Genomic DNA, 52,804 nt, shown 5'->3' with positions numbered 1-52,804 from the left:
AAGCGCCGGACGGGCTGGATGGTGCCGACCCGGGCTTCAGCGCATCCGGATGCCGAGCCGCTCCAAGAACGCGATCAGCCGCTCCGGATCCGCGACCTCCAGGTTGTTCCGGAATCGGCCGCGCTCCCAGGAGACGTCCGTTTCGCCGTGCACGCTGCCGCTCCCGATGAACTCGGCCTCGGCATCGAGCAGGGCGATGGTCACGCTGCCGAAGCAGCGGCAGATGTCGTTCGCGAACTCTCCGGTCGTGGTGAGGACGCGCAGTTCCGCCAAGTCCTCGGCGTCGAACACCTCACCAATGATCCCGCGTCGGCCGAGCGGTCCGCCGTTGTCGCCGCCTTCGAGGACCACCGCGGCCTCCGTGCGCCCCCACACCTCGTCGAGCCAGCCCCGGATCTCCGCACCGCTCGCACCGCGCGATCGCTCCCGCCCGGTCACCGTCCCGGCCGCACCGTCAGGTCATTGACCTCCGCGTCCCCCGGCAGGTCGATCGCCATGAGGATCGTCGTCGCGACCGACTCGGGGTCGATCCACTGGGCGGGGTCGTACTGCTTACCCTCCTGTTGGTGGACCTTGGCCTGCATGGGGCTGGCGGTGCGGCCGGGGTAGACCGAGGTGACGCGGACGCCGTTGTCGTGTTCCTCGTGGCGCAACGAATCGGCCAGGGCCTTCAGGCCGTGCTTGGAGGCCGCGTACGCGGACCAGTCGGCGCTCGCCCGGAGGCCCGCGCCGGAGTTCACGAAGAGGACGTGGCCGCCGGACAGCCGGAGTTGGGGCAGGAAGTGGCGGGTCAGTTCGGCGGGGGCGATCAGGTTGACGTTGAGCTGGTGGCGCCAGGTCTTCGGAGTCAGCTCGCCCACCGGGCCCAGATCGACCACCCCGGCGATGTGCAGCAGCGTGTCCACGCGGTCGGGCAGGCTCTGGTGCGAGAACGCCCAGCTGAGTTTGTCGGGGTCCGCCAAGTCGCCCACCAAGGTGCTCGCCCCGGGGTACTCCGCCGCCAGTTCCTTCGCGCGGCCCGCGTCGCGCGCGTGGAGCACGAGTTCGTCCCCGCGCGCGTGCAGCCGGCGGGCGACGGCCGCGCCGATGCCGGAACCGGCCCCGGTGATCACATGTGTAGCCATGCCCGCCATGCTCGCATCACTCGATGCCCTGGCTCTCCTCCAGGTAGGCCAGCGCCCCCACCGGCTCCTCCGCGAAGAACACCAGGTCGGTGAGCGGGACGGGCAGGAACCCCTCGTCCTCCATGCGCCGGAACTGGGTCTTCAGGCCGTCGTAGAAGCCCGCCGTGTTGAGCAGCACCACCGGCTTGTCGGTGTGGCCGTGCTTCTTCAGTTCCAGGATCTCCGTCGCCTCGTCCAGCGTCCCGGTGCCGCCCACCATGATCACCACGGCGTCGGACTTCTCCAGGAGCAGCCTCTTACGTTCGGCGAGGTCGGCCGCGATCACCATCTCGTCGGCGTCTGCCCGGGCCTTCGCCGCCAGGAAGGTCACCGAGACGCCCACCAGCCGTCCACCGGCGGCCTGTACGCCGTCGGCGACCACCTTCATCAGGCCGGACTCCGAACCGCCCCACACGAGCGTGTGCCCGCCCTTGCCGAGCAGTTCGGCGAACTCCCGCGCGGGGCGCGTGTAGCGCTCGTCCAGGTCGGCGGCGGAGAGAAAGACACAGATCTTCATGTCGTCACCGTACGCGGGAAGAACCGGGGGCCCGCGAGTGCTTTTCCGGTATGGCTCAAGGACACACGATCACGATCGAGCAGGGCGACAAGCGCGTACGCGTCGTCCACGGCGACCAGGTGCTGGCGGAGAGCGACCGGCCCCTGATCCTGAAGGAGACCGGCTCCCCGGTGCGGTACTACCTCCCCCCGGAGGACGTCCGCCTCGACCTCCTGGCCCCCTCCGAGACCCACACCCACTGCCCCTTCAAGGGCGACGCGTCCTACTGGTCCCTGCCGGACGCGCCCGACCTGGTCTGGGCGTACCCCGACCCCAAGCCCGACGTCGCACAGATCAAGGACCACCTCTGCTTCTACGAAGTAGAAGTGTTGTGACCGATCGACAGGTGTCGTGACCGATTAGTCGGCGTTCCTTCGGCAGTCTTCACCGACATGGACAAGAAGACTGTTTCGCGCGACGGCACCGCCATCGCGTACGAACGCATCGGTGCGGGTCCGCCCGTCGTCCTCGTCGGTGGCGCGATGACGACGGGCGACGGGCTCCTGCCGCTCGCCGCGCAGCTCGCGCACCGGTTCGGGGCCGTCCCGTACGACCGCCGGGGCCGGGGCGCGAGCGGCGACACGGCGCCCTTCGACGTGGCCCGCGAGGTCGAGGACCTCGCGGCGCTGATCGACGCCGTGGGCGGCAGCGCGGCCCTCTACGGCCACTCGTCCGGCGCCGCCCTCGCCCTGCACGCGACGGCGAGCGGCCTCCCCGTCACCCAAGTCGCCCTGTACGAGCCGCCGTTCGCCCTCGACACGACCGGCGCCAAGGAGCGCGCCGAATACACCGGGCGCCTCACGGAACTCCTCGCCGAGGGCCGCCACGGCGACGCCGTCGCACTCTTCATGGCGCTCACCGGCGCACCCCCGGAGATGATCGACGGCGCCCGCCGCTCCCCCATGTGGCCCGGCATGGAGGCCATCGCCCCCACCCTCGCCTACGACGACGCGGCCATGGGCGACGGCCTGGTCCCGGCGGAGCGGCTGGCGTCCCTGTCCGTCCCGGTGCTCACCATCGCGGGCGGCGCGAGCGCCGAGTGGATGCGGCAGGCCGCGCGGGCCGTGGCGGACGCGGCGCCGGACGGGACGTACCGCACGCTGGAGGGTCAGACCCACATGGTGGACCCGACCGTTCTGGCACCCCTGCTCACGGAGTTCTTCTCGGACTAGCCGCGAACGAGCCCCGTATCAGCCGAGCCCCGTATCAGCCGAGCCCGGTCAGGCCATCGCCGTCGCCGCGCGCGTGGTCGTCGCGATCGTCGCCGACCCCACCACGCGCGTGTCGTCGTACAGCACGATGGCCTGCCCGGGGGCCACGCCCCGTACCGGCTCGGTGAACGACACCTCCAGGGTGCCGTCGACGAGTTCGGCGGTGACCTCGGTCTCGCCGCCGTGGGCGCGGAGCTGGGCGGTGTAGGTGCCGGGGCCGGAGGGTGCCGTGCCGCACCAGCGGGGCTTGACGGCGGTGAGGCCGCTGACGTCCAGGGCGGCGGCCGGGCCGACCGTCACCGTGTTGTCGACCGGGGAGATGTCCAGGACGTAGCGCGGCTTGCCGTCGGCGGCCGGGGTGCCGATGCGCAGGCCCTTGCGCTGGCCGATGGTGAAGCCGTACGCGCCCTCGTGCGAGCCGATGACGGAGCCGGACTCGTCGACGATGTCGCCCTCGGCCTTGCCGAGGCGGCCCGCGAGGAAGCCCTGGGTGTCGCCGTCGGCGATGAAGCAGATGTCGTGCGAGTCGGGCTTCTTGGCGACCGCGAGGCCGCGCCGCTCGGCCTCCGCGCGGATCTCGCCCTTCGTCGTCACCGTGTCGCCGAGCGGGAAGAGCGCGTGCGCGAGCTGCCGCTCGTCCAGGACACCGAGGACGTAGGACTGGTCCTTCGCCATGTCGGAGGCGCGGTGCAGTTCGCGGGTGCCGTCCTCGTTCACGATCACCTGGGCGTAGTGGCCGGTACAGACCGCGTCGAAGCCGAGGGCGAGCGCCTTGTCGAGGAGCGCGGCGAACTTGATCTTCTCGTTGCAGCGCAGGCACGGGTTCGGGGTGCGGCCCGCCTCGTACTCGGCGACGAAGTCCTCGACGACGTCCTCGCGGAAGCGGTCGGCGAGGTCCCAGACGTAGAAGGGGATACCGATGACGTCGGCCGCGCGGCGGGCGTCGCGCGAGTCCTCGATGGTGCAACAGCCCCGCGCGCCCGTGCGGAACGATTGCGGGTTCGCGGAGAGCGCGAGGTGGACGCCGGTCACGTCGTGGCCGGCTTCCGCGGCGCGGGCGGCGGCGACGGCGGAGTCGACGCCACCGGACATGGCGGCGAGGACGCGAAGGGGACGGGGGCGCTGCACGGAGGTCTCAGTCATAACCCTTCCAGAGTACGGGTCGACGGGAACCGGAGCCCGCGAGTATCCGTTGACGATCACATGGGGGAGACACAGAGCGATCAGGAAGACCGGACGGCGAAGCCACCGGGCACCGCGGAGAAGCCGCCGGGCAGCGCCGGCCGGCACCCCGGCCGGCGTGCGCTGCTCATCGGCGGCGCCGTGGCCGCCGTAGGGACCGCGGTGTTGGCGCGGGACGAGTTGTCGCGGTTGTGGTGGCGGGTGCCGGGGGTGGAGAAGCCGCGGACTCCGGGGGCGGTCGATTTCCCGGGGGCCACGTGGGTGGCGGCTTCCTCGGCGAACTACCGGCGGGCGGACCGGCCGGAAGACTACGCGATAGACCGGGTGGTCATCCATGTCACGCAGGGCAGTTACGCGAGTGCGGTGAAGGCCTTCCAGGACCCCGGGCACCAGGCGGCCGCGCACTACATCGTCCGTCAGCGCGGGGACATCACACAGATGATCCGCGAGCTGGACGTGGCCTTCCACGCGGGCAACCGGTCGTACAACGAGCGCAGTGTCGGCATCGAGCACGAGGGTTTCGTGGAGCGGAAGTCGTCGTTCACGGACGTGATGTACACGAACTCCGCGCGGCTGACGGCGGAGATATGCCGGCGCTACGGAATCTCCGTCGACCGGGAGCACGTCATCGGGCATGTGGAGGTGCCGGGGACGGATCACACGGACCCCGGGCGGTACTGGGACTGGGACCGGTACATGACACTCGTAAGGCGGGCACACCGGACAGTAGCGTGATCCAGGTCACATTTGGCTTTGGCTATGAGTCGTTTCAGTCACGATCGTGTCCGATGCGTCCCCCGCTCCGGATGTGACCTGGGGTACACCAACTCTCCTTGCGCGCAAGGAGAGTTGTGGAGGCAATGCGCAGGCTCACCTTTCACAGCTCGCCCTGCCCACTACTAACAACCCCCCAGTCTTTACACAGCCCTTAGGTCAAATCTCTCGCTCCATGACACACACCAGCGAGCCCGCGTCCGGACAGAACACAGACGCCAAGGGCAACCACCGCAAATCCACGGCCGAGAAGCGCGAACACGGCAAGGACAGCGCGGCCCGGGGCAAGGGTCTGCACCGGCGCAAGTTCCTCGGCGGCATGGCCGGGACCGGTATCGCGGCGGTCGCCGCGGCCGGGGGGGCCTTCTCCCTGCTGAACGGCGCGGCGAAGAGCAAGGCGTCCGCGGCGGACAGCACCCTTGTCATCCCGGACCTCCTGGAGGGCACCACCACCGACAGCGTCACGACCTTCACGCTGGAGGCCAAGACCGGCACCGCCGAGGTGCTGAGCGGCGTCACCAGCGACACGATGGGCTACAACCAGGCGTTCCTCGGCCCCACCATGAAGTGGACCAACGGCGACACGGTCCTGCTGAACATCACCAACAGCCTGGGCGAGGACACCACCGTCCACTTCCACGGCGCGCACGTCCCGCCCAAGATGGACGGCGGCCCGCAGGTCGCCTTCTCGGACGGCACGACCTGGTCGCCCACGTTCACGGTCGAGGACCCGGCCACCACGCTCTGGTACCACCCGCACGCGCTGGGCACCACCGCCAAGCAGGCCGTGCACGGCCTGGCCGGGATGATCATCGTCGAGGACTCCACGGACGCGTCCGCCGCGCTGCCCAGCGACTACGGCGTCGACGACGTCCCGCTCATCTTCCAGTCCCTCGCCGTGGACACCGACGGGGACATCAAGTACGACGCGGCCGGCTACCGGCTGAGCACCACCGCCTTCCCCCTCCTGCTCAACGGAACCAACGTGGACTCCACCACGCTCGGTTTCACCGCCACCAAGACCCGGACCCGGTTCCGCGCCCTGAACGCCTCACCGTCCGACATCATCGTGATCCAGCGCAGCGACGGCGGCACCCTCACCCAGATCAGCACCGACCAGGGCTATCTGACCGAGGCCACCGACGTGACCACGATCCGCCTGGTGGCCGGCGCCCGGGCCGAGTTCACGATGGACCTCACCGCGGACGCCACCCTCCAGGCCGTGATCACCACCGGCTGGATCCGCGGCGGCAGCGGCACGTACGACGTCCTCGCGGTGACGGCCAGCGGCACCGACACCCCGGACGACCTGCCCAGCACCCTCAACACCATCGACCGGTACGACACGACCGACTTCACCGCCCGGACGATCACCCTGGGCCAGAACGGCGCCACCATGCTGATCAACGGGTCGGCGGGCACGACCATGGCCGCGATGGCGATGATCAGTACGACGGTCGGCGCGAAGGAGATCTGGACGATCCAGAACTCCACCCAGTTGGAACACTCGTTCCACCTGCACGACGTGCCGTACCAGCTGATCTCCATCAACGGCGAGGATCCCACCGGGGTCCAGCTCGGCTGGTACGACACCTACGAAGTGGTCGGCGGCGGCTCGATCCAGATCGCCATGGAGTTCACCGACTTCTCCGACGACACCTATATGTACATGCTCCACTGCCATCTCCTGCAACACGAGGACGAGGGCATGATGGCCTCCCTCATGGTGACGGAGAGTTAGAGGGAGCAGGTGTTCTCAGGTCAGCCCGGCGGCGCGCGCTCGTTCCACCGCCGGGCCGATCGCTTTCGCGACGGCCTCCACGTCGGCCTCCGTGGAGGTGTGGCCGAGGGAGAAGCGCAGGGTGCCGCGGGCCAGGTCCGGATCGGTGCCGGTGGCGAGCAGGACATGGCTGGGCTGGGCGACGCCCGCCGTGCAGGCGGAACCCGTGGAGCACTCGATGCCCTGGGCGTCCAGCAGGAGCAGCAGGGAGTCGCCCTCGCAGCCCGGGAACGTGAAGTGGGCGTTGGCCGGGAGGCGGTCCACCGGGTCACCGCCGAAGATCGCGTCCGGCACCGCCGTACGGACGGCCGTGACGAGGTCGTCGCGCAGGGCGCCGATCTCGCGGGCGAACCACTCGCGCTGTTCGGCGGCGAGCCGGCCGGCGACCGCGAAGGAGGCGATCGCGGGGACGTCGAGGGTGCCGGAGCGGACATGGCGTTCCTGGCCGCCGCCGTGCAGGACGGGTACGGGGGTGTACTCGCGGCCCAGCAGCAGGGCGCCGATGCCGTACGGGCCGCCGATCTTGTGGCCGGAGACGGTCGCCGCGGCGAGCCCGGAGGCGGCGAAGTCGACCGGGACCTGGCCGAAGGCCTGCACCGCGTCGGCGTGCAGCGGGATGCCGAACTCCCCCGCCACATCGGCCAGTTCACGCACCGGCATGACCGTGCCGATCTCGTTGTTGGCCCACATCACGGTCGCCAGGGCGACATCGTCGGGGTTGCGGGCGATCGCCTCGCGCAGCACCTCGGGGTGGACCCGGCCGTAGGAGTCGACCGGGAGGTACTCGACGGTGGCGCCCTCGTGCTCGCCCAGCCAGTGGACGGCGTCCAGGACGGCGTGGTGCTCGACGGGGCTGGCCAGGACCCGGGTGCGGGCCGGGTCGGCGTCGCGGCGGGACCAGTACAGGCCCTTCACCGCGAGGTTGTCGGCCTCGGTGCCGCCGGAGGTGAACACGACCTCGCTGGGGCGGGCGCCGAGCGCTTCGGCGAGGCTTTCCCGGGACTCCTCGACCGTACGGCGGGCCTTGCGGCCGGAAGCGTGGAGGGAGGAGGCGTTGCCCGTGATGCTCAGGTGGGCCGTCATCGCCTCGACTGCCTCGGGAAGCATCGGGGTGGTCGCGGCGTGGTCGAGGTATGCCATGGTGACGCCGATTCTACGGGCCCCGGTGGGCACCCCGGAGGGGCGGGCAGGCCTGGCGGGATCCGGCCGGTCTCCTAGAAGCTCCAGGAGACGGTGCTGTCCAGTTGCATGAAGGCGACGAGGACCAGCAGATCGGCGATGCCGAGCCCGAGGCCGAGGAAGGCCCGGCCGCGACGGGCGGTGCCGCGCCACAGGGCGACGCCGGCCAGGGCGATGGCGATCGGGCCGAGGAACACGTTGAGCACGAGCAGGCCGACGAGGCCGAGGATGAAGGACGCGACGGCCATGCCGTCGGCGTCACGACGGCCGGTGGGCTTGACGGCGGCGTTGTTGTTGTCGGTGGTGGTGCTGCTGCTGGTTGCCGGTGCGGTGAGTTGCATGGTGGTTCGGCTCCCGATGATCGGGTGGACGGTGGGTCGGGCGGCGGTCAACAGGCAGCCGCAGCGGGTCAGTTGGCGGTCGTACGGCCGCGACGGCCGTGCCGCTCGCGGAGCGCGAAGATGCCCAGCCATACGGCGATGACGGTGGCGGCGACGGCGGTGAAGGCGAGCGGCGCGTGGGCCACGGTGCCCACCACGACGCCGAACAGCAGGAGCGCTACGACGAGGAACAGCATGGGATGAATCCCCCTCCGAGCCGACCGGTACGTCCGGGACGGCCCTCGTTACGTTTCGGTGAACGGTTGTAGTAACACTTGTTCACTGAACTTGAGTCTAGCGCGTCCGGCGACTTTCCAATTACGGAGAACAGTTGTTAACTGGATGACATGAGTCACACCCTCGGCATCCGGCAGGTACAGAAGCAGAAGACCCGACAGGCGTTGCTGGACGCCGCGTTGGGGCTGCTGGAGGAGCAGAGCCTGAGCAGTCTGGGCCTGCGCGAGGTCACCCGCGCGGTGGGCGTCGCACCGACCGCCTTCTACCGGCACTTCCGCTCCACGGCCGACCTCGGGGTCGCGCTCGTGGAGGAGGCCCTGGGCAGTCTGCATCCGATGATCCGGCAGACGGTGTCCCCGGCGGACAGCGACCAACGCATCGAGCGCGCGGTCCAGTTGATCGCCCATCACGTGGACGCGTACCCGGCCCATGTCCGCTTCCTCGCGCGCGAGCGGCACGGCGGGGTTCAGCCGGTGCGGGAGGCCATCCGGGAGCAACTCGCCCGGTTCGCCGAGGAGGTGAAGGCCGAGCTCGCCAAGGACCCGGAGTCGCGGGGCTGGCGCGAGGACGATCTGCTGATGCTGGCGCACCTCTATGTCGACCAGATGCTCGTCACGTCCTCGCTGTTCCTGGAGGCCCAGGAAGCACCGGCCGAGGAGCGCGAGCGGGTGACCCAACTGGCCACCCGCCAGATGCGGTTGATCAGCGTCGGCCGCCGCAACTGGCTCGGCTGACGCTGCGTCAAAAATAGGCGTACGACCAGAAATGGGCATACGACAGGGGCGGCACGCCCGGTGTACGAGCGGGCCGCCCCTGTCGTGCGGGAGCCGCGGTCAGCCCTGCTGCGGGGCCCCGCTCATCTGGCCACCGCCGGGCCCGCCGCCGCACCCACCGCCAGGGCCGCCGCCCTGGCCGCCCTGACCGCCGCCCCCGCCGGGGCCGCCCGTCGGCATGCCGGAGGCGTTGCCGGTCGGCTTGCCCGTCGGCGCGCCCGAGGCCGCGGCGCCCGTGGGCGCACCGGACGGGGCGCCGGAGGGGGCGCCGCTGGGCCGTGCCGTGGCGTTGCCGGTGGGCATGCCGGAAGCGGAACAGGACTGCGTGGAACCGGAGTTGCCGCTGCCGGAGGACGACGACGAGTCGCTCGACCCGCAGGCCGCCAGGGCCAGGGGCGAGAGCGCCAGCAGGGCCACTGCGGGGAGGAGACGCGCACGCTTCATGAGAAACAACTCCAAAAACGATGAGGATGTCTTGTGACGGGAACTCAACCAACGCCGCTTAGGGCTTGGTTGTCGGAGCCCTGTCCCCACCCTGTGCGCAGAGTAAAGGGCAGCCCAAAAGACCGCCCCTACCTGCGACTTCACGATCGGGCCGCGCCTACTCGCTGGTACAGCTCCGTGACAGAAGCAGCCGCCGCGGCCATCTCGGCACGCACCTCCGGCGGTGATACGACCTCCAACGCGTCGGCGAACTGCAGCAGTTGACGCGCCTCGCGGACGACGCCGTACGACAGCCGGACCGTCACCCGGTCGTCCTCGCCGTCAACGGCGCTGTCGGGCGTGGGGAGTTCGGCGAGCGAGGAGGCGTTGAGGCGCAGGAACATGTCGAGGTGGGAGCGGCGGACGCGGACGGTGACGTCGATTCCGCCGGGGCGCTCCTCGACCTGGCGGCGCAACTCCTCCCAGGCGTCGGCGAGTTCGACACCAGGGCGACGCTTCACCGGATCGGGCAGGAGGCCGGCGGAGTGCACACGATCGGCGCGGAAGAGGCGAGGCCGCGCGCGGCGGTCGGCGACGAGGTACCAGACACCGGCCTTGGAGACGAGACCGTACGGATCGACGGTGTAGGTGCTCGGCTCCCTCGCCCCGCTGTGCCGATAACGCAGTCGCAGCCGCCGATCGGCGAAGACCGCGTCCTGCAACACGTCCAGATCCACGGCGGGTTGGGGCCCGCCCTTCCACCGCGTGGCGTCGACGAGGATCCGCCGAGAGGTCACCTCGGCAGCCGGCCGGTACGGCGCCGGCAGCGCGGCCATCACCTTGCGCAGCGCGGAACCGAGCGCGGCGTCGAGGCCGAGCGCGGCGTGGGCGCCCTGCGCGGCCAGGATGAACAGGGCGCGCGACTCGTCGGCGGTCAGTCCCGTGACATCCGTACGGAACCCGGCGAGCAGCTCGATCCCGCCGTGCCGTCCGCGCTCGGCGTACACCGGCACCCCGGAGGCGGACAACGCCTCGACGTCCCGGTAGATGGTCCGCACCGACACCTCAAGCCGGTCGGCGAGTTCATGCGCGGGGACCCGCCCCCGGGTCTGCAGGAGCAACAGGATCGAGAGCAGTCGGTCGGCCTTCACGGGTCCAGCATCCGCCTCCCGGAAACCCGGCACAAATGTTGCCGGAAACTGTCAGGTTATGGGCCCAGGATCGGCGCCATGAACACCAACGCGAACGACCCCCGCCCCCTGTACACCCGCGCCACCGAGCAGGCCGCCGCCCTGATCAGGACGGTGCGCCCGGACCAGCTCTCCTCCCCCACCCCCTGCGCGGAGTTCGACGTACGGACCCTCCTGAGCCACCTCGTCGGCGGCACCCACCGCATCGCGACGATCGGCGAGGGCGGTGAGGGCATGGCCGTCCACCCCTTCGTGAACGGCGTCGACGACAAGGGCTGGCCAACCGCGTACGACGAGGCCCGCGCCCGGGTCCGCACCGCCTGGACGGACGACGCCCGGCTGGACGCGCCGGTCCGGGTCCCGTGGGGGGAGGCACCGGGCCGGATCGCGCTCTCGGGCTACGTCATGGAGAACGTCACCCACACCTGGGACCTCTCGGAGGCCTTGGGCCACCCCGTCCAACTCGACCCGGAACTCGCCGAGTTCGCCCTCGCCATCGCCCGCCGGGTCCTCCCCGACACCGAGCGGGACGCGGACACCCCCTTCGCCACGGCACAGACGGCACCCGAAGGGGCCGACGCCTACGGCCAGTTGGCGGCCTGGCTGGGACGGAAGCCGGTCAGCTGAGCCTCGCCCGCGCCAACTGCCGTGACTGCGCGACCAGTCGATCCTCGCTGTCCCACACCTCCGCGTCCTCCTCCAGGAAGCCGCCGGCCAGGTTGCGGGTGGTGATGGAGACGCGCAACGGGCCCGGGGCGGGGTGAGCGCGGACGTGGACGGTGAGTTCGACCGTGGGGACCCAGCCCTTCAGGCCGATCTCGAAGGCGGTCGGCGGGAGCGCGTCCACCGCAAGGAGCAAGGAGAGGGGGTCCGCGTCCCGGCCGTCCGCCAGGCCGAACCAGGAGCGCATCTCGCCCTTGCCGGAGGGGGCGCCCAGGGCCCAGCCGAGGGTGGACGGGTCGAGCTTGAGCATCAGGCGGTCGGCGATCGCCGAGCTGCCGGAGACGGGGGCGGGCCCGTCTTGCGGGCCGAAGCACTGGTCCATCGGCGGAAACACCGGCGGGCGGGCCGTCGTACGGACGTCGTCCGGCAGGGCGTCCAGGTTGCCGTAGGACGCCAGGACCCGGATGCGTTCCACCTCGGCGCCTTCTTCGTCGTACTGGAAGAGGGACGCCTGGCCGGTGGAGAGGGTGCGGCCGGTGCGGACCGTGTCCGTGCGGATGACCGCCGGGCCCGGTTGGGACGCGGTCAGGTAGTGCGCGGAGATCGTGAACGGGTCGCTGTGCGGGAGCGCGTCCGCCAGGGCTCGGCCCAGGACCGCGAGGAGGTAGCCGCCGTTGACGGCGCTGATGATCGTCCAGCCGGCCGAGAGGTCGATGTCGTAGACGCCTGGCGCGCGGCGGGTGACCGCCGTGTCGCGGTCGAACTCGCTGTCGCCGATCGTGGCCCGTACGGCCGCCGGTGCGGTTGCTGCTTCTCCCATGGGTGAACCGTACAACAGTCCATTACTAAGCGGTAGCTTTGTTGTTTCGGGCGTATGAAACCACCGGCGAACCGCTCGCAACCCACCGGCCCCCCGGGTGAGGAACCGGCAATTTCTTGGTAAGTGTCCGGACTCGTCCGTGACCCGCGGCCGGTGGTCCCCCTCTTGGGGGACATGAGCCTCACCGGGACCTCGTTCCTCTACACCGCCGTCGTGCTGACGGTCGTCGCCCTCATACTGCCGCTCGTGCTGTGGTCGCGGATGCGCGGCCCCAAGGCCGTACGCGTGGCGGCACGGGCCCTGATGCTGCTGTTCGCCCAGGCGACCGCCGTCACCCTGGTCTTCGTCATGGTCAACAACCAGAACAACCTCTACGACAACTGGGCCGACCTCCTCGGCACCGGCAACCACGTCCAGCAGGCCGCGAATCTCGGCAAGAACGGCACCGGCGACATCTCGCTGAAACGGTTGCCCAAGGTCAAGCAGCACTTCTCCCCCGCCGAGGGCGCCGGCATGCGCGCGGCGGGCGGGGTCGAGGTCACCCAGCTCAAGGGCCAGGTCTCCGGCGTCAACGCCGAGGTGTACGTGTGGCTGCCGCCGCAGTACAAGGAGCCCGCGTACCGGCACCACAAGTTCCCGGTGGTCGAGCTGCTGCCGGGCTATCCCGGTTCGGCGAAGGCCTGGTTCGGGTCGCTGCACGCGAACGAGCAGTTGCTGCCGCTGATGAGGAGCGGGCGGGTCGCGCCCTTCATCCTGGTCGCGCCGCGCACCAATCTGCTGGCCGGCGTCGACACCGGCTGCGCCAACATCACCGGCACGGTCAACGCCGACACCTGGCTGAGCGTCGACGTACCGAAGATGGTCATGGACAACTTCCGTGCCGAGCCCGCCCCTTCGGGCTGGGCGGTGGCCGGTTACTCGGCCGGCGCGCAGTGCGCGGTCAAGCTCGCCGTCGCCCACCCGGACCGCTACCGCGCGGCCGTGGGCATGTCCGGCTACAACGACCCGATCGGCGAACGCAATTCACTCGCCGCGGCCAGCCCGGCCCTGCGCGCCGCGAACAACCCGTACCTGCTGTTGAAGGAGAAGAAGACTCCGCCGCCGATCGCGCTGTACATCTCCGGCGAGTCCGGCGACGGCTACGAGGCGGGCACCGCCCTGGCGTCCGTCGCCGAGGCGCCGACGACCGTGCACGTGGTGTTCCTGCCGCGCAGCGACGGCGGGCACACGATGGCACTGTGGCGGCCGCAGGTGAAGGCGGTCTTCCGCTGGCTGACGCTGGAGATGGGCAAGAACCGTCCGCACGCGAAGACCGGGTCCACCACTACTCCTCACGGACGGTCGACCTCCGGTTCCACGCACGCGGAGCTCGCCAGTGGTACCGCATCGCGAGCAGGCGCAACACGAAAGCGGTGACGACCGCGAGCCCACTGGTGAACGGGCCCAGCGCGTCGTAGCGGATGCACACGGCGACCATGGTGGCGCCGACGATCGCGGGGACCGCGTACAGGTCGCGGTCCCAACGCAGCAGCGACGGGGTCTCGTTGGCCAGCACGTCCCGCAGCACACCGCCGCCGACGGCGGACCCGAGGCCGAGGGCCACCGAGGAGGTCAGGCCGAGCCCGTAGTCGTACGCCTTCACCGTGCCGGTGACGCAGAACAGGCCGAGGCCGGCCGCGTCGAAGACGTTGACCCCGAACTGGATCCGCTCCACCTGCGGGTGGAGGAAGAAGACGAGCAGGGCGGCGAGGAACGGAGTGAGGAAATACCCCAGGTCTGTGAAGGCGGCCGGGGGGACCGCCCCGATGACGAGGTCCCGGAAGACCCCTCCGCCCAGCGCGGTGACCTCGGCGAGCACGGCGATGCCGAACACGTCGAAGTTCTTGCGGACGGCCAGCAGCGCGCCGGAGATGGCGAACACGAAGATGCCGACGAGGTCGAGCGTGTGCTGGACGGAGGGGCTGAACAGTTGCTGAAGCACCCCACATTGTTACCTACAGAAGGGTGCCTCCCTTTCAAAGCAAGGGTTACAGGGTCGGTTTCCCTGGCGTGTACAGCCAGGTCTGGAACAGGTCGTCGAGCTGTTGCCCGCTGATCTTCTCGGCGAGCTCGATGAACTCGGCGGTGCTCGCGTTGCCGTAGCGGTGCAGCTTCGTCCAGGTCGGCAGCAGCTTGAAGAACGCGGTGTCGCCGATGCGTTCGCGGAGCATCTGGAGGGTCATCGCGCCGCGCTGGTAGACGGCCGAGGCGAACATCGTGTCGCGCTGCGGATCGGCTACGACGGTCTGCCAGAAGGAGCTGTCGGCGGGGCGGGAGTTGTAGCCGGCCAGGAACGAGTCGTGCGCGGTGCGGGTGCCCTGGTGCTCGGCCCACAGCCACTGGGCGTAGGTCGCGAAGCCCTCGTTGAGCCAGATGTTCTTCCACTGCGACACGCTCACCGAGTCGCCGAACCACTGGTGGGCCAGCTCGTGCACGATCGTCGACTCGCTGCGCACGGCCGAGTAGGCGGGCTTGCTCTGCACCTCCAGCGAGAACCCGGCCTCCGGCATGTCGTCGACGATCGCGCCGGTCTCCTCGAAGGGGTACGGCCCGAAGACCTGCGACCAGTAGTCGGTGGCGGCGGCCGTCACGGCGTACACGTCGACGCTGTTGCTGTTGGCGAGGACGGGGTCGATGGCGACGTAGATCGGGGTTCCGCCGGGGGTCGTCCCCGTCTGCACGTCGAACTTCCCGATGGTGGCGGTGGCGAGATAGGTCGCCATGGGCTTCGACTCCCGCCAGTGGGTGTACGTCGAGCCGCCCTTGTCGTACGTCGAGACGAGCCGGCCGTTCGAGACTCCGGTGAGCCCCTTGGGGGCCTTGATACGGATGTCGTAGGTGGCCTTGTCGGAAGGGTGGTCGCTGGACGGGAACCAGGTGGAGGCCGCGTTGGGTTCGCAGGCGACGAAGACTCCGTCGGTCGTCTTCATCCAGCCGTAGTCGGAGCCGAAGACTATGGGGCCGTTGAGGGGTTCGGGCACTCCGCCGTAGGTGACGGTGACCGTGAAGTCCCTGCCCTTGCGGAGCGAGTCCCGCGGGGTGATGCGCAGTTCGTCGCCGGTGCGGGTGAACTGGGCCCGTCTTCCGTTCACTTGGACCTTCGTGACCTCCAGTTTCTGGAGGTCCAGGTCGAAGGAGGAGAGGTTCTGGGTGGCGCGGGCGGTGAGTGTCGTAATCCCGTCGAGGCGGTCGGTGTCGGGGTTGTAGGCGACGTCGAGAGCGTAGTGCCGGGCGTCGAAGCCGCCGTTGCCGAGTTGGGGGAAGTAGGGGTCACCGATGCCGTCGGCGCCGGGGGTGGGGGCGGAGGAAGCGGCGATGACAAGAAAAGAGGCCGCCGCGGTCGCGAGGGCCCCTAGACGTGCCGAACGGGAGAGTGCCATGGAGTCGTCCCTTCGGTGCGTGTTTCCGATCAGTCGGACACGCCGGACTCTGCCCCCACCTCGCACGTCATGTACATGACTTTACCAACTTGTCATGCGTCACAGGATAGTTGACCGTGACGGACCGCGGCATGCGAACGCCCCCGGTGACCAGGATCGGTCAACGGGGGCGTACGGATGGCCTGTTGTCGCCTACTTCGCCTCGCCGGGTCCGGCTTCCGGCTCAGTGGGCTCCGCAGCTTCCGGGGCCGACTCGGCTGCGGGCTCGGTGGGTTCCCCAGCTTCAACCGCGGACTCGGCCGACTCTTCGGCGAGCGTCGCCGCCACCGCCGCCGACGTCTCCGCCGACTCCTGGAGCGCCGTCTCGCCGAGCAGCTTCTCGGCCTCCTTCGCGGCCGTCAGCAGGACCGTGTCCTGCGGGGCCTGGTCCGCGAAGTTCTCCGGGTGGTGGCAGGCGACCTGCTGGCCGGGAGCCAGCTCCAGGAGCGGCGGCTCGGTCGTCGTGCAGATCTGGGTCGCCTTCCAGCACCGGGTGTGGAAACGGCAGCCGCTCGGCGGGGAGATCGGCGAGGGCACGTCACCCGTGAGCAGGATGCGGTCGCTCTTCGCGTTCTTCCGCCGCGGGTCCGGGATCGGCACCGCCGACATGAGCGCCTTGGTGTACGGGTGCATCGGCGCCTTGTACAGCAGCTCGCGGTCGGCGAGTTCGACGATCTTGCCGAGGTACATCACCGCGATCCGGTCCGAGACGTGCCGGACCACCGAGAGGTCGTGCGCGATGATCACGTACGTCAGGCCGAGCTCCTGCTGGAGGTCGTCCAGCAGGTTCACCACCTGCGCCTGGATCGACACGTCGAGCGCGGAGACCGGCTCGTCGGCCACGACCAGCTTCGGGTTGAGCGCGAGCGCGCGGGCGATGCCGATGCGCTGGCGCTGACCGCCGGAGAACTCGTGCGGATAGCGGTTGTAGTGCTCGGGGTTGAGCCCGACCACCTCGAGCAGCCGCTGCACTTCCTTGCGGACACCACCCTCGGGGCTGACGCCCTGGAGCTTGAAGGGCGCGCCGACGATCGTGCCGATGGTGTGGCGCGGGTTCAGCGACGAGTACGGGTCCTGGAAGATCATCTGCATGTCGCGGCGCAGCGGACGCATGCCGCTCACCCCGAGGTGCGTGATGTCCTTGCCCTGGAACTCGACGGTGCCGCCGGTCGGCTCCAGCAGCCGGGTGATCAGCCGGCCCATCGTCGACTTGCCGCAGCCCGACTCGCCCACGACGCCCAGCGTCTCGCCGGCCTTGACCTCGAAGTCGAGTCCGTCGACCGCGTGCACGGCGCCGACCTGCCGTTGCAGCAGGCCCTTCTTGATCGGGAAGTGCTTCTGCAGCCCGGTCACCTTCAGCAGGGTCTCGCCGGGGGCGACACCGCCCTCGGTGGCCACGCTGCCTTCGCTCTGCACAGGGATGCTCACTGCTGTGTCCTTGGGTTTCTCGCTCACAGCTTCGGCGCAATCTCGTTGATCCAGATAGTCTCCCGCTGCTCCGCACTCAGGTGGCAGGCGGCCCAGTGCCGGCTGCCGACCTCGGTCAGCTCGGGACGGACCGTGCGGGTGACGTTGTCCTTCGGGACGTCGGCGTAGGGGCACCGCGGGTTGAAGGCACAGCCGGACGGGATGTTGATCAGCGAGGGCGGGGAGCCCTTGACCGGGACGAGCCGCTCCTGCTGCTCACGGTCGAGCCGGGGCATCGAGCCCAACAGGCCCCAGGTGTACGGGTGTCGGGGTTCGTAGAACACGTCCTCGGCCGGACCGCGCTCGACGCACCGGCCGCCGTACATCACCAGGATGTCGTCGGCCAGTTCGGCGACGACGCCCAGGTCGTGGGTGATGACGATGACCGCGGAGCCGAACTCCTTCTGCAGGTCCCGGATGAGGTCGAGGATCTGCGCCTGGACGGTCACGTCCAGGGCGGTCGTCGGCTCGTCCGCGATCAGCAGCTCGGGGTTGTTGACCAGCGACATGGCGATCATCGCGCGCTGGCGCATACCGCCGGAGAACTCGTGCGGGTAGCTGTCGATGCGCTTGTCGGGCTGCGGGATGCCCACCCGGTCGAGCATCTCGACCGCGCGACGCTTGGCGGTCTTCTTGTCGACGTTGTGGTGGATCCGGTACGCCTCCACGATCTGCGCGCCGATCGTGTAGTACGGGTGCAGCGCCGAGAGCGGGTCCTGGAAGATCATCGCCATCTGCCGGCCGCGCAGCTTGCGCACGTGGTCAGGGTCGGCGGAGAGCAGCTCGGTGCCGTCCAGCCAGATCTCGCCGGAGATCTGCGCCTTGCGCTTGCCGTACTGGCCGGCGGTGTGCAGGCCCATGATGCCGAGCGAGGTCACCGACTTGCCGGAGCCGGACTCGCCCACGATGCCGAGGGTCTTGCCCTTCTCCAGCGCGAAGCTGAGCCCGTCGACGGACTTGACCAGGCCGTCGTCCGTGGGGAAGTGCACCTTGAGGTCGCGCACTTCGAGGAAGGCGGTGGGCGCGGGAGAGGCGTCCGTGGGTTCGCCCACGGCGGCCCCGCTCTTGCTGAGTTCCGTCATGAGAGCCTCACTCGGGGGTCGATCACGGCGTACAGGATGTCCACCACGAGGTTGGCGAGAAGCACCGCGAGAGAAGTGATCAGGGTGACGCCCAGGATGATGGGCAGGTCCTGGTTACGAATGGCGTCGAGCACCGCGCGGCCGAGGCCGGGCAGGTTGAACGTCGACTCCGTCAGGATGGCGCCGCCGATGAGGGCGCCGAGGTCCATGCCGAGCATGGTCAGGATCGGGGTCATCGTGGAGCGCATGGCGTGCTTGCCGATGACGACCGGTTCGGTCAGGCCCTTCGCGCGGGCCGTGCGGATGTAGTCCTCGCCGAGGATCTCCAGCATGGTGGCGCGGGTGATCCGGGCGTACATCGCCGCGTAGAGGAAGGCGAGCGTGATCCAGGGCAGGATCATGCCGCCGAACCAGCCGCCGACGCTCTGGCTGAGCGGCACGTACTGCGCGTCGATCCATTTCAGCCCGAAGGCGAAGATCGCCAGGCTGAGCAGACCGGTGAAGTAGATGGGGAGGGAGACACCCGCCAGCGCGACGACCATCGCGCCGCGGTCCCAGATGGTGCCCCGCTTGAGGGCGGAGAGCACACCGGCCGCGACACCGAAGACCAGCCACAGGACGGCGGCACCGAGCGCGAGACCCAGGGTCACCGGGAAGCGGTCGGTGAGCACCGGCCAGACGGCCTGCTCGCTGCGGAAGGAGTAGCCGAAGCAGGGGGCGGCGCAGTGCGTGACGTCGCCGCCGCCGGAGTAGGTGCGACCGGCGAAGATGCCCTTGAAGAACTGCCAGACCTGGGAGTAGATCGGGTCGCTCAGGCCCAGCTTCTGCCGTACGGCGTCGACGGCTGCCGGGTCGGCCTGCTTGCCCACGAAGCTCGAGGCGATGTCGACGCCCGCCCACTTGGGGACGAGGAAGAAGATGCCGAAGACCACCATGACGATGACCACGAGCATCACTGCGGCGGCGAACAGCCGCCTGATGAGGTAAGCGAGCACAGCTTACGGCCCGCCGCGGGGCCGCGGGCCACCGGAGATTGTCCGATGGCCCGCGACCACGCCGCGCCGGCCTTCACCTGCCTTTCGTGCCGTACGGCGGGTGTGCCGGGGTTACTTCTTCGGGTTCTTCAGGCCGAGATTGACGAAGTCGTACGTACCGCTGTAGTTGTCCGTCGTGTAGACGTTCGCGAGGTTGTCGCTGCGCCAGTTGATGAACTTCTCGAAGGTGAAGGGCAGGTAGTACGCGCCCTCCATGATCTTGTGGTTGATCTCGGTCGAGATCTTGGTCTTGCCCGCCTCGTCCAGCGTGGTGACGTAGGTGTTGAACAGACCGTCGATCGTCTTGTCGTTGATCAGCGCGAAGTTGTTGTTACCGCTCTGCGCGATGTACTTGCTGTCCCACAGCGGCAGACCGAAGCCCTGGACGGTCGGGAAGTCCGGACCCCAGCCCATGATGATGATGCCGTAGCCCTTCTTCTTCACGTTCGAAGGGCTGCCGATGATGCCGGTGGTCTGCGAACCGTCGAACTGGTCGATCTGCGCGTTGATGCCGATCTTCTTCAGCGACGCCTGGAGCGACTGCGCCGTGGCGACCTCGACCGGCTTGTTGTTGCGCACCGCGATGGTGGTGGAGAAGCCGTTCGGCTTGCCGCACGCCTTCAGGGCCGCCTTGGCCTCGGCGACGTTGCCGTTCTTGTTCGTGCCGGAGATCTTGTACGGGTCGTACTTCTGGCCCTCGGCGCCCGGGACGGACGGCGGCAGCATGTTGGTGCCGATGTCACCACCGGCGACCGGGCCACCGCGCGCGGTCTGCAGCGAGACGTGGTCCGCGCCGAGGATGACGGCCTTGCGGCACTCGACGTTGTTGAACGGCGCCACGCTCTGCGGGAAGGTCGCGTAGCGGATGTAACCCGAGACCGGGTTGTCCAGGTTGGCCTTGTGCTCCTTCAGGGCGGTGGTGCGGCCCTGCGGGGACATGCCGGTCTGGTTGATGTCCAGGTCCAGGTCACCGTTGAGCAGGCGCTGGTCCAGCTGGTTGGCGTCCGAGAAGAACTGGACGGTGATCTTGTCCGGGTAGGCCTTGCGGACCGGGTCCGAGGACTGCTTCCAGTTGGTGTTGCGCACCAGCGTCAGGCTCTTGCCGGGGCTGTACGACTGGAACTTGTACGGGCCGGAGGAGAACGGCTTCAGGCCGTACTTGGACTTGGTGTCCATGTCCTGGCGGACCGGGGAGGCCGAGACCAGACCCAGCACCTCCTGGAAGTCCGAGTTGGGCTTCGGGAGGTGGAAGACGACCGTCTTGTCGTCCGGCGTGGTGATCGCCTTCAGACCGAGCTTGTCCTTGGTCGTGTCCTTGTAGGGACCCTTGTACTCGCCGTTGGGGTCGAGGAAGTCCTTGAGGTACGTCGGGCCGCCGGACAGCACGTCCTGCGCCCACACGCGCTCGATGCCGTACTTCACGTCCTTGGACGTGATCGGCTTGCCGTCCTCCCACGTGATGCCGTCACGCAGGGTGTACGTGTAGGTCTTGCCGCCGTCGGTGACCTTGGCGAGACCGGTGGCGAGGTCCGGGGTGAGCTCGGCGCCGGCCTTGCCCGGCTCCGCCTTGCCCGTGACCAGCTGGCGGCTGTAGTAGCGCGCGAAGTCCCACATGAAGCCGTAGTAGCCACGCGTGGTGTCCCACGAGTCGGCGTCCTGGGCACCGCCGAACTTCAGCGTGCCGCCCTTCTTGACCAGATCGGCCTGGGCGACCTTGTTGTTGGCGGCGTCGAAGCCGGCGGCGCCGGTCTTCGAACCGCTGTTGTCGTCGCTGCCGCCGCCGCACGCCGCCGTGGTCAGCAGTGCGGCGACCGCAGCAGCGGCGGCGAATGCCTTCTTACGCCGCCCTGGAGTGCGCTGGGTAGTCACGATCTCGGATCCTCCGGACTAGATGAGAGACCCCGTGTTGGTGCCACGGGACAGATGAGAGTGGTACGGATGCTCAGCGGGATGCCTTCGGGTCCAGCGCATCCCGCACGCCGTCTCCGAACAGGTTGAAGGCCAGGACGGTGATGAAGATCGCCACACCCGGAACCACCATGTACATGGGGTCGGACTCGTAGTAGTCGATGGCGCTCGACAGCATCTGTCCCCAGGAGGAGGTGGGCGGCTTGACGCCCACGCCCAGGAAGCTCAGCGCGGCCTCGGTGAGGATGTTGGTCGGGATCATCATCGTCGTGTACACGATGATCGGCGCGACCAGGTTGGGCAGCAGCTCCTTGAACAGGATGTAGAACCGCCCGGCGCCCAGCGATCGGGCGGCCTCGACGTACTCGCGCTCACGCATCGAGAGCGTCTGGCCGCGCACCACGCGACCGATGTAGGGCCAGCCGAAGAAGCCGATGACCAGGATCATCACGAAGACGCGCACGTTCGACCCGGACAGGCCCAGCATGTTGTTCGGCATGACGGAGACCAGGGCGATCGTGAACAGCAGCTGCGGGAAGGCCAGCAGGCCGTCCATCACGCGGCTGACGAGCGAGTCGACCCAGCCGCCGAAGAAGCCGGCCAGGATTCCCAGGACGGTACCGAGGACGACGGCGACCAGGGCGGACAGGAAGCCCACCAGGAGCGAGACGCGGGCGCCGTAGAGGATGCGGGCGAAGATGTCGCGGCCGTTGACCGGCTCCACGCCCAGCAGGTGGTCGCCACTGATGCCGCCCAGCGACCCCTTGGGGGTGCCGAACAGCGGGTCGATCAGGTTCTCGTTGTACGCGTCGGGGTCCTGCCCGAGCAGGTGGGTGATGACCGGCGCGAGCAGGGCGAGCAGGATGAGGACGAGCACGACGATGCCGCCCGTCAGAGCGAGCTTGTCCCGCTTCAAGCGCTCCCAGGCGATGCGGCCCAGGGAACGCCCCTGTACCGACTTCGCCCCGGCGCTCACTACCGCCGCTTCCTCGGCCGCGCTGGGGGCCGTATCCGCAGTCGGCTCGTGCAATGGTGCCGTCATCTGGCAGGGACCCCTCTCAACCGGCGGTAGCCGGCCCACACTTGCCGCTGTGGCGGCGTGATCAGTCCGTCGTACATCGGGGCACACGGCCCCTGGTGCGGGAGTCTTCAACGCTTTGGTGATCTGTTGCCAGGGTTGGCGGTGAATGGATGCGCAAACGTGATGCGGTCAGGAGGGTTCCGTTATACGGACACGGGGTAACGCCCCCCGGACGCAGGGCACTTGGGACAGAACGCCGAATCGACGTCATTTTGCGCATCTCGCCGCTATCTACGCGCGAAGAAATGTGTCGTAGACGTAAATCCTGCGGAGAAGCGGAGAAGAGGACTCGCCGGTTCAGTATCCACCACGGACGGGTGGGTATCCGTACCCACCCGCCTGAGCGGGTGCCGCGTGGGCCTCACGGTCGTAGAACGGGCGGGCGTTCGCCCGCAGCCAGAGCGCGACCGGGTCGTACTCGTCGGACATCGCCACCGTCGACACCGGCAGCCCGTCCGGGACCGCGCCGATCGACTGCTGCATCATGCCGCGCACCGAGTCCACGGCCGGCGGGCTGGTGTCGTAGACATCCAGACCGATCGCGAGATACGGCGCTCCGAGCGCGGGCTGCACCCAGGCGCGGCGCAGGGCGCGGACCGCCGGGGTGCGGTGGGCGTTCTGCGTGAGGAGGCCGTAGAACTGGGGGATCTCGATGCCCGGTTCCGACAGACGCAGGGGCCCTGCCGGTTGGCGCTCCAGGCCGGTGGCGATCCGGCGCAGGTCCAGCCAGGGGATGCCGACGCCGCCGCCCGGCGCGTGCGGGTTGAGCCAGAGGCCGAAGTGGTCGGGGTAGAGGGTGCGGGCCACGTCGAGGCCGTCGACCACCTCGTAGGAGCGGTTCCAGCCGCTCGCCGAGAGTTCCTGGGCGGAGGTGACGCAGGGGGCGTAGCCGTACTTGTCGACCTGCATGTTTCCGTACTGGGCGTCCGGGGAGCCGGACTGGCCGTGCCACAGGAGCATCCAGATCTGGCCGGAGTGGGGGGTCGCGAGGGCGCGGAGGAGTGCCTCGTAGGCGTCGTAGCGCCCGGGCGTCACCTGGCGCAGCATGTGCTCGACCTGGCCGGTCGCGGTGTCGCTGGCGCTCACGAGTACCGCTCCTTCTGGTTAGTTGCCCTGCGTTGGAAACAGCTTAAGCGCCCAGTGGGTTGGGGCCTTGTGTGCGTTGGCGAGTGCGGGTGCGTTGTGGCTGAGTGCGCAGTTCCCCGCGCCCCTGGGTGGGTGCCCCTGAGCGAGCTTGCTAGTGACCCTGTGTGTAGAAGGGGCGCACTGTCTGCCTCATCCAGTCCGCCACCGGGTCCTGGGTTACGTCCAGGAGGACCAGGTTGACCTGCCATTGAACGGTGACCTGGCCCAGGGCTCTACCGAGAGCCTCCATCGGGGCCGCTCTCAAGTCGCCGTCCCAGTTGGTCAGTTCTACGCCTACGAACATGACCGGGGCCGCCGTCTCGATGGCGGCGAGGCAGCGGCGGGCCGTGGCGACCACGCCGATCGCGGCGAACTCGGCGGAGGCGGCGGTGAGGAAGTCGACCGGGTCGTCCTGCCAGTCGGGTTCGAAGAGGCGGACGCGGCCGCCGCTGGTGGGGCCGTCGAGGGCGGTGCGGCCGATGCGGCACAGCTCGGCCACCGCGAGGGGCGGGAGCGGGACGCCGACCACGCCGCCCGGGTTCACCGCGAGGCCGACCTGCGGGGGCAGCCCGCGCGCGAACTCCACCGCCGGCGCGATCGTGAACGACAGATGCGAGCCGACGACCTGACGGAACTGTTCCTCGGAGCTGAAGACCGGGACGAACGCCTGCCCCTCGATGTCCAGCGTCGGCAGGTCCAGCGGGCCGCTCTGCGGGCCGCCGCCGCTGGGGAGCGGGACCCAGACGAAGCTGCGGCCGAGCACCTCGACGATCCGGCCGCCGGCCGAGGGCATGCCGAGGGACGCCGAGAGCACCTCCTCCAGTTCGTTGCCCGGCCATCCGCCGTGCGGATGCGGGTGGGGGTACGCCTGTCCGGGGAAGTCCGCCGGGAAGTCCATCTACCTACCGCCTGCTGGTCAAACCGCCTGCTGTAACCCTGCTGTGGCTGAAAAGGCTAGCGGCTCAGTCGGCGAAGTCGATCCGGCGCAGCACGTCCGCCGCGTCCCGGTCCAGGAGGACCGCCGAGCCCACTCCGTGCGGCAGTTCGCCGCGCTCGACCGCGCGCAGCAGACGGGCGGCGGCCCTGCGGTGGCGCAGGAACGCATAGCGCGAGACTCCGCGGCCTCGCTCGCGCTGACCGTCGAGCGCGAGGTCCGGGCTGACGTCGAGGAACACCAGGTGCAGCGTGCCGCCCCGGCGCCCGGCGGCCCGGGCCAGCCAGCCGCGCACCCAGGTCTGCGTACCGCAGTCGTGCACGACGGCTCCGGACGCGGAGCGCAGCGCGCGGTGCAGCCCGGCGTAGTGGGCGAGGCGGACCAGGGGGCGGTAGATCGCGTACGGGAGGAGGCCGGCGAGGCTGGGGACTCGGGATATACGGGCTTCCCAGCGGTCGCGGGTGTCCTGGCTGTCGACGCGGACGCCATCGCCGCCCGGCACCGCGCGGCGCATCAGCGTGGACTTGCCGCTGCCGGGCAGGCCGGTGACGACGACCAGGTCACGGGGGCCGAAGCGGAGTCCGTGCGGGCTGTGGCCGGCGCGCTCGCGCAGGTCGCGGACTGTCGGTACGGGGCGGGCGGGGCATGCCTCCCTGGCCGAGGCCGAGGGCTGCTTGGGCAGCGCTACGGCCGAGGTCGTGGCGTACACCGTGGTCCTTGTCACCGTGATCGTCCTCCCTGCGGGGTCAGGAAAGGTTCTCCCCACTGAACGTAAAGAGAAGGTAATGCACGGTGTCTCGCGGTTCCGTTCGCGTCCGGCCACAGGCCTGTTACAAAGCCTGTGCGATGATGTGCCCGCCTAACTGCATACCGGCCGCTTGAATCCGCGCGGGAGAGTCCCCAGCCAGCTTTCGCTGGGGCGCCGAAGGAGCAAGTCCCTCCCTTGAATCTCTCAGGCCCCGTTACCGCGCGGGCGAGGCACATCTGAAAAGCGGACCGCCGGCGACGGTGGTCCCACCCAAGGTGCAACCCATGTCCCGCGTGCGGTCATGGCGAACCTCTCAGGTCCCGATGACAGATGGGGAGGAACGACCTCGCCGTCATGCCTTGGGAGACCGACCGATGAGCAGTACCGCCACCCCTGAGAAGCGCCGCACCGCGCTCGACGCGCTGCACCGCTCGCTCGGTGCGACGATGACCGACTTCGCCGGCTGGGACATGCCGCTGCGCTACGGCTCCGAGCGCGACGAACACCTCGCCGTCCGCACGAAGGCCGGCCTCTTCGACCTCTCCCACATGGGCGAGATCACCGTCACCGGACCGCAGGCGGCCCAACTCCTCAACTACGCCCTCGTCGGCAACATCGGCTCCGTGGGCCTCGGCCGCGCCCGCTACACCATGATCTGCCGGGCCGACGGCGGCATCCTGGACGACCTGATCGTCTACCGGCTGGCCGAGACGGAATACATGGTGGTGGCCAACGCCTCCAACGCCCAGGTCGTGCTGGACGCACTCGTCGAGCGTGCCGAGGGCTTCGACGCGCTCGTCCGCGACGACCGTGACGCGTACGCGCTGCTCGCCGTCCAGGGCCCCGAGTCCCCCGGCATCCTCAAGTCGCTCACCGACGCCGACCTCGACGGCCTCAAGTACTACGCCGGTCTGCCCGGCACGGTCGCGGGCGTCCCCGCGCTGATCGCCCGCACCGGCTACACCGGCGAGGACGGCTTCGAGCTGTTCGTCTCCCCCGGTGACGCGGAGAAGCTGTGGCTGGCGCTGACCGAGGCCGGGGCGTCGGTCGGGCTGATCCCGTGCGGGCTGTCGTGCCGCGACACCCTGCGCCTGGAGGCCGGGATGCCGCTGTACGGGCATGAGCTGAGCACGGAGCTGACCCCCTTCGACGCCGGGCTCGGCCGGGTCGTGAAGTTCGAGAAGGACGGCGACTTCGTCGGGCGCGGCGCCCTGGAGGCCGCCGCCGAGCGCGCCGCCTCGCAGCCGCCGCGCGTCCTCGTCGGGCTCGTCGCCGAGGGCCGCCGGGTCCCGCGCGCCGGGTACCCCGTCGTCGCCGACGGCCAGGTGATCGGCGAGGTCACCTCCGGCGCCCCCTCCCCCACGCTGGGCAGGCCCATCGCCATGGCCTACGTCGACGCCGCGCACTCGGCGCCGGGTACGACCGGTGTCGGCGTGGACATCCGGGGCAGTCACGAGCCGTACGAGGTCGTGGCACTGCCGTTCTACAAGCGCGAGAAGTGACAGTCGTCGTAGCGTCACGTCTGTGACCCGGGGCGGATCGCCCCTGCCTGTCGATGTCCTCCGTAGTCCCCCATTCATCAGCACTCCCCCGCGTACAGGAGAATTCAGGCCATGAGCAACCCCCAGCAGCTGCGCTACAGCAAGGAGCACGAGTGGCTGTCGGTCGCCGAGGACGGCGTCTCGACGGTCGGCATCACCGAGTTCGCGGCCAACGCGCTCGGCGATGTCGTCTACGCCCAGCTCCCCGATGTCGGCTCCACGGTGACCGCGGGCGAGTCCTGCGGTGAGCTGGAGTCGACCAAGTCGGTGTCCGACCTGTACTCGCCCGTCGGCGGCGAGGTCACCGAGATCAACGAGGACGTCGTGAACGACCCGTCCCTGGTGAACTCGGCGCCCTTCGAGGGGGGTTGGCTGTTCAAGGTGCGTGTCGCGGAGGAGCCGGGCGACCTGCTCTCCGCCGACGAGTACACCGCGTTTTCCGCCGGCTGAGGAGTCGTACACCCATATGTCTGTAATGAACACGCCCCTGCACGAGCTCGACCCGGACATCGCCGCGGCCGTCGACGCCGAGCTGCGCCGGCAGCAGTCCACGCTGGAGATGATCGCCTCGGAGAACTTCGCTCCGGTCGCGGTCTTGGAGGCGCAGGGCTCGGTCCTCACCAACAAGTACGCGGAGGGGTACCCGGGCCGTCGTTACTACGGCGGCTGCGAGCACGTCGACGTGGCCGAGCAGATCGCGATCGACCGGGTCAAGGAGCTGTTCGGCGCCGAGTACGCCAATGTGCAGCCGCACTCGGGCGCCTCCGCGAACCAGGCCGCGCTGTTCGCGCTGGCCCAGCCCGGCGACACGATCCTCGGCCTGGACCTGGCGCACGGGGGTCACCTGACCCACGGGATGCGGCTGAACTTCTCCGGCAAGCAGTTCAACGTGGTCGCGTACCACGTGGACGCCACCACCGGTCTGGTCGACATGGCCGAGCTGGAGAAGCTCGCCAAGGAGCACCGGCCGAAGGTCATCATCGCGGGCTGGTCCGCGTACCCGCGCCAGCTGGACTTCGCCGAGTTCCGCCGGATCGCGGACGAGGTCGAGGCCTTCCTGTGGGTCGACATGGCGCACTTCGCGGGCCTGGTCGCGGCGGGGCTGCACCCCAACCCCGTGCCGTACGCGGATGTCGTCACGTCCACGACCCACAAGACGCTGGGCGGCCCGCGCGGCGGCATCATCCTGGCGAAGAAGGAGTTCGCGAAGAAGCTGAACTCCTCCGTCTTCCCCGGCTTCCAGGGCGGTCCGCTGGAGCATGTGATCGCCGCGAAGGCGGTCTCCTTCAAGGTCGCGGCCGGCGAGGACTTCAAGGAGCGGCAGCGGCGTACCGTGGAGGGTGCGCGGCTGCTGGCCGAGCGCCTGGTGCGGGACGACGTGAAGGCCGTAGGGGTCGACGTGCTGTCCGGTGGTACGGACGTGCACCTGGTCCTGGTCGACCTGCGCACCTCCGAGCTGGACGGTCAGCAGGCCGAGGACCGGCTCCACGAGGTCGGCATCACGGTCAACCGGAACGCCGTCCCGAACGACCCGCGGCCCCCGATGGTGACGTCCGGCCTGCGCATCGGTACGCCGGCGCTGGCGACCCGCGGCTTCACGGCCGAGGACTTCGCCGAGGTCGCGGATGTCATCGCGGAGACGCTGAAGGCGCCCTCTCCCTTCGGGGAGGCCGACGTGGCTGCGCTCAAGGCCCGCGTGACCGCGCTGGCGGAGAAGTACCCGCTGTATCCCGGGCTGTAGTTCGGCCCACCGGGCGGCAGTCGCCGTCGGGGACACCGGCGCACACTGGGAGGTGCGCGCCGGTGTCCCGCCCGCCCGTCGCCCACCACCACCCTGTTCGAAGCGCTTCGCGCCCCTTGATCCTGCACCACCCCGCACGTCCTGCGTTCTGAGGAGTCACCGTGGCCATCTCGGTCTTCGACCTGTTCTCGATCGGCATCGGCCCGTCCAGCTCCCACACGGTCGGCCCGCTGCGGGCGGCCCGCATGTTCGCGCGCCGGCTGCGCAACGAGGACCTGCTGGACTCCGTCGCCTCCGTCCGCACCGAGCTCTACGGCTCCCTCGGCGCGACCGGCCACGGGCACGGCACCCCGAAGGCGGTGCTGCTCGGCCTGGAGGGCGAGTCGCCGCGCACGGTGGACGTGGAGAAGGCGGACGAGCGGGTCGAGCAGATCAAGGAGGCCGGGCGCATCCGGCTGCTGGGGGAACACGAGATCCCGTTCGACTTCGACGCCGACCTGAAACTGCACCGCCGAAAAACCCTCCCATACCACGCGAACGGCATGACCCTGTGGGCGTACGACGCGGCGGGCGAGGAGCTGTTGTCGAAGACGTACTACTCGGTGGGCGGCGGTTTCGTCGTCGACGAGGAAGCGGTCGGCGCGGATCGGATCAAGTTGGACGACACGGTCCTCAAGTACCCGTTCCGCACGGGCGACGAGCTGCTGCGGCTGACGCAGGAGACGGGCCTGTCGATCTCCGCGCTGATGCTGGAGAACGAGCGCGCCTGGCGCACGGAGGAGGAGATCCGGGCCGGGCTGCTGGAGATCTGGGGCGTGATGCGGGCGTGTGTCTCGCGGGGCATGTCGCGGGAGGGCATCCTGCCGGGCGGCCTCCGGGTCCGACGCAGGGCGGCCATGTCCGCACGTCAACTCCGGGCGGAGGGCGACCCGTTGGCGCACGCGATGGAGTGGATCACGCTCTACGCGATGGCGGTGAACGAGGAGAACGCGGCGGGCGGCCGCGTGGTGACGGCCCCGACGAACGGCGCGGCCGGCATCATCCCGGCGGTCCTGCACTACTACATCAACTTCGTGCCGGGCGCCGACGAGGAGGGCGTGGTCCGCTTCATGCTCTCCGCCGGCGCCATCGGCATGCTCTTCAAGGAGAACGCCTCCATCTCCGGCGCCGAGGTCGGCTGCCAGGGCGAGGTCGGGTCGGCGTGTTCCATGGCGGCGGGCGCGCTGGCGGAGGTCCTCGGCGGCTCCCCGGAACAGGTCGAGAACGCGGCCGAGATCGGCATGGAACACAACCTCGGCCTCACGTGCGACCCCGTCGGCGGCCTCGTCCAGATCCCGTGCATCGAACGCAACGGCATGGCCGCGGTGAAGGCGGTGACCGCGGCGCGGATGGCGATGCGGGGGGACGGTTCGCACAAGGTGTCCCTCGACAAGGTCATCAAGACGATGAAGGAGACGGGGGCGGACATGAGCGTGAAGTACAAGGAGACGGCCCGGGGCGGGCTCGCGGTGAACATCATCGAGTGCTGACGGGCTGAGGACCCGGTCGAGGGCTGTCGTGGGTGGCGAATGCTTCCGCTACGGCGGTCAGGTAGCCCGGGACGCGCAGGAGGAAGGCGTCGTGGCCGGCCTCCGACGTGATGTCGCGGTGATGGGTCAGCGGCAGCCCGAGTGTCGACAGGTGGGTCATCAGGTGGTCGGTGTCCGTCGCGGCGAAGAGGCGGTCCGACGCGAAGCTGAAGACCTGGACCGTGGGGCGGCGGTCTTCCGGCGGGAGTGGGGCCGTGGGGCGGGCGAAGGCGTCGTAGTGGTCCATGGCTGCCGTGAGGTGCAGGTAGCTGTTGGCGTCGAAGCGGGTGACGAAGGTGCGGGCCTGGTGTTCCAGGTAACGCTCCACCGCGTAGGGGCCGTAGGCCGGGTCGGCCGCGGGCGCGAGGGGCTGGTGACGGCGGGCGAATTTGGTGTCCAGGGATTTCGGGGACATGTACGTCAGGTGCGCGATCATCCTGGCGACGCCCAAGCCCTCGACGGGGCCGCGCGCGTCCGGGTGTTCGGGGTAGCGGCCTGCGGCGAAGGCGGGGTCGGCGCGGATGGCGGCTCTGCCTGCCGCGTGGGCAGCGAGGGCGTCCGTGGAGAGGCGGGCGCCGGTGGCGATGAGGAGGAATTGGCGGGCGTCGCCGGGGTGGCGCAGCAGCCACTCCAGGGCCTGCATACCGCCCAGTGATCCGCCGACCACCGCGTGCAGGCCGGTGCTGCCCAGGTGAACCAGGAGGCGCCGGTGGACCGTCACCATGTCGCCCACCGTGATCGCGGGGAAGTCCGCGGCGAGGGGCCGGCCAGTCGGGTCCGGGGTCCAGGGGCCGGTGGTGCCCGCGCAGCCGCCGAGGACGTTGGCGCAGACGACGTGCAGGTGGTTCGTGTCGATCGGGCGTCCGGGGCCGACCATCTCCTCCCACCAGCCGGGGATGTCGTCCGGACTGTGCCGGGTGACATGGGAATTGCCGGTGAGGGCGTGGCAGACGAACACCGTGTTCGGCCGGTGCGGGTCAGGGTGTCCGAACTCCTCGTAGGCGACCCGGACTTGGGAGAGGATGCCGCCCTTCTCCAGCCGTAGCGGGCGGTCGGGAGGGAAGAGGGTGGCGGTGCGCTGGTGGCGGCTCGCGGGGGCAGGGAATCCGTTCATCGGCGGCCTCCGACGGTCGGCTTGGCGTTCCCCTGCGGGGTGGGCCCGACTGCCGTACGCCCAAGCCCAGTTCGCCCGATCGCCCGGTCTGCCGCCGCCGCGCCGAAGCCCTCGAAGACACGGCGGGACACTGCGTCCGTGGCCGCGTACCACTCGGGGTGCCACTGGACGCCGAGGGCGAAGGTCTGGGCGCGGTGCACCGACACGGCCTCCAGTACGCCGTCGGGGGCCACCGCCTCTGCCCTTAAGCCGGGGGCGAGGCGGTCGATCGCCTGGCCGTGCAGGGAGTTGACCCGGGTGCGTTCGGTGCCGAGGAGTTGGTGCAGCGGGCCGCCGGGGGTGATCCGTATCTCGTGGGCGGGCAGGTACTGCTGGGCTCTGGGGAGGGCGAGGTCCTCCCGGTGTGGCGCCGTAGGGCCCAGGTCGCGCAGTGTGCCGCCGTATGCCACGTTCATCTCCTGGAGGCCCCGGCAGATCCCGAGCAGCGGGAGCCCGGCGGCCACCGCGCGCGGCGCCATCGACAGGGCGAGTGCGTCGCGGTCGGGGTCGTAGGGGCCCGGCGCGGGTGGGCCGGCGTAGTGGGCGGGGGCGACGTTGCTCTCGTGGCCGCCCAGGACCAGGCCGTCGAAACGGCTCAGCGTCTCGTCGGGCAGGCCGTCGGGGCCCGGCAGCAGTACCACCGAGCAGTCGGCGACCTGTTCCAGCGCGGTGACGTACGCGCGGCGGACCGCGGCGTGCGGTACACCGTCCCAGGTCTCGGTGGAGCAGGCGAGCGCGACGAGCGGACGGTTCATGATGCCCCGAGTGCCCTTTCGAGATCGGCGAGCAGGTCGTCGATGTCCTCGATGCCCACGGCCAGACGGATCGAGCCCTGGGTGACCCCGGCGGCCAGTTGGTCGGCCTCGGGGAGCTGGGCGTGGGTGGTGGAGGCGGGGTGGGTGGCGAGTGACCGGACGTCACCGATGTTGGTGACATGGGAGATCAGCCGGAGCGCCTCGATGAAACGGCAGCCGGCCTCCCGGCCTCCGGTGAGTTCGAACTGCACCAACGGCCCGCCGTTGTCCCCGAGATAGCGCTCGGTCAGCCGTGCCTCGTCGCCGGTGGCGAGCCCGGGGTAGCGGACCGACGCGACACGCGGGTGCTCCTGGAGGTGGGCCGCGACCCGGCGGGCGTTCTCGCCGTGCGCACGCATCCGCAACGGCAGTGTCTCCAGGCCCTGGAGCAGCAGCCACGCGTTGAACGGACTTAGGCAGGGCCCGAGATCGCGCAGCAGCGTCTCACGGGCCTTGAGGAGATAGGGACTTCGGCCGAGCGGGCTGTCGAGGTCGAGTCCGGTGCGGGTCCAGACGACACCGCCGTGCGCCGCGTCCGGGGTGGTGAGGAGGGGGTGCCTGTCGGCGTGGGCGTCCCAGTCGAAGCGACCGCTGTCCAGGATGAGGCCGCCGAGCGTCGAACCGTGGCCGCCGATGTACTTGGTCGCCGAGTAGACGACGATGTGGGCGCCGTGCTCGATCGGCCTGCAGACGTACGGCAGCATCGTGTTGTCGAGGACCAGCGGTACGCCGAGGCCTTCCGCGAGTTCGGCGACCTCCTCGACGGGGAAGATCCGCAGCTTCGGGTTGGGCATGGTCTCGCCGAAGAAGCAGCGGGTCCGGTCGTCGCTCGCCTCCGTGAAGTTCTTGGGGTTGCCGGGGCTGACGAACCGCACCTCGATGCCGAACCGGGCGAAGGTGTTCGCGAGCAGGTTCCAGGTGCCGCCGTACAGCTCGTCGGAGCTGACGATGTTGTCGCCGGCCTGGCAGAGATCGAGCAGGGCGAGGGCGATGGCGGCCTGCCCGGAGGCTACGGCGAGACCGGCCGCGGCACCGTCCACCGCGGCCATGCGCTCCTCCAGCACGTCACACGTCGGGTTGTTGAGGCGGGAGTAGGCGTGACCGTCCTGCTGGAGGTCGAATATCCCGGCTGCCGCGGCGGCACTGGGGAGTTCGAAGGCGGCGGTCTGGAAGATCGGCGTGACGACCGGCGGGGTGATGCCGAGGCGCCATTCGTAACCGCCGTGAATGCTGGCGGACCGCGCGGTGCGGAACGCCTTTCCGGCGGGGCGGGCAGAGGGTACGGAGATGTCGTGGTCCGGCATCAGTGGTCTCCTACGGAGTGGTCGAGGTGCGGGCACGCCGTGCCGTACCGCTGAGCACGGCCAACAACAGGACGGTGAGCAGCAGTTCGGCGGCGGGGCCCCGGTGGAAGGCGCGGTGGAAGGCCGCGATGGGCAGGCGTACGGCCACGACGAGCACGGCGACCGCGCACCAGACGGCCAGGTCGTCACCGAGCACGAACTCCCGGAGCGCGCGGAGACGAGTGGCGGGGGCGTCGCCGTCCGGTACCGGTGCGGGAGGTCCCTTCCGCCGGGCGAGGGCAAGGACGAACAGACCTGCCATGGGCAGGAGGAGCGCGGGCAGGACACCAACTGCGCCCGCGGTTACGGCTGTTACTCCGGCGGCGGTCAAGAGCACCGCTACCGCGGCCTTGACAGGACGCTCCGGCAGCCCGCCGGCAGGCCGGTGCCGGATCATTCCGGGAGCGATGACCGCGACCACGAACAGCAGGGCCGACGCCGGAAGCCACGCGCGGGGAACCGCCGCTGCGGCAACCGCCGTTGTCACTACGAGCACTTCGGCGCCGGCGCGGAGGAGAGCACCGGCCGTCTCGGTACGGGCGGGGGCACGGGCAGGAGTGCGGAGGGAGGTACGGACGGGAGTGTGGGCCAAAGACGTGGGGTGCGTCGAAGACGTGGGGCCAACTCCCCCGCCCCCAGCGCCCATTCGCAGTCGCACCCCCTCGAACACCACCCCCTCGTCCCGTCCCGCCACCACTCCCGACTCCCGCCGCGCGGCCCACACCAGCCACTGCAGCCCAGCCGCCAACAACACGACAGCGCCGACCAGTTGAGCCCAGCCTCGGGGCAGTACGACGAGTACCCCCGCAGCCGCGCCCGCCAGGGCGACCAGCCCCAGGCCGGGCAGCACCGCCGCACGGAGCACCGCGCCGCGCCCCCGCGAAGCGGCCACGGCAGCCACCCGCGTCCGCGCCTCCCGTCCCTCGACCGCGACGAGCATCCCCACCGCGGCAAGGCCCACCCCCGCGACCGGAGTCATCCCACGCCGCCCGTCCGCACCAACGCCCCGCCGCCCCGGACCGGTTGACGGGCGAACCAGTACCCGACGGCCGGTTCCAGGAACTCCGTCCACGGCGGGCAGGGCCGCACCGTCCCCGTCGGCGGCAGGACCCGGTCGTCCTCGAAGTACGGCCGGTACACGCCGATCAGCCGGTCGAGGAACGCCTTGGGCGGCATCGGTATCCCCCGCACCTGCCACGCGTCGAGGGACCGGCGCAGGAACTCCCAGCGGCGGAACGGCACCAGGGTCAGCTCCCGTACGGGGGGTCGTTCCGCGTGCACCCTTGCCTGGTTGAGCGCGGCCACCGCCCCGCCGACCAGCTCCTCCAACCGGGGCGCGGACTGCCCCGAGGACGCCACGACATCCGCCTCCGGGCCGTCGCCGTGCGCCAACCGGCCCAGCAGCGCGGCCAGTTCGGCCGCGACCCAGTCCACGGGGACGATGTCGATCCGGCGGTCGCGGCCACCCGGCAGCAGCGGCGGCTCGTGCCGGTCGATCAGTCCGAGGAGGGGGTAGATGCCGTGGAAGCGGCTGATCGCGCCAGTGCGGCTGTGTCCGACGACGAGGCTGCACGAGAACACGACCGGCCGCAGGTCGCCGTAGTCGGATCGCAGCAGCCGCTCCGCCTCCGCCTTCGTGGCCTCGTACGTGTTGCGGTACTCCCACCCCTCGACCGCCGTATACGCGGAGGAGACATACACGAACCGTGTGTCGCCGCCGAGCGCACGGGCCAGTTCGGCGACGTTCCGGGTGACCTCCACATTGCCGCGCCGGGCGCCTTCCAGGGACGCCGTCCAGCTGACGTTCGCCGCCGCGTGGACGACCAACGTCCGCTCCGCCGGGCCGAGTTCACCGGCCACGGACAGGGTCGCCGGGCCGTCGGTGAGGTCGCGGACGACCGGCCTGATCCGGGTCCGTACCGCCTCGGAGGACCGCTCCCAGAACGCGTCGCGGGAGCGTTCGCCGCTGAAGACGCCGACCACCTCGGCCCAGGGCGGGGCCGCCGCCAGCGCGTCGGCCAGTCCGCTGCCGACCGCGCCGCCGATCCCGGTGACCAGCAGCCGTACGGCGGCCCCGGCGTTCACGGCCGTCACTGCGACACCGGTGACGGGCGGCGGTCGCGGATCGCGGCCAGCATGCTGCGGGAGTTGGACTCGATGGCCTGGATCCCGATCGGGTCCAGGACCTCGGCCAGGGAGGGAATACCGATGTCGAACTCAATCTCAAGAACGACCCGGACTCCCGTCCCCGTCTCCTGCAACTCCCAGTATCCACGGAAGACTTCGAGGTCCCCGTCGGTCTGGTCGAAGTCGATCCGGCGCATCGGGGTGAAGACGTCTCGCTCGTCCCAGGTCAGCTCGCTGCCGTTGAGCAGGACCCGCCAGGAGCTGAGCGCGGTGTCGTGGCCGCGTTCCAGGAAACGGATGCCGAGGACGTCGTCCATGTATCCCGCGTGTGCCTCGAAATCGCACAGCACGGTCCACACGTGCTCCAGCGGAGCGTCGTCGATCTCTACCTCGGTACGGACTACGGGCACGGTGCGGCCCCTCTCGGCGAGCGTGCAGTGAAGTGATGGACAGTCAGTTGGGCTGCGCTGAAAGTGCGTTGGGTACGGCGGCCACCGCCGCGGCGATCGTCTCCAGGCCCCGGTCGAGGTCGTCCTGGCCGATCACCGCGGGCGGATAGACCCGTAGGACCTGCGGCGCACTGAGGCAGAAGCTGAGCAGGACACCGCGCTTGGCGGCCTCCAGGAGGATCTGGCCGGCGATACCGGGCGAGGCCGTTTCGAGGCCGATCATCAGGCCCTCGCCGCGTATGTCGCGGATCCTCGGGTCCGCGCCGAGCAGCTCGCCGAGCCCCTTGCGGGCGGCCTCGCCGAGTCGGCGTACGTCGTCCAGGAAGCCGTCCTCGCGGACCAGTTGGACCACGGCGGCGCCTACCCGCCCGGCCAGCGCTCCGCCCGCGAAGGAGGAGGCCAGCACCACGGGGTCGCCGGCCGCGCCGCCGATCCGGGTGCCGGAGTACACGACCGCGGCCATCGGGACGAGTCCGCCGCCCAGGGCCTTGCCGACCAGCAGCAGGTCCGGCGGACAGTCGTCGGCCGAGCGCCAGCGACGACCGCATCTGCCCAGGCCGGTCTGGATCTCGTCCAGGGCAAGCAACGTACCGGTCTTACGGCAGAGTTCGCGCAGCGCGGTGAGGTAGTCCGGGTCGACCGGCAGCACCCCGCCCTCGCCCCGGACCGGTTCGGCGAAGACCGCGGCGACCGTGCCCGCGGCGAGGACCCGGCGGGCCTGGTCGAGGTCGCCCGGTTCCAGGAAGTGCGCCGGTGCCGCCAGCGGTACGGGCGAGCGCACCGCGTAGGTGTCGGACAGGTGCAGGGCGCCTGCGGTCTTGCCGTGATAGGAGCCGCGCAGGGCGGCGAACTCGGTGCGGCCGGTGGACAGGGCGGCCATCTTCATCGCCATCTCCACTGCCTCCGCACCGGTGTTGGCGAAGGCGACCTGGTCGAGGCCGGGGGGTGCGATGTCGATCAGGGCCTCTGCGCAGCGAGTTGCTTCCGCGTTGCCAAGGACCTTCCCCGACAAGCCCATGTGCGCCAGCTGGTCCCGTGCCGCCGCTACGGTCGCCGGGTGCCGGTGGCCGATCAGGTGGACGCCGAAGGAGCCGAAGTCCAGCCAGCGGCGGCCGTCGGTGTCGGTGATCCAGGCACCCTGGGCCTCCTGTTCGGCGGCGAGCAGCCCGGACATGCGCAGCAGCAGGGCCTTGGAGCGGCCGAAGGCGGCGCCGTAGCGCTCGACGAAGCCCATGTCAGGCGTCCTTGAGGAACGGTTCGAGGAACGCGGCGTCGGTACCGGCGGCGACGCACAGCTTGGACCAGTTCCGCAGCGCGCGCAGGACCTCGCTCTGTCCGCTCGCCACCAGCGGGTCGGGGATCTGCCCGGGGAAGGCCTCGCACAGTGCGTCCCACAGCTCGCGCACTCCGGCGTCGTCGGCCTCCTCACCACCGAACTCCTGCTCCAGGGCGAAGAGTTGGGCCAGCTCCTGGCCCGAGGCGTGGCAGACCTCGTGCAGGCCGTACTCCAGGGCCAGCGCCAACTGGTGTGCCTCTCCGGCGGGTTCGGCTCCAGTGAGCCGGGTGTCCATCTCCGACAGCAGCTCCAGCAGCCGGAGTTTGACGACCTGGCGCAGCTGCGGCTGGTCCGCGCCGCCGTCCAGGTCCTCGACGTAGGCACGACCGTCGACGGACATCAGCCAGGCGACGGTGGCCCAGGCCCGGACGGCGGCCTCGGGGGGCAGGCCGCGGCCGGCGCGCACGCCGGGGTAGAGGGCGAGTTCCATCAGGCTCCTTCAGCGGGGGGATGCGGCAGGCGGTCAGGCCGGGAGCAGGGTCACCGCGCCGCAGCGGGCGGCGCGCAGCAGGTCGGCGGGGGCGCCGACGGCGTCCGGCAGGTCGGCGAGGGGGATCTCGCCGGTGGGCAGCGGGTCCTGGCCGAGGAAGGCCGTGGTCGCGCCGAGCAGCATGTCGGCGCCGGGCAGGAAGCGCCGCCGGACCGGGTCGCCGACAGGCTCCACGGTGAGGGTCGGCGCATGTCCTTCACCGGCGACGGCGTGCACCTCGGTGAGCAGGGCGGTCAGGGCGGGGGCCAGCGGGCCGGCGTCCTTGCCGACGAGCGCCTCGGAGACGGGGGCGCGCAGCGCGTCCACTGCGGCCACCACCGGCTCGCTGCCGTGCAGTTGACGGAAACGGGTCCACCGCAGCAGGAACCACTTGCGGTTGGAGTACACGTCGAGGTGGTGCGAGAGCACGGCGTCCATCAGGTGCAGCAGCGCGTTGACCGCGTACCCCACCCGCCCGCGCCGCTCACCGGCCGCCTCCGCCAGCCACAGGAACAGCACCTGCTCGGTGGCGGTGTGCAGCGCGGACCACTTCCACAGCCGGGCCAGCTCGGGCAGCCGGTCCAGATACGGCAGACTCCGGTCCAGGGCAACGCCGTTGACGATCCGCTCCAGATGCTTGCGGCGCAGCTCGTGTCCCTTGTCCCAACCCCGGTACGCGAGGACGGCCTGCCGCGGATCGGCGTCCGCCAGCGCCCGTAGGTCGGCGAGCGCCGCGTGGACCTCGTCCTCGGCGAAGGAGATGGCTTCGAGGTGGTTGGGCCCCTCGAAGAGCTGGGTCGCCATGCGGGCGCCCGTCATCGGTTCGGACTGGATCCGGATGAAGTCGACGTCGCTGGTGGCGTTGGCGAGTCCGTGCACGGGTGAGCTGGTGAGCAGGAAGTGCCGTGCGGGGCCGGTCCGTTGGGTCAGCAGGCGCTCGATCGCGTCGGGGGTGAGTCCGCGCGCGGCCAGGAAGGTGTCGACGTTGCCGACGCGGGTCTCAGGCGTGATGGCCATCGGGCTCCCTGTTCGGTGTGGTGGTGGCGTACTTCAGCGCGCGGGCCTCGGCGACGTGCCGCAGCACGCTGGCAGGCCCGAAGAGGTACGACCTCGAGATGCGGGCGCGGTCGCGTACGGCCTGGTGCTGCATGAGCCGGCGGTGCAGGTCGGCGAGGTTGTAGCAGGGGACGCTGGGATAAAGGTGGTGCGCCAGGTGGTAGTTGATCCGGCACGGGGAGAACAGGGCGCGCTCCACGGCCCCGGCGAGCACCGACCGGGTCCCGCCGATCCCGGCGTCCTCCTCGCACCCCACGTGCTCGGCCATGTCCCGCAGCCGCAGGATCATGCTCAGTGCGGTGATCATCGGCACGATCCAGAGCAGCAGATACGGCAGCCACCAGCCGGTCGCCACCAGGACCACCGCGAGCGCCGCGAGCCCGCCGAGGAACAGCGCGCACCGCGCCCGGCCCATCGCCCGTGCCACGGTGCGGTCCCCGCGCAACACCGGGAGCAGCGAGAACTGGTCCAGGGTGCCGACGGTCTTGACGATGTTCAGGGCGACCGCGTCGGCGGCGAACAGCCGGACCCAGTCGCGGGTGGTGTTGTCGATCGCGGTGGGGTCGTAGTCGGGGTCGCGCGCGGTGTTGAGATAGCGGTGGTGTTCCAGGTGGTGACGTCGGTACAGGGTGGTGCTGATGAACAGCGGGAAGGCCAGCAGAAGGTCGCTGACCAGGTCGTTGACCCTGCGGTCGGCGAACAGCAGCCGGTGCGCGCCATCGTGCATCAGTACGGCGAGCGCGTGCTGCCGGGTGGCGATGACGACGATGGCGAGCAGATAGCCGTACCAGTGGCCCCAGTACACCGCGCCCGTCGCGGCGGCGAGGATGACCGCCCACTGCCGGGCGATGGCCAGTGCGGCCCGGCCGGGCCTGCGGCGGGAGAGTTCGCGCAGTTCGTCGATGCGCAGCAGACGCCCCGGGACGCTCGCGCCTGACGCCATGTCAGCTGCCTCCCGTCGAGGGAAGGACGGCGAGATCCTCGCTGAGCCGGGAGGCGACGGCGGCGGTCGATCCCGTGTACTTGCCGTCGTAGAGGAGCGGCTCGCCCTGCATGGCCCAGAAGGCGAGCTTGCCTATGCGCATCCCGGGGTAGAGGCGGACCGGGTTGGCGACGGTGATCTCCAGGGTCCAGGGGAAGAGCGCCCCGCTGTGGCCGAGCGGGGCGGAGAACTGGATCCACACCCCGAGGGTGGACACCGAGCGGCAGGCGTAGAGGGTGGCCGCGTAGTGCGGGCTGCCCATGACCTCCATGGTGGAACCGAGGTAGAACCGGCCGGGCTCCAGCACATGTCCGGCCGCGTCCATGGTGATGCCGGTGCAGTCGGGTGCGTGCCGGCTGTCGAGCATCTCCCGGTCGTACGACAGGAGTTGGGGGGCGAGACGGAAGCCGTAGGAGTTGGGTTCGAGCCGGGTGGGGTCGAAGTCGTCGATGTGGATCTCACCCTCGGCGACCGCGCGGGCGATCTCGGGACCGGTGAGGATCACAGCGCCCAACCTCCTTGCAGCGAGCGGACGGTGACATGGATCGCGGCCCGATAGGCGGTCAGGTCCCCGCTGTTGTCGAGGACGGCGTCCGGCTCGATCAGGTCGAGGTTGCGGGTGGAGGCGTCGGCGCGGGTCAGGTCGGAGCGCGCGGTCAGCCGGGCCAGGCGCAGTCGTTCGTCGCAGGTGATCCGTAGGATCGTGAAGCCCAGGGCCCGCAGCGCGGGGGCGTCGATCAGGGGGTCGCGCAGGTCGTCGTTGACGACGAGGTCGGCCGGGCAGTCCGCGAGCCGGGTCGCGAAGTCGTCGGCCAGGGCACGGGGGTTGAGGCGGCGGAGGTGGCCGGCGAGGTCCTCCATCAGCATCTGGTCCTGGGCGCCGGACCGGAGGGGGGCGCCGGCGGTGGCGTAGACGCGGTCCTGGAGTTCGTAGAGCGGACGCGCCAGTGCGATGCGGGCGAAGGCGAGTCCCTGGTCAGCCGCGTAGGTGCGGAGGGCGCTCGCACAGGTGGACTTGCCGCTGCCGGAGTGGCCGATCACCGCGATCCGCAGCTGGGGCGCGCTCATGAGCCGGCCGCCAGGGCGGCGTCGAGGTCGACGTCGAGGGTGCCGGTGAGGCGGAGCATCGCGAGGTCGGCGAGGTGGGGGCGCATGGCCGACAAGGTGGCGTAGAAGGCCGCGTAGTCCGGTACGAGGTAGTGCTGCCAGCCGAAGAAGGTGGTGTCGATGGAGCGGTCGACGATGCGGTTCAGCTCCATCCAGCGGGCCGGTTCCTCCGTCACCGGCTCGACGGCGCACGGCTCGCCGGGGCGGACCTCGGGGAGCAGGATCCCGGCGAGGCGCAGCGGCTCGGGGCTGAACTCCGAGCCCAGCCAGGCCTCGAAGGCATCCGCGTCCAGCAACAGCTTCTTGCGGTCCGGCAGTTCGGCGGGATCCAGGCCCGTGTTGGCGCGCACCCAGTCGACAAGTGCCGGGTGTCCGCGCAGCGTTCCGGCTCCTACGTAGGGGTAGTCGCGCCAGGGCGTGGCGGTGATGCCGCCGTCGGCCGCGATCCGGCAGAACAGCTTGTCGCCGGTGAAGTACTCCCAGCCGGGCCTGCTGAGGACCGAGACCAGGGTCGTGGTCTTGCCGGCGCCCTTGGGCCCTGCGATGGCGTAGGCGCGGCCGTCGCGGCGCACGCCGGAGGCGTGCAGGACAACAGTGCCCCGGGTCTCCTCGGTGCGGATGATCAAGTCCCGGAGGAAGTCCATCAGTTGGCAGACGGATCCGTCGGTGATGCCGACCTCGAAGCGCCGGTCCATCGAGGCGTCGACGGGGACGTCGAGGCGGGTGTTCTCGTTGGCGTAGACGAGGCGGTCGCCGTGCCGGGACAGCAGCGCGTGGAAGGTGAACTCGGGTGCCGTGCTCTGGCGGATCACGGCGGGGCGGCCGGTCGGGGGCTCGGCGGCGGGGTCGTAGGGGACGAAGGTGATGTGGAAGGCGGGTTCGTTCGACGGCGCGTCGGCGATGGTGTGCCGAAAGAAGCGGGCCACCGGCTCGAAGGACTTCTCCGCCTCGGTGTCGATGTCGAGGTGCAGGGTGGTGTCGAGGAAGTTCACGTAGCGGTGCACACACGCCTCGCAGGGGTGTCGGGGAGTAACGGACGGGCACGGTCGGAGGGGCCCAACCCGAGCTGGTGCAGGGCGACTTGGGCCGGGACGGTGTTGTCGACGGTGCCGAGGTCGACGCCAGGTGGCAGCCCGGGACCGCGTGCGGCGAACACCGCGTGCAGCCGTGGATCGCCGTTGTTGGTGATGTGCGCGCCGGGTTTGAGCGAGGGCGCGACGACGGCGTGATCGGGGCGGAGCTTGGCCGTGGGCAGGAAGTCGGGGTCGAACAGCACGTGGCGGACCACAGCCGGGTCGCCGCCCGGCGAGGGGGCGAAGCCTGCCGTCACAGGACGACCGCCGCCCGGCTCGGTCACCGCGCGCAGCGCGGACTCGGCCCGGTCGAGGAGTGCGCCCGCATTGGAGCGCGGAACACGACCTCCGGGCAGGCCTTGGTGGTTGACCCACAGCGAGCCGTTGTCCGCCGGGTGGTAGAGCACCGAGGAGCGTGCGGGGTCGAGGTCTCCGTCGGGGGTGCGGGCGGCGAGTCCGGCCGCGATCAGTACCTCGTTGGGGTGCACCGTCCAGGCCGTACCCGCGATTCCGTGATCCGCGCCGAGCAGGACGGTGTCCCGCCCGCGTGCGCGGTCGAGTACCGCTCCCAGCAGCCGATCGGCCCAGCCGTAGACGATTCTGACGTGCCGCCAGATCCGGTCCGCCACGTCGGGGCGGTGAGCGGCGCTCTTCGGGTCGCACCAGCCGATCAGTTCGTGGCCGAGGTCGTCGGTGGTGGGCAGGTAGATCACCACCAGGTCGGCCGTGTGCCGCGCGAGGACCGTGCGGGCCGGGGCCTCGAAGGAGCGGTGCACACAGCCCATGGAGGAGACGAACAGGTCCTCCGCCGAGCCGTCGCCGCCGTCCACGAGCCGGGGTCCGAGCCCCCCTGTCCGGTAGGTGGGGCCGATGCCCTCCCCGGCGAACACGGGAAGCGTCTCGGCGACCGCATCAGTCAGCGCTCGGTCGTGGCCCACCACGCGCGGGCGCCAGGCGCCGGTCCGCAGCAGGACCCGTCGGCCGCCGGCCGCGACCAGGCGCAGCCAGACCCCGCTGTCCGTCCCCAGCCTCAACTGCCGCCAGTCGCCGTCCTCTTCGCCCAGCGTCACGGACCGGCCCTCGCTACGGACCCGGATCCGGTCGCCCTCCGGTGTCACGTCGAGCGGGTGCGGTCCGACGGCGAAGTGCTCGCGGCCACCCGTGAGCGGCAGCGCCGCCTGGCGGTCGATGCGGTCGCTGTATGCCTCGACCGCCACGTCGAGTCCGGGCTCGGCCTGTCCGTCGGCGCCGATCGTCCAGGGGACGTGCACGGCCGCCGTACGCAGTCCGGCCTCGGCCGCCGTACGCCACACGGGCGGTGCGGCGCAGCGGCCCGGTGCGAAGGCCGCCGAGGACTCCTCGACCGGGCCGCCGGTGCCGGGGACGCGGAATCCGGTGACGCCGTGCTGCTCCGGCCAGGCACCGGTGAACAGGGTGGCGAGGGAGGGCGGGGTCTGGCAGTTGGGGGCCGGCGGGCGGGCCGCCGCGGTGATGCCGGCGGCCCGGAGGCGGGCCGTGTGGGGCAGGGCGCCCTCGGCGGTCAGCCGTTCCACGATCCAGTGCGCCGCCGCGTCCCAGACCAGCCAGTACACGGTCACCGGCCCGGCTCCAACTCGGGCCGAACGGCGAGGACATCGCGCAGGAAGCTGCGCTTGGAGTAGAAGGTGCGCTCCTTGGCCCAGCCCCGGTCGACGAGGAATCCGCGTACCCACGCGTCGATTCGGTCCATCTCGGCCACCACCTCGCCCTCCTCCGCGTCGAGGAGGTTGCGGGAGCGGAGGTACTCGATCTCGCACTGGGACAGCACCACGTCGGGTGCGTCGCGGAGTTGGCAGTGGTCGAAGAAGACGCCGTAGATGTGTCCGGTGCGCAGCGACTCGCACTGGACGTCGTAGCGGACGCGTCGGAAGGGGGGCATCGCCCGTACGGTCAGGCCGAGTTCGGCGGTGAGGTGGTCGGCGTAGCCGTCGGGGGTGACGTCGACGCCGTGGGTGAGTTCCTCGCGGCGGGCGAAGGAGTCCTCGGCGAACCACTTGCGCTTGAGGATGTTCTTGCCGTCGGTGGAGGGGATGAAGGAGGCGTAGCCGCGCTGCGACTCGGGGCCGAGGACGTCGAAGAGGTGGTTGTCGTAGTACCAGATCTGGAAGTCCTCGCGGTACTCCGGCCGACAGCCCGGCAGTTCACCGGCGCGCAGTGCCCGCAGCACCTCCATGCCGGCCTCCCAGATGTCGGGGGCCGGGTCGAGGGTGTACTTGTACTCCAGCTCGGTGCCCTTGAAGTGGTTGCGGAAGTAGAGGTGGTGGTTGCCGAGCGGCAGCACGTATTTCTGATGTGCCGTCAGTATGCCCTCCAGCCAATGGAGTTGGTCCACTTCTCCATGGCCGACGGGCTCGGCCGTGCTGCGGACGAAGCAGGCGTCCTCGGCGTGGGCGCGGATCTGGGCGTAGCCGTGGTAGCCGCCGCCGGGGTGTTCGGAGAGGTAACACAGCGGTACGAGAGCGGAGTTGGCCGAGCCGACCAGGGGGCGTAGCGCGGGACCGGCGAAGCCGTCCTCGAAGAGCTGGTCGCCCTGGACCAGGACCCGGCCGAGGAGTCGTCCGCCGGTGGTGAGGGCCACCGCCTCGCAGGTGCCGAGGTCCGCCCAGCGCACGACCACCGTGGTGCTGGGCCGGACCTCCTCCAGCGAGGGCACGCGCACCAGGACCAGTGGGTCGTCGTCCGTCCGGGTGCGGGTGCCGTTGATCAGGTGAACTCCGCCGAGGACGACCCAGGCGCCCCGTCGTTCGTCACTCATTCTCGAAGCTCCTTCCGGCGACGGTGATGGTGCCGTCGCTGATGACGGCCTCGCCGCCGTCCGGCAGCGCGCCCAGGTTCGCGACCAGCGCCGGGACCTTGGCCTCGCGCAGGAGGATGGCGAGATGGCAGAGGACGGAGCCCTCCTCGAAGACGAAGCCGGCCACCGCCCCGATCAGGACGGAGAGGACCGCGTAGGGGCGGGCGACCCGCAGCACCGGCGGGGCGGGCATGGCCTGGATCTTCTCCAACAGGCGGGTGATCTCGGTGTGTTCGGTGACGTCCTTGCCGCGGTCCACGCTCACCGCGGGGCCGACCGAGAGCCGGCCGAGCAGGCCGTCGTCGGTCAGCGACAGCAGCGGCCCGCGGGCGGACCCGGCGGAGACGAGCGTGCCGCGCTCACCGGACAGCATGTCTCCGGCGAGCAACGAATAGTCGACGAAGTAGGGCACTCCGTCGGCGAACACCCACTCCACCGTGGCGTCCCCGTACCGGTCGTGCATACGGCCGGTGAAGGCCGCCATCCGTTCCAGGTGGGGGGCGAGGCCCGGTGGAACGTCGCCTTCCGTGCCGTCGGGGTTCCAGACGAACGAACGGGCGCCTGCCGTACCGCGGTTGAGGGCGAGCAGTCCGTCGGGGGTGTACTCGACCAGCATGTCGGTGCCGGACCTGCGGGTGATCAGGCCGAGTTCGCCTCGGATGAAGTCCCGTACGATCACGGCCTGTTGGCGGTCGGGGGCGGCGGCGCCCCGGGTGATCTCCGCCAGCCGGTCCGGGACCTGATCCTTGGGGAGGACGATCTGGCGCAGGGTGGCGCCGAAGTCCAGGACACACTCGGTGCCGGTACCGGTCGCCAGCAACTCCCGTACACGGTCCCGGCCTTCGGGAGTCGCCAGGTCCTGTGTGGTGAATCCGATCAGCCAGCCCGCGCCGACGGCGAGGCCGAGTTCCTCCGCCAGCCGGTGCGCGGGACCGCGCTTGGCTGTGTACCCGGCGTACACCTCGGCGACGTCCCCGAGGCGGGCACCGGACGACGGGTCCTCGAAGTAGAGGCGGCTGGACCAGATCCCTGCGGGCACGCCGTCCGGGTCGGTCGAGCGGTGGGCGGTGACCGGCCGCACCTGGACGATGTGCACTCCGTCCGCGTCGGCGGCCCACTCCACGTCCACCTCGTGACCGCGCAGGGCACGCAACTCCCGGCAGGAGTCGGCCACTTCGACCAGAACCGGTTCGTCGAGGCGCGCGCCGGGGAGAACCGAGGCCCGGCGGGGCACCGCGACTCCCGCGACCAGTTCCTCCGCCAGCCCCTCCGTGTACTCGATCTCCACCGCGTCCGAAGCGCCGTCGAGTCCGGTGAACGCGACGCCGGCCAGCGTCGGCCGGACCAGCCGCTGGACGATCACCGCGAGCCGGGGTTCCGGGTCGAAGTCCCCCGCCCGTACCCGGGCGGCGACCGCCGAGCCCGCGTAGTAGGCGCGCCAGCACTCCTCGACGGCCGCGATCACGCCGTCGGTCCCGCGCACGCCGAGGACACTGACGTGGATCCCGGCGAGGCTGCTGCTCGTGCCGTCCTCGGCGAGTCCAGAGGAACGGACCGCGAACTCACCCTCCGCCGGGTCGCCGAACACGTCGGCCAGCCGGGCGGTGAGCAGATCGCGCAGGTCAGGGGGCATGGCCAGGTCTGCCACCGCCGCCTCGATCCCGGCCGTGACCTCGGTGAAGAAGGCGCCGACGGTGGCCCGCATCTCCTCGAAGAGGGCGGCGAGCGTGGCGCGGGCCTCGGGGGCGAGGGCCCGGGTGAACTCCCCCGCCGGTACGGCGAACGCGGTCGGCACCCGGAACGCCCGGGAGACCGCGGCGAGTGAGGCGAACTTGTGGCCGACCTCCGCCGAGTCCGCGTCGGTGCCGAGGCCTGGCAGGCGCTGCCGGGACAGTTGCCGGTCGAAGTCCTTGTGGATGTCACTGGAGCGGGGGCCGACGGCGCCCTGGTACTTGCCGTCGTACAGCTCGATCTCGCCCTGCGGGCGCCACCACATCATCTGGCCGATGGTCATGCCGGGGTACACCCGGACCCGGTTCATCGTGTAGAGCTGGAGGGTCCACTGACCCTCGTAGCCGATGTCCCCGAGGCTGGCGGAGAGGTTGATGAACAGCCCGAGCCGGGCGACGGAGGAGCGGGCGGCGAAGGTCGGCGCATAGTGGCGGCTGCCCAACACCTCCTGGGTGTGGGCGAGATAGAGCCGGCCCGGCTCCAGGACATAGCCCTCGGCGCTCATCTCGATGTCGACGCAGGCGTTCTCCCGGCGCGGGTCGAGCGGCATCTCGGAGTAGACCCGGAGCCGGCTGCCGAGCCGGAAGTTGTAGCTGTTCGGGTTCACCTGCTCGGGGGTGAACGGCTCGATGGTGATGCGGTCGTTCGTGCGTTCCCGCGCGATCTCGCTTCCGGTAAGGATCATCAACGCTCCTTGCTGGAGGTGGTGGGGGGCGGCACAGGGCCGGACCGGGACTCGGAAGAGGCCGGACGATCAGAAGAGGGACCGGGACAGAAGTGGGGCCGGTTCAGAACATGAAGTAGCGCTGGAGCATGGGGAGTTCAGCGGAGCGGAGCACGGTGAACTTCTTGCGTGCGCAGGCGCCCGGTGCGTGGGCCGGCAGGTCGGGCGCTACGTCGTCCCGGGTGGCCCGGGTGACGAAGTTCAGCGAGCCGACGGCGGGCACGCGGCCCTGGACGCCGAACATGGGCCGGGGCACGTCCGGTTGGAGGGCCGGGACGGAGGCCTTGCCGTCGCTGGTCCGCACCCGGGCGATCCGACCGCTCTTGAGCAGCATGTGGGGCCCGATGCCGAAGAACTCCGGGTTCCACACCACCGGTTGGGCGAGCTTGCTGACGGTGGTCGACTTGCCGCCATCGGCCGCTCCGGTGCTGCCGACGAAGGTAGTGGCGGCGATCCTGTGGCGAGGGCCCGGGTCGCGCTCCGCGGGCAAGCGAAGTGGATGTGCGAGATGGTCGACGCGCGCCCATCACAGAGGTCCTGATCGTCCGTCGTCGGCCGCATCGCCCCCTGCCCCGTCATCGACGCCGCCCTTCGCCGCGCGCACAGTCCCAGCACCTCGCGGCGCCCGCCCAGCGGGACGAGCCCGCGCTCGCCGAAGGACGGGCCCGGGTTCACTTCCGCGAAGTGCCCGTGCGACCCGGCCCGTGCCGGCCGCTCCGCCACCGCGTGGCCAGGGCTCAGTTCCATGCCCCCCTTACCGATCACGTTCCCGCCCGGCACCACCAGCCCACCGCCCGCGCTCACCCGACAGGCCAGTGCAGGATGCCGAGCCGCACGCCGACGGGAAGGTCTGCTCCGGCCAGGTGTCGTGACGCGTCTCCGCACTGCCCTGCCTCACATTCACACTGATCAGCGCCGTGCTGCTGGACTTCATCAGTTCGCCCACCGTCCATCCGCCGCTCACGCCGGAGCGCCACCTCGGTGGCGGTGTGGGTGAGCCGATGTTCCCGCTCGTGTGCGGTCAGTCGCATAGGTGCACACCCGTCCTCGACCAGAAGTACTTCTCCCAGAAAGTATTCGTGCGTCCGAAATAATGTCAACGATTCAAGGGGCCTCTCAGCAAACGTAACGTCCTGGAAACTTGAAGCTTGTTGACAGTCGCTCCCCATCGAGAAAATAGTTCCCCCAGGAAATATCTCTCCCTCGCCAGCCCAGGGCCAACCGAGAGGCACACATGGCGCACATCGCATTCCTAGAGACCAACACCACCGGAAGCGGCTACGAGGCGATCGCCGCCGCCAAGCGCGCCGGACACCGCGTCACCTTCGTCACCCGCGACATCGAGGCGTATCTCCTGCCGGGCCAACTCCAGCTGGACACCGCCCTGATCGACGACGTGGTCAGCACCGAGACCAACGACCCGGACCAGGTGGTCGCCGCGCTGCAGCCGCTGCTCCCCGGCCTCGCGGCGCTCATCTCGATCGGCGAGTGGCACATGATCAGCGGCGCCGAGTCGGCGTACCGCCTCGGCCTGCCGGGGCAGGCGCCCGACTCGGTGCGCGCGGCCCGGATCAAGTCCCTGCAACGCGCGGCCTGTTCGCGCGCGGGCGTGCCGGTGCCGGCCTTCGCCGTGGCCCTGACCCCGGAAACGGCCGCCGCCGCTGCCGAGGCCCAGGGCTTCCCGTGCATCGTCAAGCCCGTCGACTACGGCGGGAGTTACGGCGTGCGGCTGTGTACCAGCGCCGACGAGGTGGCGGAGCACGCCGTCTGGCTGCACTCCGTCACGCACAACCAGCGCGACCAGCGGATGTCCGAGGAGATCCTGGTCGAGGAGTATCTGGTGGGTCCGGAGATCAGCCTGGAAACCCTCACTTTCGACGGGGTCACCCGTTTCCTGGCGATCACGCAGAAGCAGACGGTGCCGCCGCCCTCGTTCTACGAGACCGGGCACGCGCTGCCCGCCGTACTGGATCCGGCACTTGAGCAGGAGTGCCGCCGGATCGCCACCGACGCCCTGGACGCCATCGGGTACGTCTTCGGGGCAGGGCACATCGAGCTGAAACTCACCCCTGACGGGCCCAAGTTGATCGAGGTGAACTGTCGTCCGGCGGGCGACCGGATCACCCATCTCCTCAACCGCGCGCTCGATATCGACCCGACCGAGCTGCTGATCGAGATGTACCTCGGCATCGCCCCGGACCGGATTCCGGAGCCGGCCCGGGGCGCCGCCATCGTCTTCCTGCCGAGCCCAGGCGGGCGCGTGGTCGCGGTGGAGGGCGTCGAACTTGCCCGTTCCGTAACGGGAGTTGAGGAGGTCGAGCTGTACGTAGGTCCGGGTGACGTCCTGGCGCCGCCGACCAACAACAACGACCGGCTCGGATATGTCACCGCGACCGGACCCGACAGCGTCGCCGCGCTGGCCGCCGCCACCACGGCCGCCGGGTCGATCCTGGTCAAGCTGGAAACGGAGTGAGGCTCGGCGGCTACACCGAGGGGATGACCCGGCCGATCGCGCTGGTCTGTCTCGGTATCTTCGTGAGCCGGCTGGGCGGTTTCTTCGTCCTGTTCCTCACCCTCGTCCTGGCCGAACGCGGTTACGGAACACGGCAGATCACCTTCGCGCTGATCGTCGTAGCGACCGCGGGGGTGCTCGGTGCTGCGGCCGCCGGGCCGGTCGCCGCGCGGCTCGGGGTGCGTACGGCGCTGCTGCTGGCCGGTTCGACGACCGCGGTCTGCGCGTTCGCCTGCGCGGGACTCCAGGGCTTCGGCCCGACCGTCGCGCTGGCCGCCGTGGTCTCCGCCGGGGTGCAGGCCTACTCGCCACTCGCGCAGACCGTGGTGGGCACCTCGACGACCGCCGAGCGCAGGGTCGCGATGTTCGCGGTCTACCGGCTGTGTCTCAACGTGGGCGCCGCAGTCGGTCCGGTGTTCGGCGCGCTGCTGCTGTCCTGGTCCCCCGCCGCCGTCCTGATCGGCAACGGTCTCGCCGCGACGGTGGCGACCCTGCTGGTCCTGCCGCTGCCGCGCAGGAGTCCCGGCCCGGGGCAGGGCCCGAAGGCCGCGGTCGTACGGGCGCGGGTCAGCCGTGACTTCGCGGCGGCCGCCGTGGTGCTGAGCGTGGCCTCGCTGGTCTATGCCCAGCAGACCGGTGTGCTCGCTCTGGCGGTCCGGCAGGCGGGCTATACCACCGATGTCTATGGGTGGTTGCTGTCGCTCAACGCGGTGCTGGTGATCCTGGTCGAGGTACCGCTCTCCCGGTACACCGCGCGCTGGTCGCGCCGCACCCCGTTGATCCTCGGCACGGTCTTCGTCTGCGCGGGCTACGCGGTCAACCTCGCCGGGATCTCGCTGCCCGTCCTGGTCGTCGGGGTGCTGGCCTGGACCCTGGGCGAGGTCCTGATGAGCCCGGTCGCCGCTGCCTTCGCCACCGAGGCGGCGCCGCCCTCCCAGGAAGCCGCTCACCTGTCGTTCCTGAGCATGTGCCAGACCGTCGGGTACGCCGTGGGCCCGGCCGCCGGCGTGTACGTCTACGGCCAGAACCGGACGCTTCCCTGGCTGCTGTGCGCCGTCCTGCTGGTCCTCAGCGCACCGGCTCTGTACTACCTGCTGCCCCGGGCTCAGCAGGCCGGACAGACCTCCGATGATTGTCAAGTTCCGTGTGCCGGTCTAGGCTCCGTCGACGCGGGAGATCCTCTGCAAGGGCGCCGGGACTGAACGCGACGTCCGTCATGGAGAGACCCCGGAGGCGCCTGTGCACTCGCCGGCAGCACGACCGCGTTCGGACCGACGGGACGCACTGCTCGTCGCACTCGTGATCCCCCTGTGCGGCCCGGCAGGCATCTTCGGCCCCTCCTGCGAGCTCTCGGCACAGCTCGCCGTGGAGGAACTCAACGCCGCGGGCGGGGTGTTGGACCGGGAGGTACGCCTGGTCGTCGTGGACGGCGGGGCCGAGCCGCGCCGGGTCGCGGACGAGGTGGCGGGGCTGGTTGAGCTGGGCGCGGTCGACGCGGTCGTCGGCTGGCACACCTCCGCCGTACGCCAGGCCCTGGCACCCCGGATCGCGCACCGAGTGCCGTACATCTACACCGCGCAGTACGAGGGCGGCGAGGAGACACCCGGGCTGTTCCTCACCGGGGAGACGGACATCCAGCAACTGGCCCCGGCGATGCGGCTGCTGGCCGAGACCACGGGCGCCCGCCGCTGGTGCACCGTGGGCAGCGACTACGTCTGGCCACGGGTCACCGCGCGCACGGCCCGGCGGTTCGCCCAGGACTGCCGGGGCCGGGTCGTGGACGAACTGTTCGTCCCGCTGAACACCGAGGAGTTCGGCCCCGCTCTGCGCAGGATCGAGGCCAGCGGAGCGAACGCGGTGCTGATGCTGCTGCTCGGGGACGACGCGGTGCGCTTCAACCGCGCGTTCACGGCGGCGGGCCTGCATCAGCGCTGTGTCCGGCTGAGCAGTCACATGGACGAGAACCTGCTGCTCGCCACCGGTGCGGAGGCGACCGAGGGATTGTGGGCGACGGCCGGGTACTTCGACTCCCTGATGACCTCGGAGAGCCTGTCCTTCAGCCATAGGTACCTGCGGAGATTCGGGCCCGCCGCGCCGCTCGCCGGGAGCCTGGGCGAGTCCTGCTTCGAGGGCATCCTGCTGCTCGAAGCGCTCGCGGCCCACCATCGGTCGGTGACCGCGCCGACTCCACCGGGGCCGGAGGACACGATCGTCTACGAGGGTCCCCGTGGCGCGCTGCGGTTACGCGGCAACCATCTCGAACAACGGCTCTACCTCGCCCGGGCCGACGACCTGGACTTCGACATCGTCGCTCAGCTCTGAACCGGCTCCGGTGCCCGCGCAATCTGGAGCTTGAGCCGTGCCAGTCCGTCCGCCAGGTCCCGCGCGCCGGTCAGCCCGGCCCACATCTGCTCCTCGGCCCGCTGCACCGGCACAGTGAGGGCCCGGTGCCGGCTGCGGCCGCGGGAGGAGAGATAGACCAGGACCCGCCGTCCGTCCCCGGGGTCCTTGCGGCGGTAGGCCAGGGCGCCCGAGACCAGCCGGTCGACCAGCTTGGTGAGGCTCGGCGCGGGCATCAAGGCGTACTCGGCGACATCGGACATCGTGTGTCCACGTCCGTCCGAGAGCAGCGAGAGCACCCGCCACTCCTCGACGGAACAGCCCTCGGCCTCCAGTTCGGCGGCCAGTCGACGGGTCATCAATCGCTCCACGCTGCTGAGCAGTTGTGGGAGATCGCGGGGCAACTCCGGAGACACGGTCATCCTCTCCTCCACACGCAACTCACAGCGGCGACACTACCTCCCCCGAACGGTACTTTCCAGAGAAAGGTCTGACTACGGGCACCTCGAACCGCCCCAGCACGCGGTCAACCGGGTTCCGCACTCACCCTGTCGGGAAATTTCCTTCCCTCGGGAAGCATTTAACGCCCCGTTCACAGGCCGAAAGACTTCCGGGAAACATGCGATTTCTAGCGTGCGACCTCTGAAAAGCCGCTTCCCGCACCCGCACCCGCATCCCCGAAGGGCCGCCGATGAGTACCACCGAGTCCCCACAGACAGCCACGGAGCCAGGCTCCCCGACGTATGAGACGGCGACC

At 70.3% G+C, this 52,804-nt stretch carries 52 protein-coding genes and 2 riboswitches; of the genes, 14 read left to right on the top strand and 38 right to left on the bottom strand.

What is annotated here, in order from left to right:
• Positions 1-36 precede the first annotated feature (36 nt).
• Genes SPR02S_RS18885 through SPR02S_RS18875 form a run of 3 tightly spaced genes read right to left on the bottom strand, consistent with a single transcriptional unit; the run spans position 37 to position 1,680 of the window.
• The gene (locus SPR02S_RS18885; protein WP_019058557.1) at positions 37-438 is read right to left on the bottom strand and encodes a hypothetical protein; all 402 of its coding nucleotides are present in this window, start codon (positions 436-438) and stop codon (positions 37-39) included.
• The gene (locus SPR02S_RS18880) at positions 435-1,133 is read right to left on the bottom strand and encodes an SDR family oxidoreductase (protein ID WP_078622939.1); all 699 of its coding nucleotides are present in this window, start codon (positions 1,131-1,133) and stop codon (positions 435-437) included. The genes SPR02S_RS18885 and SPR02S_RS18880 overlap by 4 nt, the downstream gene beginning before the upstream one ends.
• A gap of 7 nt (positions 1,134-1,140) precedes the next feature.
• Positions 1,141-1,680 carry an LOG family protein gene (locus SPR02S_RS18875; protein ID WP_019058555.1) on the bottom strand — a complete coding sequence of 180 codons (540 nt, stop codon included), beginning with the start codon at positions 1,678-1,680 and terminating at the stop codon, positions 1,141-1,143.
• Between the two features lie 50 nt (positions 1,681-1,730).
• On the opposite strand from SPR02S_RS18875, the gene SPR02S_RS18870 reads away from it, so the two are divergent.
• Together SPR02S_RS18870 and SPR02S_RS18865 are read left to right on the top strand one after the other, a co-directional pair.
• Entirely contained in the window at positions 1,731-2,054 is a 324-nt protein-coding gene (locus SPR02S_RS18870; protein ID WP_019058554.1) for a DUF427 domain-containing protein, read from the top strand.
• Positions 2,055-2,111: 57 nt separating this feature from the next.
• Positions 2,112-2,891 carry an alpha/beta fold hydrolase gene (locus tag SPR02S_RS18865; protein ID WP_019058553.1) on the top strand — a complete coding sequence of 260 codons (780 nt, stop codon included), beginning with the start codon at positions 2,112-2,114 and terminating at the stop codon, positions 2,889-2,891.
• 48 nt (positions 2,892-2,939) lie between these two features.
• Here SPR02S_RS18865 and mnmA read toward each other — a convergent pair whose 3' ends face one another.
• The gene (gene mnmA / locus SPR02S_RS18860) at positions 2,940-4,073 is read right to left on the bottom strand and encodes a tRNA 2-thiouridine(34) synthase MnmA (RefSeq protein WP_019058552.1); all 1,134 of its coding nucleotides are present in this window, start codon (positions 4,071-4,073) and stop codon (positions 2,940-2,942) included.
• Positions 4,074-4,133: 60 nt separating this feature from the next.
• Here mnmA and SPR02S_RS18855 point away from each other — a divergent pair, with 60 nt between their 5' ends.
• Both SPR02S_RS18855 and SPR02S_RS18850 read left to right on the top strand, forming a co-directional pair.
• Positions 4,134-4,847 (top strand): N-acetylmuramoyl-L-alanine amidase, encoded by a 714-nt coding sequence (locus tag SPR02S_RS18855; RefSeq protein ID WP_019058551.1) that lies wholly within the window; start codon positions 4,134-4,136, stop codon positions 4,845-4,847.
• A 214-nt stretch (positions 4,848-5,061) separates the two neighbouring features.
• Entirely contained in the window at positions 5,062-6,627 is a 1,566-nt protein-coding gene (locus tag SPR02S_RS18850) for a multicopper oxidase family protein (RefSeq protein WP_019058550.1), read from the top strand.
• A gap of 15 nt (positions 6,628-6,642) precedes the next feature.
• Here SPR02S_RS18850 and SPR02S_RS18845 read toward each other — a convergent pair whose 3' ends face one another.
• The 3 genes from SPR02S_RS18845 to SPR02S_RS63990 form a co-directional block, all read right to left on the bottom strand.
• The gene (locus SPR02S_RS18845) at positions 6,643-7,806 is read right to left on the bottom strand and encodes a cysteine desulfurase family protein (protein WP_019058549.1); all 1,164 of its coding nucleotides are present in this window, start codon (positions 7,804-7,806) and stop codon (positions 6,643-6,645) included.
• A 74-nt stretch (positions 7,807-7,880) separates the two neighbouring features.
• A complete protein-coding gene (locus SPR02S_RS18840; protein ID WP_019058548.1) occupies positions 7,881-8,186 on the bottom strand; it encodes a hypothetical protein in 306 nt (101 codons plus the stop codon).
• A gap of 68 nt (positions 8,187-8,254) precedes the next feature.
• Positions 8,255-8,422 (bottom strand): hypothetical protein, encoded by a 168-nt coding sequence (locus tag SPR02S_RS63990; protein WP_019058547.1) that lies wholly within the window; start codon positions 8,420-8,422, stop codon positions 8,255-8,257.
• A gap of 150 nt (positions 8,423-8,572) precedes the next feature.
• Here SPR02S_RS63990 and SPR02S_RS18830 point away from each other — a divergent pair, with 150 nt between their 5' ends.
• A complete protein-coding gene (locus SPR02S_RS18830; protein WP_019058546.1) occupies positions 8,573-9,196 on the top strand; it encodes a TetR family transcriptional regulator in 624 nt (207 codons plus the stop codon).
• A gap of 99 nt (positions 9,197-9,295) precedes the next feature.
• On the opposite strand, the gene SPR02S_RS61740 is transcribed toward SPR02S_RS18830, so the two are convergent.
• Positions 9,296-9,679 carry a hypothetical protein gene (locus SPR02S_RS61740; protein ID WP_086021635.1) on the bottom strand — a complete coding sequence of 128 codons (384 nt, stop codon included), beginning with the start codon at positions 9,677-9,679 and terminating at the stop codon, positions 9,296-9,298.
• A gap of 140 nt (positions 9,680-9,819) precedes the next feature.
• A complete protein-coding gene (locus SPR02S_RS18820; RefSeq protein WP_019058544.1) occupies positions 9,820-10,809 on the bottom strand; it encodes a helix-turn-helix transcriptional regulator in 990 nt (329 codons plus the stop codon).
• A gap of 78 nt (positions 10,810-10,887) precedes the next feature.
• Between SPR02S_RS18820 and SPR02S_RS18815 the strand changes: the two genes are divergently transcribed.
• Complete coding sequence (locus SPR02S_RS18815) at positions 10,888-11,475, top strand: TIGR03086 family metal-binding protein (RefSeq protein ID WP_019058543.1); 588 nt, start codon at positions 10,888-10,890, stop codon at positions 11,473-11,475.
• Here the strand turns inward: SPR02S_RS18815 and SPR02S_RS18810 are convergent.
• The gene (locus tag SPR02S_RS18810) at positions 11,468-12,331 is read right to left on the bottom strand and encodes a thioesterase family protein (protein WP_019058542.1); all 864 of its coding nucleotides are present in this window, start codon (positions 12,329-12,331) and stop codon (positions 11,468-11,470) included. The two genes, SPR02S_RS18815 and SPR02S_RS18810, sit on opposite strands and share 8 nt — an antisense overlap.
• 174 nt (positions 12,332-12,505) lie before the next feature.
• Between SPR02S_RS18810 and SPR02S_RS18805 the strand changes: the two genes are divergently transcribed.
• Positions 12,506-13,747, top strand: coding sequence for an alpha/beta hydrolase (locus SPR02S_RS18805; RefSeq protein WP_026150682.1), 1,242 nt, complete (start codon positions 12,506-12,508; stop codon positions 13,745-13,747).
• Here the strand turns inward: SPR02S_RS18805 and SPR02S_RS18800 are convergent.
• The 10 genes from SPR02S_RS18800 to SPR02S_RS18755 all read right to left on the bottom strand — a co-directional run bounded on the left by SPR02S_RS18800 (position 13,656) and on the right by SPR02S_RS18755 (position 25,150).
• Complete coding sequence (locus SPR02S_RS18800) at positions 13,656-14,312, bottom strand: trimeric intracellular cation channel family protein (RefSeq protein ID WP_019058540.1); 657 nt, start codon at positions 14,310-14,312, stop codon at positions 13,656-13,658. The genes SPR02S_RS18805 and SPR02S_RS18800 overlap by 92 nt on opposite strands.
• 46 nt (positions 14,313-14,358) lie before the next feature.
• The gene (locus SPR02S_RS18795) at positions 14,359-15,750 is read right to left on the bottom strand and encodes a M1 family metallopeptidase (protein ID WP_019058539.1); all 1,392 of its coding nucleotides are present in this window, start codon (positions 15,748-15,750) and stop codon (positions 14,359-14,361) included.
• Between the two features lie 192 nt (positions 15,751-15,942).
• Entirely contained in the window at positions 15,943-17,217 is a 1,275-nt protein-coding gene (locus tag SPR02S_RS18790) for an ABC transporter ATP-binding protein (RefSeq protein WP_019058538.1), read from the bottom strand.
• A 23-nt stretch (positions 17,218-17,240) separates the two neighbouring features.
• Positions 17,241-18,338, bottom strand: a complete 1,098-nt coding sequence (locus tag SPR02S_RS18785; protein WP_019058537.1) for an ABC transporter ATP-binding protein — start codon at positions 18,336-18,338, stop codon at positions 17,241-17,243.
• Positions 18,335-19,333: an ABC transporter permease gene (locus tag SPR02S_RS18780; protein WP_019058536.1), complete on the bottom strand. Its 999-nt coding sequence runs from the start codon at positions 19,331-19,333 to the stop codon at positions 18,335-18,337. Before SPR02S_RS18780 ends, SPR02S_RS18785 begins: the two co-directional genes overlap by 4 nt.
• A gap of 111 nt (positions 19,334-19,444) precedes the next feature.
• A complete protein-coding gene (locus tag SPR02S_RS18775; protein ID WP_019058535.1) occupies positions 19,445-21,241 on the bottom strand; it encodes an ABC transporter substrate-binding protein in 1,797 nt (598 codons plus the stop codon).
• A gap of 73 nt (positions 21,242-21,314) precedes the next feature.
• Positions 21,315-22,322: an ABC transporter permease gene (locus SPR02S_RS18770; RefSeq protein ID WP_026150680.1), complete on the bottom strand. Its 1,008-nt coding sequence runs from the start codon at positions 22,320-22,322 to the stop codon at positions 21,315-21,317.
• A 336-nt stretch (positions 22,323-22,658) separates the two neighbouring features.
• Positions 22,659-23,447: an enhanced serine sensitivity protein SseB C-terminal domain-containing protein gene (locus tag SPR02S_RS18765; protein WP_019058533.1), complete on the bottom strand. Its 789-nt coding sequence runs from the start codon at positions 23,445-23,447 to the stop codon at positions 22,659-22,661.
• A gap of 151 nt (positions 23,448-23,598) precedes the next feature.
• Positions 23,599-24,384 carry an enhanced serine sensitivity protein SseB gene (locus tag SPR02S_RS18760; RefSeq protein WP_019058532.1) on the bottom strand — a complete coding sequence of 262 codons (786 nt, stop codon included), beginning with the start codon at positions 24,382-24,384 and terminating at the stop codon, positions 23,599-23,601.
• A 64-nt stretch (positions 24,385-24,448) separates the two neighbouring features.
• On the bottom strand, positions 24,449-25,150 hold the full coding sequence (locus SPR02S_RS18755) for an AAA family ATPase (RefSeq protein ID WP_043258363.1): 702 nt from the start codon (positions 25,148-25,150) through the stop codon (positions 24,449-24,451).
• 149 nt (positions 25,151-25,299) lie between these two features.
• Positions 25,300-25,398: riboswitch (glycine riboswitch) on the top strand.
• Positions 25,399-25,508, top strand: a riboswitch (glycine riboswitch).
• Positions 25,509-25,542: 34 nt separating this feature from the next.
• Here SPR02S_RS18755 and gcvT point away from each other — a divergent pair.
• The 4 genes from gcvT to SPR02S_RS18735 all read left to right on the top strand — a co-directional run bounded on the left by gcvT (position 25,543) and on the right by SPR02S_RS18735 (position 29,979).
• Positions 25,543-26,670, top strand: coding sequence for a glycine cleavage system aminomethyltransferase GcvT (gene gcvT, locus SPR02S_RS18750; protein WP_019058530.1), 1,128 nt, complete (start codon positions 25,543-25,545; stop codon positions 26,668-26,670).
• A gap of 111 nt (positions 26,671-26,781) precedes the next feature.
• On the top strand, positions 26,782-27,159 hold the full coding sequence (gene gcvH / locus SPR02S_RS18745; RefSeq protein ID WP_019058529.1) for a glycine cleavage system protein GcvH: 378 nt from the start codon (positions 26,782-26,784) through the stop codon (positions 27,157-27,159).
• 16 nt (positions 27,160-27,175) lie between these two features.
• Complete coding sequence (gene glyA / locus SPR02S_RS18740) at positions 27,176-28,450, top strand: serine hydroxymethyltransferase (protein ID WP_026150678.1); 1,275 nt, start codon at positions 27,176-27,178, stop codon at positions 28,448-28,450.
• Positions 28,451-28,611: 161 nt separating this feature from the next.
• Positions 28,612-29,979 carry an L-serine ammonia-lyase gene (locus tag SPR02S_RS18735; protein WP_019058527.1) on the top strand — a complete coding sequence of 456 codons (1,368 nt, stop codon included), beginning with the start codon at positions 28,612-28,614 and terminating at the stop codon, positions 29,977-29,979.
• On the opposite strand, the gene metX is transcribed toward SPR02S_RS18735, so the two are convergent.
• From metX to SPR02S_RS18650, 17 genes are all read right to left on the bottom strand, one after another.
• Complete coding sequence (metX, locus tag SPR02S_RS55940) at positions 29,966-31,132, bottom strand: homoserine O-acetyltransferase MetX (protein ID WP_019058526.1); 1,167 nt, start codon at positions 31,130-31,132, stop codon at positions 29,966-29,968. The two genes, SPR02S_RS18735 and metX, sit on opposite strands and share 14 nt — an antisense overlap.
• Positions 31,129-31,926, bottom strand: coding sequence for a gamma-glutamyl-gamma-aminobutyrate hydrolase family protein (locus SPR02S_RS18725; RefSeq protein WP_019058525.1), 798 nt, complete (start codon positions 31,924-31,926; stop codon positions 31,129-31,131). Before SPR02S_RS18725 ends, metX begins: the two co-directional genes overlap by 4 nt.
• Positions 31,923-33,269, bottom strand: coding sequence for an O-acetylhomoserine aminocarboxypropyltransferase/cysteine synthase family protein (locus SPR02S_RS18720; protein WP_019058524.1), 1,347 nt, complete (start codon positions 33,267-33,269; stop codon positions 31,923-31,925). Before SPR02S_RS18720 ends, SPR02S_RS18725 begins: the two co-directional genes overlap by 4 nt.
• A gap of 10 nt (positions 33,270-33,279) precedes the next feature.
• A complete protein-coding gene (locus tag SPR02S_RS18715; RefSeq protein WP_019058523.1) occupies positions 33,280-34,287 on the bottom strand; it encodes a hypothetical protein in 1,008 nt (335 codons plus the stop codon).
• Positions 34,284-35,402: an SDR family oxidoreductase gene (locus SPR02S_RS58970; protein WP_019058522.1), complete on the bottom strand. Its 1,119-nt coding sequence runs from the start codon at positions 35,400-35,402 to the stop codon at positions 34,284-34,286. Before SPR02S_RS58970 ends, SPR02S_RS18715 begins: the two co-directional genes overlap by 4 nt.
• Entirely contained in the window at positions 35,399-35,845 is a 447-nt protein-coding gene (locus tag SPR02S_RS18705; protein ID WP_019058521.1) for a type II toxin-antitoxin system RatA family toxin, read from the bottom strand. Before SPR02S_RS18705 ends, SPR02S_RS58970 begins: the two co-directional genes overlap by 4 nt.
• Before the next feature lie 43 nt (positions 35,846-35,888).
• The gene (locus SPR02S_RS55930) at positions 35,889-37,118 is read right to left on the bottom strand and encodes an aspartate aminotransferase family protein (protein WP_019058520.1); all 1,230 of its coding nucleotides are present in this window, start codon (positions 37,116-37,118) and stop codon (positions 35,889-35,891) included.
• A gap of 1 nt (position 37,119) precedes the next feature.
• Positions 37,120-37,650: a DUF6031 family protein gene (locus tag SPR02S_RS18695; protein ID WP_019058519.1), complete on the bottom strand. Its 531-nt coding sequence runs from the start codon at positions 37,648-37,650 to the stop codon at positions 37,120-37,122.
• A gap of 33 nt (positions 37,651-37,683) precedes the next feature.
• Positions 37,684-38,706, bottom strand: coding sequence for a DUF6001 family protein (locus tag SPR02S_RS18690; RefSeq protein ID WP_019058518.1), 1,023 nt, complete (start codon positions 38,704-38,706; stop codon positions 37,684-37,686).
• The gene (locus SPR02S_RS55925; protein WP_019058517.1) at positions 38,690-39,688 is read right to left on the bottom strand and encodes a fatty acid desaturase family protein; all 999 of its coding nucleotides are present in this window, start codon (positions 39,686-39,688) and stop codon (positions 38,690-38,692) included. Before SPR02S_RS55925 ends, SPR02S_RS18690 begins: the two co-directional genes overlap by 17 nt.
• A gap of 1 nt (position 39,689) precedes the next feature.
• Positions 39,690-40,232, bottom strand: a complete 543-nt coding sequence (locus tag SPR02S_RS18680; protein WP_019058516.1) for a dCTP deaminase — start codon at positions 40,230-40,232, stop codon at positions 39,690-39,692.
• Positions 40,229-40,795: a nucleoside/nucleotide kinase family protein gene (locus tag SPR02S_RS18675; protein WP_019058515.1), complete on the bottom strand. Its 567-nt coding sequence runs from the start codon at positions 40,793-40,795 to the stop codon at positions 40,229-40,231. Before SPR02S_RS18675 ends, SPR02S_RS18680 begins: the two co-directional genes overlap by 4 nt.
• Complete coding sequence (locus SPR02S_RS18670; protein WP_019058514.1) at positions 40,792-41,838, bottom strand: hypothetical protein; 1,047 nt, start codon at positions 41,836-41,838, stop codon at positions 40,792-40,794. The genes SPR02S_RS18675 and SPR02S_RS18670 overlap by 4 nt, the downstream gene beginning before the upstream one ends.
• On the bottom strand, positions 41,823-43,505 hold the full coding sequence (locus SPR02S_RS55920; RefSeq protein WP_019058513.1) for an alkaline phosphatase family protein: 1,683 nt from the start codon (positions 43,503-43,505) through the stop codon (positions 41,823-41,825). The genes SPR02S_RS18670 and SPR02S_RS55920 overlap by 16 nt, the downstream gene beginning before the upstream one ends.
• Positions 43,502-44,701 (bottom strand): hypothetical protein, encoded by a 1,200-nt coding sequence (locus tag SPR02S_RS18660; protein WP_019058512.1) that lies wholly within the window; start codon positions 44,699-44,701, stop codon positions 43,502-43,504. The genes SPR02S_RS55920 and SPR02S_RS18660 overlap by 4 nt, the downstream gene beginning before the upstream one ends.
• Positions 44,694-47,156 (bottom strand): dCTP deaminase domain-containing protein, encoded by a 2,463-nt coding sequence (locus SPR02S_RS18655; protein ID WP_019058511.1) that lies wholly within the window; start codon positions 47,154-47,156, stop codon positions 44,694-44,696. The genes SPR02S_RS18660 and SPR02S_RS18655 overlap by 8 nt, the downstream gene beginning before the upstream one ends.
• Before the next feature lie 103 nt (positions 47,157-47,259).
• Complete coding sequence (locus SPR02S_RS18650; protein WP_019058510.1) at positions 47,260-47,685, bottom strand: hypothetical protein; 426 nt, start codon at positions 47,683-47,685, stop codon at positions 47,260-47,262.
• 744 nt (positions 47,686-48,429) lie between these two features.
• Between SPR02S_RS18650 and SPR02S_RS55915 the strand changes: the two genes are divergently transcribed.
• Genes SPR02S_RS55915 through SPR02S_RS18630 form a run of 3 tightly spaced genes read left to right on the top strand, consistent with a single transcriptional unit; the run spans position 48,430 to position 52,029 of the window.
• The gene (locus SPR02S_RS55915) at positions 48,430-49,668 is read left to right on the top strand and encodes an ATP-grasp domain-containing protein (protein ID WP_019058508.1); all 1,239 of its coding nucleotides are present in this window, start codon (positions 48,430-48,432) and stop codon (positions 49,666-49,668) included.
• A gap of 23 nt (positions 49,669-49,691) precedes the next feature.
• A complete protein-coding gene (locus tag SPR02S_RS18635; protein ID WP_158697840.1) occupies positions 49,692-50,909 on the top strand; it encodes an MFS transporter in 1,218 nt (405 codons plus the stop codon).
• A gap of 37 nt (positions 50,910-50,946) precedes the next feature.
• Positions 50,947-52,029: a substrate-binding domain-containing protein gene (locus SPR02S_RS18630; protein WP_019058506.1), complete on the top strand. Its 1,083-nt coding sequence runs from the start codon at positions 50,947-50,949 to the stop codon at positions 52,027-52,029.
• Here the strand turns inward: SPR02S_RS18630 and SPR02S_RS18625 are convergent.
• Positions 52,020-52,469 carry a MarR family winged helix-turn-helix transcriptional regulator gene (locus tag SPR02S_RS18625; protein WP_026150677.1) on the bottom strand — a complete coding sequence of 150 codons (450 nt, stop codon included), beginning with the start codon at positions 52,467-52,469 and terminating at the stop codon, positions 52,020-52,022. The genes SPR02S_RS18630 and SPR02S_RS18625 overlap by 10 nt on opposite strands.
• Positions 52,470-52,804 lie beyond the last annotated feature (335 nt).

The organism is Streptomyces prunicolor NBRC 13075, from assembly GCF_000367365.1.
Lineage (GTDB): Bacteria > Actinomycetota > Actinomycetes > Streptomycetales > Streptomycetaceae > Streptomyces > Streptomyces prunicolor.
Note: the sequence above shows the minus strand (reverse complement) of the source record. Positions and strands in the feature narration are given on the sequence as shown.

Coding starts and splice junctions, on each gene's coding strand:
- SPR02S_RS18880 (WP_078622939.1), bottom strand. CDS start 1,133: ATGGCGGGCATGGCTACACATGTGATCACCGGGGCCGGTTCCGGCATC.
- SPR02S_RS18875 (WP_019058555.1), bottom strand. CDS start 1,680: ATGAAGATCTGTGTCTTTCTCTCCGCCGCCGACCTGGACGAGCGCTAC.
- SPR02S_RS18870 (WP_019058554.1), top strand. CDS start 1,731: ATGGCTCAAGGACACACGATCACGATCGAGCAGGGCGACAAGCGCGTA.
- SPR02S_RS18865 (WP_019058553.1), top strand. CDS start 2,112: ATGGACAAGAAGACTGTTTCGCGCGACGGCACCGCCATCGCGTACGAA.
- mnmA (WP_019058552.1), bottom strand. CDS start 4,073: ATGACTGAGACCTCCGTGCAGCGCCCCCGTCCCCTTCGCGTCCTCGCC.
- SPR02S_RS18855 (WP_019058551.1), top strand. CDS start 4,134: ATGGGGGAGACACAGAGCGATCAGGAAGACCGGACGGCGAAGCCACCG.
- SPR02S_RS18850 (WP_019058550.1), top strand. CDS start 5,062: ATGACACACACCAGCGAGCCCGCGTCCGGACAGAACACAGACGCCAAG.
- SPR02S_RS18845 (WP_019058549.1), bottom strand. CDS start 7,806: ATGGCATACCTCGACCACGCCGCGACCACCCCGATGCTTCCCGAGGCA.
- SPR02S_RS18840 (WP_019058548.1), bottom strand. CDS start 8,186: ATGCAACTCACCGCACCGGCAACCAGCAGCAGCACCACCACCGACAAC.
- SPR02S_RS63990 (WP_019058547.1), bottom strand. CDS start 8,422: ATGCTGTTCCTCGTCGTAGCGCTCCTGCTGTTCGGCGTCGTGGTGGGC.
- SPR02S_RS18830 (WP_019058546.1), top strand. CDS start 8,573: ATGAGTCACACCCTCGGCATCCGGCAGGTACAGAAGCAGAAGACCCGA.
- SPR02S_RS61740 (WP_086021635.1), bottom strand. CDS start 9,679: ATGAAGCGTGCGCGTCTCCTCCCCGCAGTGGCCCTGCTGGCGCTCTCG.
- SPR02S_RS18815 (WP_019058543.1), top strand. CDS start 10,888: ATGAACACCAACGCGAACGACCCCCGCCCCCTGTACACCCGCGCCACC.
- SPR02S_RS18810 (WP_019058542.1), bottom strand. CDS start 12,331: ATGGGAGAAGCAGCAACCGCACCGGCGGCCGTACGGGCCACGATCGGC.
- SPR02S_RS18805 (WP_026150682.1), top strand. CDS start 12,506: ATGAGCCTCACCGGGACCTCGTTCCTCTACACCGCCGTCGTGCTGACG.
- SPR02S_RS18795 (WP_019058539.1), bottom strand. CDS start 15,750: ATGGCACTCTCCCGTTCGGCACGTCTAGGGGCCCTCGCGACCGCGGCG.
- SPR02S_RS18785 (WP_019058537.1), bottom strand. CDS start 18,338: ATGACGGAACTCAGCAAGAGCGGGGCCGCCGTGGGCGAACCCACGGAC.
- SPR02S_RS18770 (WP_026150680.1), bottom strand. CDS start 22,322: ATGACGGCACCATTGCACGAGCCGACTGCGGATACGGCCCCCAGCGCG.
- SPR02S_RS18760 (WP_019058532.1), bottom strand. CDS start 24,384: ATGGACTTCCCGGCGGACTTCCCCGGACAGGCGTACCCCCACCCGCAT.
- gcvT (WP_019058530.1), top strand. CDS start 25,543: ATGAGCAGTACCGCCACCCCTGAGAAGCGCCGCACCGCGCTCGACGCG.
- gcvH (WP_019058529.1), top strand. CDS start 26,782: ATGAGCAACCCCCAGCAGCTGCGCTACAGCAAGGAGCACGAGTGGCTG.
- glyA (WP_026150678.1), top strand. CDS start 27,176: ATGTCTGTAATGAACACGCCCCTGCACGAGCTCGACCCGGACATCGCC.
- metX (WP_019058526.1), bottom strand. CDS start 31,132: ATGAACGGATTCCCTGCCCCCGCGAGCCGCCACCAGCGCACCGCCACC.
- SPR02S_RS18725 (WP_019058525.1), bottom strand. CDS start 31,926: ATGAACCGTCCGCTCGTCGCGCTCGCCTGCTCCACCGAGACCTGGGAC.
- SPR02S_RS18720 (WP_019058524.1), bottom strand. CDS start 33,269: ATGCCGGACCACGACATCTCCGTACCCTCTGCCCGCCCCGCCGGAAAG.
- SPR02S_RS18715 (WP_019058523.1), bottom strand. CDS start 34,287: ATGACTCCGGTCGCGGGGGTGGGCCTTGCCGCGGTGGGGATGCTCGTC.
- SPR02S_RS55930 (WP_019058520.1), bottom strand. CDS start 37,118: ATGGGCTTCGTCGAGCGCTACGGCGCCGCCTTCGGCCGCTCCAAGGCC.
- SPR02S_RS18695 (WP_019058519.1), bottom strand. CDS start 37,650: ATGGAACTCGCCCTCTACCCCGGCGTGCGCGCCGGCCGCGGCCTGCCC.
- SPR02S_RS18690 (WP_019058518.1), bottom strand. CDS start 38,706: ATGGCCATCACGCCTGAGACCCGCGTCGGCAACGTCGACACCTTCCTG.
- SPR02S_RS55925 (WP_019058517.1), bottom strand. CDS start 39,688: ATGGCGTCAGGCGCGAGCGTCCCGGGGCGTCTGCTGCGCATCGACGAA.
- SPR02S_RS18675 (WP_019058515.1), bottom strand. CDS start 40,795: ATGAGCGCGCCCCAGCTGCGGATCGCGGTGATCGGCCACTCCGGCAGC.
- SPR02S_RS18660 (WP_019058512.1), bottom strand. CDS start 44,701: ATGAGTGACGAACGACGGGGCGCCTGGGTCGTCCTCGGCGGAGTTCAC.
- SPR02S_RS18655 (WP_019058511.1), bottom strand. CDS start 47,156: ATGATCCTTACCGGAAGCGAGATCGCGCGGGAACGCACGAACGACCGC.
- SPR02S_RS55915 (WP_019058508.1), top strand. CDS start 48,430: ATGGCGCACATCGCATTCCTAGAGACCAACACCACCGGAAGCGGCTAC.
- SPR02S_RS18635 (WP_158697840.1), top strand. CDS start 49,692: ATGACCCGGCCGATCGCGCTGGTCTGTCTCGGTATCTTCGTGAGCCGG.
- SPR02S_RS18625 (WP_026150677.1), bottom strand. CDS start 52,469: ATGACCGTGTCTCCGGAGTTGCCCCGCGATCTCCCACAACTGCTCAGC.